Below are 56,005 nucleotides of genomic sequence, written 5' to 3' on the forward strand. Positions count from 1 at the left end.
GCCGTCACCGGACTCGGCGACTGGGGCACCGGGCTCGTCGCCCTCTTCCTGATCGGCTCCAGCTTCGCCATCTGGAAGATCTCCCGCCGCGAGGTCATCGACCACACCCACGTCACCACCGAGGAGTACGTCGAACCGGCCGGTGTGGTGACCACCGCGATGGCCATGGTGACCCCGCCCCCGGTGGGCACCGTCGCGGACGACCTGACGGCCACCATCCCGGCCGCCACCACCGAGCACAGCCACACCCCCGCCACCACCGCCCCGCCCGCCGCGGTCTGACCACCCGGCAACTGGAGGAACATCCCGATGAAGATCGACTGGGCGGCCCTCGGCTCCGTCTTCGGCGTCAGCCTCGTGGTCACGGTGGCCATGGTGGGCCTGTTCACCCTCGGCATCAACGGCCTGGCCCGCCGCGAGCGCGCCGCGGCCAACGGCGGTTCGGCGGCGCTCGCCGTCACCGGCGCCTACGCCTGCTTCGCCGCCTGCGCGGCGGCGGTGGGCTACGGCTTCTACCTGATCGTCGCCTAGCACCGACCCCGGAGGGCCCCCGCACGGCACACGCCGCGCGGGGGCCCTCCGCTGTCCCCACCGGTGCCGGTGTGGGTCTCCACACACTCTTCTCCCGCAGGTCACGGGCAGGTTGACGGCCCTTCCGGGCACGTGGTGGACTTCGCGGGCCATGTACGGCGGCAGCAGAGGAAGCCGGTGCGAATCCGGCGCGGTCCCGCCACTGTCACCGGGGAGCAGTCCCCGGGAGCCAGGAACTCTCGCCGCCGGTCTCGTCGAACCAGGGCGTGGACACCCTGAGTGAGGACTACCGTGATGCCCGGCCGCCGATCGAGAGCCCGAACCAGGAACGTCTGCGCGTCCACGGCCGGCTGAGCCGATGGGCGCCGATCGCTCGTACGCGTACGGTGCCGCCGCCGGACTCCTCGGTGATCTCCTCCTGGGCGACCCCCGCCGCATGCATCCCGTCGCCGCCTTCGGGCGGGCCGCCGGGCACGCGGAACGCGCGCTGTGGCACGACCACCGCGGCTGGGGCGCGCTGCACACCCTGCTGTGCGCCGGAGGAGCCACCGCGCTCGGAGCCGCGGCCGCACGCGCCGTACGCGCCGTATGTCCAGGCCCCGCCGCGTCCGCCGCGCTGACCGCCGCGGCCACCTGGGCCGTCGTCGGCGGCACCTCACTCGCCCGCGAGGCGGTCGCCGTCGGGCGCGCCCTGGAGCGCGGCGACCTCCCGGCCGCCCGTGCCCGGCTGCCGCACCTGTGCGGCCGGGACCCCGAGACGCTGGACGCCGACGCGATCGCGCGCGCCGTGGTGGAGTCGGTCGCGGAGAACACCTCCGACGCCGTCGTGGGCGCCCTGGTGTGGGGCGCGGTCGCCGGGGTTCCCGGGCTGCTCGGGTTCCGTGCCGTGAACACGCTGGACGCGATGGTCGGGCACAAGTCGCCACGGCTGCGCCGCTTCGGCTGGGCCGCCGCCCGCCTCGACGATGTCGCGGGCTGGCCCGGCGCCCGGCTCACCGCCCTGCTCGCCACCCTCGCCGGGGACGACCCGCGCGGGGCGGCACGGGCCTGGCGGGCGGACGCGCACCGGCACCCGAGCCCCAACGCGGGCCCGGTGGAAGCCTCCTTCGCGGGCGCGCTCGGCGTACGGCTGGGCGGCACCCTCTCCTACGGCGGCCGGGTCGAACACCGGCCCGTCCTCAACGGCACCGAACGGCCCGTTCGGGTCGCCGACATCGACCGGGCGGTACGGCTCTCCCGCCGGGTCGGTCTGCTCGCGCTCGGCGTCACCCTCGCCGCGCGCCTCACCGGAAAGGGGCGGGGCAGGTGAACGGTGGTCTTCTGGTCGCCGGTACGACCTCGGACGCGGGCAAGAGCGTCGTGACGGCCGGGATCTGCCGGTGGCTGGTCCGGCAGGGCGTCAAGGTGGCGCCGTTCAAGGGGCAGAACATGTCCCTGAACTCCTTCGTGACCCGCGAGGGCGCGGAGATCGGGCGGGCGCAGGCCATGCAGGCCCAGGCGTGCCGCGTCGAGCCGACCGCGCTGATGAACCCGGTGCTGCTCAAGCCCGGCGGCGAACGCAGCAGCCAAGTGGTGCTGCTGGGCGAGCCGGTGGGCGAGCTGAGCGCGCGCGGCTACCACGGCGGCCGTCAACAGGCCCTGCTGGGAACGGTGCTGGACTGCCTCGCCGAACTGCGGGGCACGTATGACGCGGTGATCTGTGAGGGCGCGGGTTCCCCCGCTGAGATCAACCTGCGGCGCACCGACATCGTCAACATGGGCGTGGCGCGGGGCGCGCGGCTGCCGGTCCTCGTCGTCGGCGACATCGACCGGGGCGGAGTCTTCGCGTCCTTCTTCGGCACCGTCGCCCTGCTCTCCCCCGAGGACCAGGCACTGGTCGCCGGGTTCCTGGTGAACAAGTTCCGCGGTGACGTGACGCTGCTGGAACCGGGCCTGGACATGCTGCGCGGCCTCACCGGGCGGCACACCTACGGCGTGCTGCCGTTCCGGCACGGGCTCGGCATCGACGAGGAGGACGGGCTGCGGGTCTCCCTGCGCGGGGCGGTCCGGGAGTCGACGGTCGCTCCGCCCGTGGGCGAGGACGTGCTGCGGGTCGCCGTGTGCGCGGTCCCGCTGATGTCCAACTTCACCGACGTGGACGCCCTCGCCGCCGAACCCGGCGTCGTGGTCCGCTTCGTGGACCGGCCCGAGGAACTGACGGACGCCGACCTCGTGGTGGTGCCGGGCACGCGCGGCACCGTACGGGCGCTTCAGTGGCTGCGCGAGCGGGGTCTCGCGGACGCGCTCGCGCGCCGGGCCGCCGAGGGGCGTCCGGTGCTCGGGATCTGCGGCGGCTTCCAGCTGCTCGGCGAGCACATCGAGGACGACGTCGAGTCCCGCGCCGGCAGCGTGCCGGGGCTCGGACTGCTCCCGGTGCGGGTGCGGTTCCACGCCGGCAAGACCCTGGCCCGGCCGACCGGGGAAGCCCTGGGCGAGCCCGTCGAGGGGTACGAGATCCATCACGGGGTCGCCGAGGTGCTGGGCGGTGACCCCTTCCTGGACGGCTGCCGGACGGGCTCCGTGTGGGGCACCCACTGGCACGGCTCCCTGGAGTCGGACGGCTTCCGGCGCGCCTTCCTGCGCGAGGTCGCCGACGCGGCCGGACGCCGCTTCGTCCCGGCCCCCGGCACGTCGTTCGCCGCGCTGCGCGAGGAGCAGCTCGACCTGCTCGGCGACCTCATCGAACACCACGCGGACACGGACGCGCTCTGGCGGCTCATCGAGTCGGGCGCGCCCGCAGGACTGCCCTTCATTCCACCGGGAGCGCCCGCATGAGCACAGTGTTGCTGCTGTCCACCGCCGACACCGACCTGCTGGCCGCCCGCGCCAGCGGCGCCGACTACCGCATCGGCAACCCGTCCCGCACGGACGCCGCCGAGGACCTGCCCGCGCTGCTCGACGGCGCGGACCTCGCGGTCGTCCGCCTGCTGGGCGGCAAGCGGGCCTGGGAGGACGGGCTCGCCGCGCTGAAGGCGTCCGGAGTGCCGACGGTGCTGCTCGGCGGCGAGAGCGTGCCGGACGCCGAGCTGATGGCCGAGTCGACAGCACCGGCCGGGGTCGTCGCGGAGGCGCTGCGCTATCTGGTCGAGGGCGGCCCGGCGAACCTGCTGGAGCTGTCCCGGTTCCTGTCCGACACCGTCCTGCTGACCGGCGAGGGCTTCGAGGAGCCGCACCGGATGCCGGAGTTCGGCACGCACGGTGCCTACGAGCAGCGTGCGGGCCGCCCGACCGTGGGCGTGCTCTTCTACCGGGCGCACGAACTCAGCGGCAACACCGCCTTCGTGGACACCCTGTGCGCGGCGGTCGAGGAGCGCGGCGCCAACGCCCTGCCGGTGTACTGCGGTTCGCTGCGCGACGCGGACGCCGGGCTGTACGAGCTGCTGGGCCGGGCCGACGCCCTCATCGCCACCGTGCTCGCGGCCGGCGGGGCGCACGCCTCGGCCGCCTCGGCGGGCGGCGACGAGGAGGCGTGGGACATCGGCGCCCTCGCGGACCTGAACGTGCCGGTGCTGCAGGGGCTCTGCCTCACCTCCACGCGGGCCGCCTGGGACGCCTCGGACGCCGCCCTGTCCCCCATGGACGCCGCGATGCAGGTCGCCATCCCGGAGTTCGACGGCCGCCTGATCACCGTGCCGTTCTCCTTCAAGGAGCCCGGCCCGGACGAGGTCCCGGTCTACGTCGCCGACCCCGAGCGCGCCGCACGGGTCGCCGGGATCGCCGTACGGCACGCGGCCCTGCGCCACAAGCCGAACGCGGAGAAGCGGATCGCGCTGGTCTTCACCGCCTACCCCACCAAGCACTCCCGCGTCGGCAACGCCGTCGGCCTGGACACCCCCGCCTCGGCGGTCCGGGTGCTGGACGCGCTGCGGGACGCCGGGTACGGCGTGAGTGAACACCCCTCCGAGGGTGACGAGTTGATCCACCGGCTCATCGCGGCCGGCGGGCACGACGTGGAGTGGCTGACCGAGGAGCAGCTCGCCGCCGCGCCCGCCCGGGTGCCGCTCGCCGACTACCGGGCCTGGTTCGACACCCTCGACCCCGAACTGCGCGACGCCATGCTGGAGGCGTGGGGCGAGCCGCCGGGCAGCCTGTACGTGGACGGCGACGACATCGTGCTCGCCTCCCTGCGGTTCGGGAACGTCGTCGTGATGATCCAGCCGCCGCGCGGCTTCGGCGAGAACCCCATCGCGATCTACCACGACCCCGACATGCCGCCCTCGCACCACTACCTGGCCGCCTACCGGTGGCTGGAGAACAGTTTCGGCGCGGACGCGGTCGTGCACATGGGCAAGCACGGCACGATGGAGTGGCTGCCGGGCAAGGGCCTGGGCCTCTCGCGCGGCTGCGCCCCGGACGCGGTGCTCGGCGAAGTCCCCCTGATCTACCCGTTCATCGTCAACGACCCCGGCGAGGGCACCCAGGCCAAGCGGCGCGGGCACGCCACCGTGGTCGACCACCTGGTGCCGCCGATGGCCCGCGCCGACACCTACGGCGACCTCGCCAAGCTGGAACAGCTGCTGGACGAGTACGCGCTCGTCTCCGACCTGGACCCGACGAAGGCCCCGGCCGTGCGCGCCCAGATCTGGACCCTGGTCAAGGCCGCCGAGCTCCACCACGACCTGCACGTGGACGAGCAGCCGGAGGACGACGACTTCGACTCGTTCGTCATGCACATCGACGGCTACCTGTGCGAGATCAAGGACGTGCAGATCCGCGACGGACTGCACATCCTGGGCGGCGGACCCGAGGGCGAGCCCCGCGTCAACCTGGTCCTGGCCGTGCTGCGCGCCTCCCAGGTGTGGGGCGGCCAGGCGAACGCCCTGCCCGGACTGCGGGCCGCGCTCGCCCAGCACTTCGGGCTGGTGGAGAAGGAGCTGCTGGCCGAGCCGGGCGCGCCGGTGAAGGTGCCGGTGGAGCTGACCGACCTGGCCGAGGGCCCGGCACGCACCGGGGCCGACGCGGTCGACCTGCTGGAGAAGCTGTGCCGGGGCATCGCCGAGGGCATGGAGGCGCGGGACTGGGACCGGGCGGCCGTACCGGCGGTGCTGGACGAGGTGCTCGGCTTCGAACTGACCGACGCCACCGCCGTGCTGGAGTTCGCCTGCACGGAGGTCGTGCCCCGGCTCGCCCGGACCACCGACGAGATCGGGCACATCCTCCGCGCGCTGGACGGCGGTTACGTCCCGGCGGGGCCCTCCGGGTCGCCCACGCGGGGTCTGGTCAACGTGCTGCCGACCGGCCGCAACTTCTACTCCGTCGACCCCAAGGCGATCCCGTCCCGCTTGAGTTGGGAGGTCGGGCAGTCCCTCGCGGACTCGCTGGTGCAGCGGTACCTGGCCGACACCGGGGAGTACCCGAAGTCGGTCGGCCTCACCGTGTGGGGCACCTCCGCCATGCGGACCCAGGGCGACGACATCGCGGAGATCCTCGCGCTGCTGGGCTGCCGCCCGGTGTGGGACGACGCCTCGCGCCGGGTCACCGGCTTCGAGATCGTGCCGCCGGCCGAGCTGGGGCGCCCGCGCATCGACGTCACCGTCCGGATCTCCGGCTTCTTCCGGGACGCGTTCCCGCACGTGGTCGGGCTGATCGACGACGCGGTGCGCGCGGTGGCCGAGCTGGACGAGCCCGGCGAGTCCAACTACGTCCGCGCCCACGTCGAGGAGGACACCGCCGAGCACGGCGACCGCCGCCGCGCCACGGCCCGCGTCTTCGGCTCCAAGCCGGGCGCGTACGGCGCGGGGCTGCTCCCGCTGATCGACGCGCGGAACTGGCGCAGTGACGCCGACCTCGCCGAGGTGTACGCGGTCTGGGGCGGCTACGCCTACGGGCGCGGGCTGGACGGGCGCGCGGCGCGCGGGGACATGGAGACGGCGTTCAAGCGGATCGCGGTGGCGGCGAAGAACGTCGACACCAGGGAGCACGACCTCGTCGACGCGGACGACTACTTCCAGTACCACGGCGGCATGGTGGCGATGGTCCGCCACCTGACCGGCACCAGCCCCGAGGCGTACGTGGGCGACTCGGCCGTCCCCGACCAGGTCAAGACCCGCACCCTCGGCGAGGAGACCCACCGCGTCTTCCGCGCCCGCGTGGTCAACCCGCGCTGGATGGCCGCGATGCGCAGGCACGGCTACAAGGGCGCCTTCGAGATGGCGGCGACCGTGGACTACCTGTTCGGGTACGACGCCACGGCGGGCGTGGTGGACGACTGGATGTACGAGAAGCTCAGCGCCGAGTACGTCTTCGACCCGGAGAACCAGGACTTCATGAAGAAGTCCAACCCGTGGGCCCTGCGCGGCATCACCGAGCGCCTGCTGGAGGCGGCGGACCGGGGGCTGTGGGAGGAGCCGGACCAGGAGACCTTGGAGCGGCTGCGGGCGACGTATCTGGAACTCGAGGGAGAGCTGGAGGGAGACGAGTGAGCACGCGATTCCCGTTCACCGCGGTGGTCGGGCAGCAGGATCTGCAACTGGCCCTGCTGCTCAACGCCGTCGCGCCGAACATCGGCGGGGTGCTCGTGCGGGGCGAGAAGGGCACCGCGAAGAGCACCGCCGTACGCGCCCTGGCGGCGCTGCTGCCCGAGGTCGAGGTGGTCGCCGGGTGCCGGTTCTCCTGTGATCCGGCTTCGCCCGATCCGACCTGCCCGGACGGGCCGCACACCGTGGAGGCGGCCGAGGCGCGGGACGCGCGGATGGTCGAGCTGCCGGTCGGGGCGTCCGAGGACCGGCTCGTCGGGGCGCTGGACATCGAGCGGGCTCTCGCGGAGGGCGTCAAGGCGTTCGAGCCGGGCCTGCTCGCGTCGGCCAACCGGGGCATCCTCTACGTCGACGAAGTCAACCTGCTGCACGACCACTTGGTGGACGTGCTGCTGGACGCGGCCGCGATGGGGGCCTCGTACGTCGAGCGTGAGGGTGTCTCCGTACGGCACGCCGCGCGGTTCCTGCTCGTCGGGACGATGAACCCCGAAGAGGGCGAGCTGCGGCCGCAGTTGCTCGACCGGTTCGGGCTGACGGTCGAGGTCGCCGCCTCGCGGGAGCCGGAGCAGCGGGTGGAGGTCGTGCGGCGCAGGCTGGCGTACGACGACGACCCGGCCGCCTTCGCGGCGCGCTGGGCCGACGAGGAGCGTGCTGTACGGCAACGCATCGTCGCGGCACGGGAGTTGCTGCCCAAGGTGCGGCTGGGTGACGGGGCGCTGAAGCAGATCGCGGCGACCTGTGCCGCGTTCGAGGTGGACGGCATGCGGGCCGACATCGTGATGGCGCGTACCGCGACCGCGCTGGCCGCGTGGGACGGGCGCGGCGATGTGCTCGCCGAGGACGTGCGGCAGGCCGCGCTGCTGGCGCTGCCCCACCGCAGGCGACGCAACCCCTTCGACGCGCCCGGACTGGACGAGGACAAGCTCGACCAGACGCTGGAGGAGTCGGCCGGGGACGACGACCCCGACCCCGGCGGCCCTGACGGCGGGGGCGGTCAGCCCTCGCCGGAGGAGGGCCCGCAGGGCGGGGACGCCGGCGGTGCGCGGCCGGAGGACGGTGAGGGCGGCGAGCCCCAGCCGTCCGCCGGGGGTGCGGGTGAGCAGGCGCCGGCGCGGGCCGCGGAGCCGTTCCGTACCAAGGCGCTGACCGTGCCCGGTGTCGGGGCAGGTGCGGCCGGGCGGCGTTCGCGGGCGCGGACCGAGCGCGGGCGGACCACCGGTGCGCTGCGGCCGCGCGGCGCGCTGACGAAGCTGCATCTGGCGGCGACCGTACGCGCCGCCGCGCCGCATCAGCGGGCGCGGGGCCGGTCCGGGCCGGGTCTGGTGGTGCGCCGGGACGATCTGCGGCAGGCGGCGCGGGAGGGGCGCGAGGGGAACCTCGTGCTGTTCGTGGTGGACGCCTCCGGTTCGATGGCCGCGCGGCAGCGGATGAGCGCGGTGAAGGGTGCCGTGCTGTCGCTGCTGCTGGACGCCTACCAGCGGCGGGACAAGGTCGGTCTGGTGACGTTCCGGGGTTCGGCGGCCGAGGTCGCGCTGCCGCCGACCTCGTCGGTGGACGCGGCGGCGGCCCGGCTGGAGTCGCTGCCGACGGGCGGCCGTACGCCGCTGGCGGCGGGGCTGCTGAAGGCGCACGACGTGCTGCGGGTGGAGCGGCTGCGGGACCCCTCGCGGCGGGCGCTGCTGGTGGTGGTGACGGACGGCCGGGCGACCGGTGGTCCGGAGCCGGTGGCGCTGGCGGGGCGGGCGGCGCGGCTGTTCGGCGCGGAGTCGGTGGCCTCGGTGGTCGTGGACTGCGAGTCGGGGCCGGTGCGGCTGGGGCTCGCGGGGCGGCTGGCCGAGGAGCTGGGCGGTACGGCGGTGACGCTGGAGGAGCTGCGGGCGGACGCGATCGCCGGGCTGGTCAGGGATGTGCGGGGGACGACGTCGAGGAGGGCAGCGTAGTGCCGCAGGGACAGCCGAGTGTGGTGCCGGACGACGGGCTGACGACGCGGCAGCGGCGCAACCGTCCGCTGGTGGTCGTGCACACGGGCATCGGGAAGGGCAAGTCGACGGCGGCGTTCGGGCTGGCGTTGCGGGCCTGGAACCAGGGGTGGCCGATCGGGGTGTTCCAGTTCGTCAAGTCGGCGAAGTGGAAGGTCGGCGAGGAGAACGCGCTGCGGGTGCTGGGTGCCTCCGGCGAGGGCGGTCCGGTGGACTGGCACAAGATGGGCGAGGGCTGGTCCTGGGTGCAGCGGGACGCGCAGCTCGACAACGAGGAGAAGGCGCGGGAGGGGTGGGCGCAGGTCAAGCGGGACCTGGCCGCCGAGACGTACCGGCTGTACGTGCTGGACGAGTTCGCCTACCCGATGCACTGGGGGTGGGTGGACGTGGAGGAGGTCGTCGAGGTGCTGCGGGCCCGGCCGGGCACCCAGCACGTGGTGATCACCGGGCGCAACGCGCCCGCCCCGCTGGTGGAGTTCGCGGATCTGGTCACCGACATGTCCAAGGTGAAGCACCCGATGGACGCCGGGCAGAAGGGGCAGAGGGGCATCGAGTGGTGATGTCCGTACCCCGGCTGGTCGTCGCCGCGCCCTCCTCGGGCAGTGGGAAGACCACCGTCGCCACGGGGCTGATGGCCGCGTTCGCCGCGCGGGGGCTCGCCGTGTCCGGGCACAAGGTGGGGCCGGACTACATCGATCCCGGGTACCACGCGCTCGCCACCGGGCGGACGGGGCGCAATCTCGACGCGTACCTGTGCGGGCCGGAGCTGGTCGCTCCGCTGTTCGCACACGGTGCTCAGGGCTGTGATCTGGCCGTGGTCGAGGGCGTGATGGGGCTGTACGACGGGGCCGCCGGGCAGGGTGAGCTGGCGTCCACGGCGCAGGTGGCGAAGCTGCTCCGGGCGCCGGTGGTGCTGGTCGTGGACGCGTCGTCGCAGTCGCGGTCGGTGGCCGCGCTGGTGCACGGGTTCGCCTCCTGGGACACGGGCGTGCGGATCGGGGGCGTGATCCTGAACAAGGTGGCCTCGGAGCGGCACGAGGCGCTGCTGCGGGAGGCGCTGGAGGAGTCGGGGGTGCCGGTGCTGGGCGCGCTGCGGCGGGCCTCGCAGGTGGATACGCCTTCTCGGCATCTCGGTCTGGTGCCGGTCGCCGAGCGGGGTGCTGCCGCGGTGTCCGCGGTCGCGGCGATGGGGGCGCAGGTTGCTGCCGGGTGCGACCTGGACGCGCTGATGGCGCTGGCGCGTGGTGCGGGGGCGTTGCCGGGTGACGGGTGGTCTGCGGCTGAGGCCCTTGCCTTGCCCACCCACGACCACCCGTCTCGGTTGGCTGAGAGGCGGGGCGACGACAGCAACGCTGCACGTGAGCGGCCCGTCATCGCCGTCGCCGGCGGACCCGCGTTCACCTTCTCCTACGCCGAGCACGCCGAGTTGCTCGATGCCGCCGGGGCCGACGTCGTCACCTTTGACCCTCTGCGGGACGAGCGGTTGCCCGAGGGGACTCGGGGGCTCGTCATCGGTGGGGGGTTTCCCGAGGTCTACGCGAGTGAGCTGGGGGCCAATGAGTCGCTGCGCGAGGAGATCGCCGCGCTGGCCCTCTCCGGGGCGCCTGTTGCCGCCGAGTGCGCGGGGTTGCTCTACCTGTGCCGGGAGCTGGACGGGATTCCCATGTGCGGGGTGCTGGACGCGTCCGCGCGGATGGGCGAGCGGCTGACGCTCGGGTACCGGGACGCGGTGGCCGTCGGGGACAGCGTGCTGGCGGTGGCCGGGACCCGGATGCGGGGGCACGAGTTCCACCGGACCGTGATCGAGCCGGGGGCCGGGGAGGCGCCCGCGTGGGGGATCGTCGCGCCCGCGCGGCGGGTGGAGGGGTTCGTACGGGGGGGCGTGCACGCGAGTTATCTGCATACGCACTGGGCGTCGGAGCCCGGGGTGGCCCGGAGATTCACGGAGAGGTGCCGGACGTCATGAGCAGCAGGCTGGTCGGGGTCGGAGTGGGGCCGGGTGACCCGGAGCTGGTGACGGTGAAGGGGGTCAACGCGCTGCGGGCCGCCGATGTGGTGGTCGTACCGGTGATGGACACCCTGGAGCGGGGCCGGGCGGAGGCGACGGTGCTGCACCACGTGTCCGGGCAGAAGATCGTCCGGGTGGTGTTCGCGCTGAACGAGCGGACGGACCGCGCGCGCCGGGAGGCCGCGTGGGACGCGGCGGGCGCGCGGGTGGCGGAGCTGCTGCGGGAGCACGCGTACGTGGCGTTCGCGACCATCGGCGACCCCAACGTGTACTCCACCTTCACCTACCTCGCGCAGACGCTGAAGGAGCTGCTGCCGGAGCTGGTTGTCGAGACCGTGCCCGGCATCACCGCGATGCAGGACCTCGCGGCCAGGTCGGGCGCGGTGCTGACCGAGGGCACCGAGCCGCTGACGCTGGTGCCGGTGACGGCGGGCGAGGCGGCGCTGAAGGAGGCGCTGGCGGGTCCGGGGACCGTGGTGGCGTACAAGTTCGGGCGGCGCGCGGCCGAGGTGGCCGAGGCGCTGCGGGAGGCCGGCCGGCTTCAGGACGCGGTGTGGGGCTCGGCGCTGGGCCTGCCGGAGGAGTCCGTACGGCCCGCCGCCGAGCTGGACGGGGACGCGCTGCCGTACCTGTCGACGCTCATAGCGCCGCCCCGGCGCGAGGGCGGCCGGGGCGGGAAGCTGTGAGCGGGTCAGCCGCCGGAGAGTCCGACCACCAGCCAGATGAAGGCCACGCCCGCGACGGTGCAGAGCACGGTGGAGCGGGCCGGGTGGTCGTGGTGGGCCTCGGGGAGGATCTCGGCGGCGGCGAGGTAGAGCAGCGCGCCGCCGAAGAGGCCGAGGTAGCCGCCGAGCAGCGGTCCGGGGACGTGGAGGAACACGGTCGACAGCGCGCCCAGCAACGGCGCGCAGGCGTCGGCCACCAGCATGGCCACGGCCCGGCGGCGGGCGTTGCCGTACAGGCTGGTGATGGTGAAGGTGTTGAAGCCGTCGGCGAAGTCGTGCGCGATCACGGCGAGGGCGACGGACACGCCGGGGCCGTCGCCGATCTGGAAGGCGGCGCCGATGGCCACGCCGTCCATGAAGCTGTGCCCCACCATGGCGGCGGCCGCCGTCAGGCCCACCTCGGGCGCCCGGTGGGTGTGCTCTCCGGCGCCGTGGGCGGCCTGGCGTCCGGCGAGGAGACGTTCCACCAGATGGGCCAGCAGGAACCCGGCGACGAACAGCACGAGCGCCGCCGGTACGCCGAACACCTTGTGCCCGGCCGCCTCCAGCGCCTCGGGCAGCAGGTCGAACCCGACGACGCCCAGCATCAGGCCGCCCGCCAGGCCCAGGACCAGGTGACGGCGGTCGGTCACGCGCTGCGCCGTCCAGCCGCCGGCCAGCGTCATCAGGAACGCGCCGAGCGCGACAAGGACCGCCATAAGCCCTTGCTATCCGATGCGGGGCCCTGTGCGCACATCCAGCGACCCGCGAACCCCGCCAGACCCTGACATTCGTCCGGGTTTCACCTGTCACATCCGGACCACGCGTCCGGGCTTCCCTCGAGGAGAGGACCCTTCCCATGGCCGATGCCCCCGCCGGCAAGGTGACGTTCGTCGGTGCCGGGCCCGGTGCCGCCGATCTGCTGACGTTCCGCGCGGCCCGCGCGATCGCGGAGGCGGACGTGGTGATCTGGGCGGCCAGTCTGGTCCGCGCCGAGGTGCTGGAGCACGCCCGCGCGGACGCGGAGGTCCTGGACTCGGCGACGCTGTCCCTGGAGGACGTGGTGGCCGTGTACCGGCGTGCCCACGCGGAGGGGCTGAAGGTGGCCCGCGTGCACTCCGGGGACCCCTCGCTGTGGGGCGGCACGCAGGAGCAGGTGGACCGGTGCGCGGAGGTCGGGATCGCCACGGAGATCGTGCCGGGCGTCTCGTCGTTCTCGGCGGTGGCGGCGCTCGCGGGGCGGGAGCTGACCATCCCGGAGGTGGCGCAGTCGGTGATCCTGACCCGGCTCGGCGGCGGCAAGACGCCGATGCCGCCCGGCGAGGAGGTGCGCGAGTTCGCGCGGCACGGCACCACGATGGCGGTGTTCCTGTCGGCGGCGCGCAGCGGCCAGCTGGTGCGCGAGCTGCTGGAGGGCGGCTACCCGACGTCCACCCCGGTCGTGGTCGCCCATCAGGTGACCTGGCCGGAGGAGCTGGTGGTGCGGTGCACCATCGGCACCCTGGAGGAGACGGTCAAGGAGCACAAGCTGTGGAAGCACACCCTGTTCCTGGTCGGTGCGGCGCTGGACGCGCACGGCACCCGCTCGCACCTGTACCACCCCGGCCACTTCCACGGCTTCCGCAAGGCCGACCCCGAGGCGCGGCGGGCGCTGCGTGAGCGGGGGGCGAACAGTTGATCACGGTCGTCGGCGCGGGGACGGGCGCCCCGCTCCCGCCGGACGCGCTGGCCGGGGCCCAGCTGGTGGTCGGCGGGCGGCGCCATCTGGACGCCGCGCCGGTGCCCGGGGGCGCGGCACGCGTGGTGCTCGGCCCGCTGGCGCCCGCCCTGGACGCGATCGGGGAGTACGTGGCCGAGGAGCGGCCGGTGACGGTGCTGGCCTCGGGTGATCCGGGGTTCTTCGGGATCGTGCGGGTGCTGGCCGAGCGCTTCGGGGCCGGGGCGCTGGATGTGCGGCCGGGGGTGTCCTCGGTGGCGGGTGCCTTCGCCCGGCTGGGGCTGACCTGGGACGACGCGGTCGTGGTGAGCGCGCACGGGCGGGATCTGCGGACCGCGGTGAACGTGTGCCGGGCGCGCCCGAAGGTCGCCGTGCTGACCGGTCCGGGCTCGGGTCCGGCCGAGCTGGGCGCCCGGCTGGACGGTACGGGCCGGGTGCTGGTCGTGGTGCGCGCGCTCGGTGATCCGGAGCGGGAGCGGGTGGAGCGGGTGACGCCGGCCGAGGCCGCCGCGCGGGACTGGGGGCCTGCGGTGAGCGTGGTGCTGTGCCTGGACGAGAGCCGTGACGAGGACGGTCCGCGCACGCTCGCCGGTCCGGGTGCCGGACCGGCGCGGTGGGCGCTGGCGGAGGACGAGTTCGCGCACCGGGACTCGATGATCACCAAGTTCGAGGTGCGGGCGCTGGCGCTCGCCCGGCTCGGGCCGCGCCTGGGCGATCTGGTGTGGGACGTGGGCGCGGGGTCGGGCTCGGTGGCGGTGGAGTGCGCGCGGCTCGGCGCGGCCGTGACCGCCGTGGAGAAGACCGAGGACGGCGCCGGACGGGTACGGGCCAACGCCCGCGCCCACGGCGTCGACGTGAGCGTGGTGCACGGCACCGCCCCTAAGGCGCTGGCCGGTCTCGACGAACCCGACGCGGTGTTCGTGGGCGGTGGCGGACGTGATCTGCCCGCCGTGGTCGGCGTCTGCGCTAAGCGGGCGCGGCGGACGGTCGTGGTGGCCGTGGCCGCGCTGGACCGGGTCGGCCCGGTGCGCGAGGCGCTGACGCGGGCCGGGCTGAGCTGCGACGGGGTGCTGTTGCAGTCGTCGCGGCTGGCGCCGCTGCCGGGTGAGGTGACCCGGCTGGCGGCCGGCAACCCCGTTTTCCTGCTGTGGGGCGACCGCCTCCCGGCACGGAGTGAAGGAGGAGTCCAGTGATCGGCCTGATTTCCGCCACCGCGGCGGGGGCGGCGGCCCGCGACCGGCTGGCCGCGGCCTGGCCGGACCGTACGCGGGTGTACGAAGGCCCGGCCGGGGAGGCCGTACGGGCGGCGTTCGCGGAGTGCGGGCAGTTGGTGTGCTTCCTGGCCACCGGTGCCACGGTCCGGCTGCTGGCCCCGCTGCTCGGGGACAAGGCGGCCGATCCGGGTGTGGTGTGCGTGGACGAGGGCGGCCGGTTCGCGGTGTCCCTGGTCGGCGGGCACGGCGGAGGCGCCAATGAACTGGCCTACGAGGTGGCCGGGTTGCTGGGTGCGGAGCCCGTGGTGACGACGGCGACGGACGCGGTGGGCCTGGCCGGGCTGGACACCCTGGGCCTGCCGGTCGAGGGCGCGGTCGCGGCGGTGTCGCGGGCGCTGCTGGACGGTGAGCCGGTGGCGCTGGAGGCCGAGGTGCCCTGGCCGCTGCCACCGGTGCCTTTTGCCGAACAGGGCGCGCACACGGTGCGGTTGACCGACCGGGCCGTGCGACCCGGCCCGCGGGAGGTGCTGTTGCGGCCGCCGACCCTGGTGGTGGGCGTCGGCGCGTCCAAGGATGCGCCGGTCGAGGAGGTGCTCGGGCTGGTCGAGGAGGCGCTGCGCGAGGCGGGCCTCTCGGTGCGCTCGGTGGCCGAACTCGCCACCGTGGACGCCAAGTCGGAGGAGCCCGGCATCGTGGCCGCCGCCGAGCGGCTGGGCGTGCCCCTGGTGACGTACCCGGCGGACGAACTGGCCGCCGTGTCCGTGCCGAACCCCTCCGAGGCGCCCCTCGCGGCGGTCGGCACCCCGTCCGTGGCGGAGGCCGCCGCGCTCAGGAACGGCGGTGAACTCCTCGTACCCAAGCGGAAGTCGGCGGCCACGCCCGCGATGGCGACCTGCGCGGTCGTACGGCGTCCCGGCCGGGGGCGGCTCGCGGTGGTCGGGCTCGGGCCCGGCGCCCGCGACCTGCTCACCCCGCGCGCGGCGGCCGAACTGCGGCGCGCCTCGGTGCTGGTGGGCCTGGACCAGTACGTCGACCAGATCCGCGACCTGATCCGGCCCGGCACCCGGGTGCTGGAGTCGGGTCTCGGCGCGGAGGAGGAGCGGGCGCGTACGGCGGTCGCGGAGGCCCGTGAGGGGCACGCGGTGGCGCTGATCGGCAGCGGGGACGCGGGCGTGTACGCCATGGCCTCCCCGGCGCTGGCCGAGGCGTCCGACGACATCGACGTGGTGGGGGTGCCCGGTGTCACCGCGGCCCTCGCGGCCGGTGCGGTGCTGGGCGCGCCACTGGGCCACGACCACGTGTCGATCAGCCTGTCCGACCTGCACACCCCGTGGGAGGTCATCGAGCGCCGGGTGCGCGCGGCCGCCGAGGCGGACATCGTGGTGACCTTCTACAACCCCCGCTCGCGCGGCCGGGACTGGCAGCTCCCCAAGGCGCTCGCCGTCCTCGCCGGGCACCGGGAGCCGGGGACGCCGGTCGGTGTGGTGCGCAACGCCTCCCGGCCCGACGAGTCCGTGCGGCTGACCACGCTCGCCGCACTGGACCCGGCGACCGTCGACATGATGACGGTGGTCACCGTCGGCAACACCGCCACCCGGAACATCGCCGGGCGCATGGTGACCCCGCGCGGCTACCGCTGGCAGCACGCCCCGGAGGGAGCCCGGTGAGCCGCGTCGTCCACCCCATCGAGCAGGAGTCCTTCCGGCGGCTGCGCGCCCGGCTGGACACCTCCGGCTTCCCGCCGCTGACCCGGGTGGTGGTCGAGCGGGTCATCCACTCCGCCGCCGACCTCGACTACGCAGGCGACCTCGTCACGGCCGAGGACGACCTCCGGCGCGGGCACGCCGCGCTGCACGCGGGGGCGCCGGTCGTCGTGGACGTGGAGATGGTCGCGGCCGGGATCACCCGCCGCGACACCGTCTGCCGGCTGCGGGAGGCCAAGGCCCTTGACGGCCTGACCCGTTCGGCGCACGCGATACGGCTCGCGTACGAGCAGGTCGGCCCCGGCGCGCTGTGGGTGATCGGCTGCGCGCCGACCGCGCTGGAGGAACTGCTCACCCTCGGCGCCGACCCGGCGCTCGTCATCGGGCTGCCGGTCGGCTTCGTGGGCGCCGCCGAGTCCAAGGAGGCGTTGCGCGCGAGCGGGCTGCCCGCCGTGAGCAACGTGTCCGAGAAGGGCGGCTCGGCGGTCGCCGCGGCCGCGCTCAACGCCCTGCTGTACCACCCGACTTCCCCCGAGGAGAAACCGTGACCCCCCAGTCCCCCGCCCTGCTCGTCGCCGGACACGGCACCCGTGACGAGGCCGGCGCCGAGGCGTTCCGCGACTTCGTGAAGGAGCTGGGCCGCCGCCATCCGGAGATCCCCGTCGCGGGCGGCTTCATCGAGCTGTCCCCGCCCCCGCTGGGCGACGCCGTCACCGAGCTGGTCGAGCGGGGCGTGCGCCGGTTCGCCGCCGTGCCGCTGATGCTGGTGTCCGCCGGGCACGCCAAGGGCGACATACCGGCGGCGCTGGCCCGCGAGAAGGAGCGCCACCCGGGCGTGACCTACACCTACGGCCGCCCGCTCGGCCCGCACCCCGCCCTGCTGAGCGTGCTGGAACGCCGGCTGGACGAGGCGCTCGCGGGCACCGGCCGGGAGGACGTGACCGTGCTGCTGGTCGGACGCGGCTCCACCGACCCGGACGCCAACGCCGAGGTCTGCAAGGCGGCCCGCCTGCTGTGGGAGGGGCGCGGATACGCCGGGGTGGAGACGGCGTTCGTGTCGCTCGCGGCGCCGGACGTGCCGAGCGGCCTGGACCGGGTCGCCCGGCTGGGGGCGCGGCGGGTCGTGGTGCTGCCGTACTTCCTGTTCACCGGCATCCTCCCGGAGCGGGTGCGGCGGCAGACCGAGGAGTGGGCGGCCGCGCACCCGGAGATCGAGGTGCGGTCGGCGGACGTGATCGGGCCCGAGCCGGAGCTGCTCGACCTGGTGATGGAGCGGTACGCGGAGGCCGTCGCCGGTGATCTGCGCATGAACTGCGACTCCTGCGTGTACCGGATCGCGCTGCCGGGCTTCGAGGACAAGGTGGGCGCTCCGCAGCAGCCGCACTTCCACCCGGACGACGACGGCCACGACGGCCACGGACACGGTCACCACCACCACGGCGGGCACAGCCACAGCCATGCGCACTGAGGCCGGGCCGGATCTGCGGCACCACGGGGACGCCGAGGTCCGGGACGCCGGGGCCGGTCTGACGGACCTCGCCGTCAACGTCCGCGCGGACACGCCGCCGCGCTGGCTGCGCGAGGAGATCGCCGCCTCGCTGACCGGCCTCGCGGCCTACCCGGACGGGCGGGCCGCGCGGGCGGCGGTGGCGGAGCGGCACGGGCTGCCGGTGGAGCGGGTGCTGCTGACGGCGGGCGCGGCGGAGGCGTTCGTGCTGCTGGCCCGCGCGCTTCGAGTGCGGCGCCCGGTGGTGGTGCATCCGCAGTTCACCGAGCCGGAGGCGGCCCTGCGGGACGCGGGGCACGCGGTGGAGCGGGTGCTGCTGGACGCGCGGGACGGGTTCCGGCTGGACCCGGCCCTGGTGCCCGAGGATGCCGATCTGGTGGTCGTCGGCAACCCGACCAACCCCACCTCGGTGCTCCACCCGGCCGGTGTGCTCACCCGGCTCGCCCGGCCGGGGCGGACGCTGGTGGTCGACGAGGCGTTCATGGACGCGGTGCCGGGTGAGCGGGAGGCGCTGGCCGGGCGGACGGACGTGCCGGGCCTGGTCGTGCTGCGCAGCCTGACCAAGACCTGGGGCCTGGCGGGCCTCCGGGTGGGCTACGTGCTCGGGCCGCCGGACACGGTCGCCGCCCTGGAGCGCGCCCAGCCGCTGTGGCCGGTGTCCACCCCGGCCCTGGCCGCGACCCGGGCCTGTGTGGCCCCGCGGGCCCTCGCCGAGGCGGCCCACGCGGCCCACCGGACGGCCGCCGACCGCGCTCACCTCCTGGCCGGTCTGGCCGGGCTGGCGTCGGACGGCGTGCGGGTCACGGGCCCGGCCGAGGCGCCCTTCGTGCTGCTGGAGGTGCCGGACGCCCAAGGGGTACGGGGGCGTCTGCGCGAGCTGGGTTACGCGGTGCGGCGCGGCGACACCTTCCCCGGTCTGGGGCCGGACTGGCTCCGGGTGGCGGTCCGGGACCGGGCGACGACGGCGGGGTTCGTCGAGGCTCTGGGCAAGGCGCTGGCGTAGGCGGGCGGCCCGCCGCCGGGGCTCAGCCCCGGCGCCTGCGGGCCAGCGTCACCGCTCCCCCGCCGAGCAGGAGCAGGGCCAGCGCGCCGCCCGCGACGTACGGGGTGGCGGAACTGCCGCCGGTCTCGGCGAGGTCGCCGCGCGCGCCCTGGGGCCCGGCCTTGGCCTCGGGCTCCCGCATGGGCTCGGCGGACTCCTGGTTCTCAGGCTGAGCGGACTCGCGCTTCTCGGGCTCGGCCGCCCCGGCCGGTGCCGTCTCCTCCTCCGGCGCCCCTTCCGGCGTCTCGCAGGTGGCCTCGGCCAGGGTGACCGTGCCCGTCACCTCGGCCACGTTCAGCCGCAGCGGGTCCACGGAGACCTTGAGCCGCAGCGCGGTGGCGGCCGCCGTGCCGGAGGTGGTCCGGCGCTCGGCGAGGTCGAGGCGGACCTCGCCGACGCCGGGCACGCGGACCTCGGTCGGGCCGCCCGCGGTGAGGGTGGTGCGCTTGCCGAACACGGTGACCGCGCCGAGGACGTTCGCCTCGGCCTCGGGCTTCCGCCCGGCCACGCAGGTGGCCCGCGCGGTGACCGTGCCGACCTCGACCAGGGCGAGCAGCGGGAGTCCGGGCACGTGCAGCCGGGCGTCGGTCAGCCGGACCGTGCCCTCGGCGCGCTCGTCGGTGGCGGTGGCTCTGGCCGAGGCGACGTCGGCGCGCAGCACGGAGAAGGGGCGGCCGCCGTTCACACCGTCGAGCCTGGCCGACAGGGCCGTGCGGTCGGCGCTGCCCGGTGCGCGGACCTCATTGAGGGAGAGCGTGAGCGGGACGTCGGCGGTGTGGTGGAGCAGGCCGACGTCGAGCCCGGCGCGCAGCACGGCGGCGGAGGCGCGTCCGTGACCGCCGGTGGCGTGCGCGGGGCTCGCGCCCAGGAGCAGGGGCGCCGCCGCGAGGACGGTGGCCGTGGTGACGGCGGCGAGGCGACGTGCGGGCATGCGGAAGTTGTCGCTGTTCAAGGCGGTGGACCCCCAGGTGGGACTTGCTTGGGACCCGACAACTTTTACGCACTGTGGGTGAACGGGCGGCGATCCTGAGTTACTTCACTCCATCGTGGGGTTTCCGTCCCCGCTTTCGAATAAGAGGGCACGCCCGTTCCCCCGGCGTCACCCGCTCCTACTGCACGACCCGCCCGTTGAGCACGACCCGGCGGGGCGCCGCGAGCACCCGTACGTCGGCGCGCGGGTCGGACTCGTAGACCACCAGGTCGGCCGGGGCGCCCTCCTCCAGGCCGGGCCGGCCCAGCCAGGCGCGGGCGGCCCAGCTGGTGGCGGCCAGCGCCTCGACGGGCGGGATGCCGGCGGTGACCAGTTCCGCGACCTCGGCGGCGACCAGCCCGTGCGGCAGGGAGCCGCCCGCGTCGGTGCCCACGTACACGGGGATGCCCGCGTCGTAGGCGTCGCGGACCGTGTCGTAGCGCCGCTCGTGGAGGCGGCGCATGTGCGCCGACCAGCGGGGGTACTTGTCGTCGCCGCCCGCCGCGAGGTGCGGGAAGGTGGCGATGTTGACGAGGGTCGGCACGATGGCGACGCCTCGTTCGGCGAACAGCGGGATCAGCTCGGGGGTGAGACCGGTGGCGTGCTCGATGCAGTCGATGCCCGATTCGACCAGGTCGCGCAGGGAACTCTCCGCGAAGCAGTGCGCGGTGACCCGTGCGCCGAGCCGGTGCGCCTCCGCGATGCCCGCCTCGACCGCCTCGCGCGGCCAGCAGGGGGCGAGGTCGCCGACGCCCCGGTCGATCCAGTCGCCGACCAGCTTGACCCAGCCGTCGCCGCGCCGCGCCTCGCGGCCGACGTAGGCGACGAGGTCGGCGGGCTCGATCTCGTGGGCGTAGCCCCGGATGTAGCGCCGGGTGCGGGCGATGTGCCGTCCGGCGCGGATGATCTTCGGGAGGTCGTCGCGGTCGTCCACCCAGCGGGTGTCGGAGGGCGAACCGGCGTCCCGGATCAGCAGCGCCCCGGCCTCGCGGTCGGTGAGCGCCTGCTTCTCGGCGGTGTCCGCGTCGACCGGGCCGTCCGCGCCGAGGCCGACATGGCAGTGGGCGTCGACCAGGCCGGGCAGCGCCCAGCCGTCGACGGTCCGCACGTCACCGGCGCCCGCCGGGCGGTCGTAGGTGACGCGCCCGCCGACCACCCACAGCTCGTCGCGGACGTCGTCGGGCCCGGCCAGGACCCGCCCCTTCACGTGCAGCACCGCGTGATCGCTCATGCACCGCACCTTAGTGAGGCGGGCCCGTCCGCTGAAGCCCCGGCTATTCCGCCGTCTTGCCCGGCGCGTCCTCGACCTCGGCCATCGCCGGGTCCAGGACGCGGGAGAGGAAGTGCCGGGTCCGCTCGTTCTTCGGGTTCCCGATGACCTCCTCGGGGGTGCCCTGCTCGACGATGACACCGCCGTCCATGAAGACGACCCGGTCGGCGACCTCGCGGGCGAAGGTCATCTCGTGGGTGACGACCATCATCGTCATGCCCTCCTCGGCGAGCCCCCGCATCACCGCGAGCACGTCACCGACCAGCTCGGGGTCGAGCGCGGAGGTCGGTTCGTCGAAGAGCATGACCTCGGGGCCCATGGCGAGCGAGCGGGCGATGGCCACGCGCTGCTGCTGGCCGCCGGAGAGCGAGGACGGGTAGGCGCGCGCCTTGTCGGAGAGCCCGACCCGGGCCAGGTTCTCCGCCGCGACCTTCTCCGCCGCCGCCTTGTCCCGGCCGAGCACCCGGCGCTGGGGCAGCGTGAGGTTCTCGGTGACGTCGAGGTGCGGGAACAGGTTGAACTGCTGGAACACCATGCCGATGCGCCGGCGTACGGCGTCGATGTCCACGTCCGGGTCGGTCAGCTCGGTGCCGCCGACCACGATGGTGCCCTGCTGGGGTTCCTCCAGCAGGTTGACGCAGCGCAGCAGGGTGGACTTGCCGGAGCCGGACGGCCCGATGACGCAGACCACCTCGCCCTGGCCGATCTCCAGGTCGACACCGCGCAGGACATGATTGTCGCCGAAGGACTTGTGCAGCCCCTCGACGCGGATCTCGGGCGTGCTCACCGGATCGCCTCCTGGGACTTGGACTCCATCCGCCGTACGACGAAGCCGAGCGGGATGGTGACCAGCAGATAGCACAGGCCGGCCACCAGGATGGGGGTGGAGTTGGCGGTGGTGCTGGCCAGGTCGTTGCCGAACTTGGACAGCTCGCGCTCCTCCAGCGTCACCCCGAGGAACAGCACCAGCGAGGAGTCCTTGAACAGCAGGACCAGTTCGTTGGTGAGCGGCGGCAGGATGATGCGGAACGCCTGCGGGATGACGATCGAGATCATGGCCCGCGCGGGCGAGAAGCCCAGCGAGCGCGCGGCCTCCATCTGTCCCTTGGGCACCGCCTGGATGCCCGCCCGGATCGTCTCGGCCATGTAGGCGGCCGAGACCAGGCCGAGGGCGACGGCGACCTTGCCGTAGGTGCCGCCCGGGTACTGCACGTCCGGGAAGGCCAGCGGCACGCCGACGCCGACGAAGATGAAGATCAGCAGGGCGGGCAGGCCCCGGAAGATCTCGATGTAGATGCCGGCGAGCCAGCGGTACGGCCCCACGGAGGACAGCCGCATCAGGGCGACGACGATGCCCAGCACGAGTCCGACGACGAAGCCGGACAGCGTGTAGAGCACGGTGTTCTTCAGCGCCAGCGTGATGATGTCGGGGAACATCTGCTCGGCGATGGGCAGTTGCGCGAACTGGTTCTTCAGCCGCCCCCAGTCCGCGGAGAACGCGAAGGCGAGGACGGCGGCGACGAAGACGAGGTACTGGGCGCCGCGCGAGAGCCTGCGCCGCTGCCTGCGGGTCAGGCCCTTCTTGCGGGGCTGGACGCGGGTGTCTGTGTCTGCCATGGGTCAGGAGCCCGCGGAGGGAGAGGCGGCGGACGGGTCGTACGGGCCGATCCACTTCTCGTAGATCTTCTTGTACTCGCCGTCGGACTTGGCGCGGGCCAGCGCCTTGTCGATGGCGTCCCGCAGCGCGGTGTTGCCCTTCTTCACCGTGAAGCCGTACTCCTCGCCGGTGTTGATGTTGTCCACCACCTGGAAGGCGGAGGCGTTGGCCTTGTCCTTCAGCCAGCCCTGGACCACCGGGTAGTCGATGACCACGGCCTGGACCTGGCCGGTGCGCAGGCCGTTGAGGACCGCGTCGGAGGAGTGGAAGGAGACCGGGTCGAGGCCCTTGCTCTTGGCGAGGTCCTCACCGGTGGTCTGCGCCTGGGCGCCGAGCTTCTTGCCCTTGAGACCGGCCAGCGACTTGATGCCGCTCTTCTTGTTCACCAGGACGGCCTGGGTGGCGTCGAAGTACGGGTCGGAGAAGTCGACGTTCTTCTTGCGCTCGTCGGTGATCGTCATGCCCGCCGCGGCCAGGTCGCACTGGCCGGAGTTGAGGAAGGCGCCGGTCTTGAAGTTCTCGAACGGCGTGTCCACGATCTTCTGCTTGACGCCCAGGTCCTTGGCGACCAGGTCGATCAGGGAGACGTCGAAGCCCTGCACCTTGCCGTCGACCACCGACTGGAACGGCGGGTAGGGCAGGTGGGTGCAGACGGTCAGCGCTCCGCCGTTGGCGAGGTGGACCCCCTTGACGGTGGTCTTCCCGCCCCCGCCGCCCGAGGAGCAGCCGGCGACGAGCGCGATCGCGGCCGTCGCGGTGATGGCTGCCAGCACACGGGGCCGGCGCTGAAGGAGGGTCTTCATGGGGGGAATCTCCCGATCGGGGGGAACTGTGGGTTCCGATTATAAGGAGAGGTTTGGGCCTCTCAAATCAAACTGATGGGTTCGCGGCCGCCCAGCCTAAGATGTCGCCGGTCAAAACGGCACGGAGGCCGACAGTTACCCTCGTCACCGTCGGCCCGCCGGGGCCGGCCCCGTGGACCTCGTGAGCGAAGAAGGCACCCGCCGTGACCCATCCCCTCCTCGACCTCCCCCCGCTGAGCGCCGCGCGGTTCGCCGCGATCGAGGACCGGGTGGCCCGGCTGCTGGACACCCGGCAGGACGTGCTGATCACCCAGGGCGAGGCGCTGCTGCCGCTGGAGGGCGCGATCCGCGCGGCCGCCGGTCCGGGCACCGTCGCGCTGAACGTGATCACGGGCCCGTACGGCCAGACCTTCGGTGACTGGCTGCGCGACTCCGGCGCGACCGTGCACGACCTCGCGGTGCCCTTCCACTCGGCGGTCACCGCCGACCAGGTACGGGCCGCGTTCGCCGAGCACCCGGAGATCGACTTCGTCTCCCTGGTGCACGCGGAGGCGGCCACCGGCAACACCAACCCGGTCGCGGAGATCGGCGAGGCGGTACGGGAGCAGGGCGCCCTGTTCTACCTGGACGCGGTCGCCTCGGTGGGCGCGGAGCCGGTGCTGCCGGACGCGTGGGGCGTGGACCTGTGCGTGATCGGCGCACAGAAGGCGATGGGCGGCCCCGCCGGGGTGTCCGCGATCTCGGTGAGCGAGCGGGCGTGGGAGCGGATGGCCGCCAACCCCGACGCCCCGCGCCGCTCCTACCTCTCCCTGCTGGACTGGAAGGAGCGCTGGATCGGCGGCGGCCGCAAGGCGCTGCCGCACGCCCCGGCCCAGCTGGAGATGCTGGCGCTGGACGCCTGCGTCGAGCGGATCGAGGCGGACGGCCTGGACGCGGTGATGGCCCGGCACCGTCGGGCGGCGCGGGCGACGCGGGCGGGAGCGCTCGCGCTGGGCGGCGGCCTGGAGCCCTACGTACGCGAGGAGCGGGACGCCGCTCCGGTGGCGACGACGCTGCGGGTGCCGCCGGGCACGGTGGCCTCGGAACTGGTGGCGCTGGCGCTGGAGAGCGACCCGTCGCTGCCGCTGGCCGCGGGCGGCGGGGCGCTCGCCAAGGAGATGGTGCGGGTGAACCACTACGGGCCCGACGCCACGGCCGAGGTGGTGCGCCGCTCGCTGGTGGCGCTGGGCGGGGCGATGGCCCGGCAGGGGCTCACGGTGGACCCGGAGGCGGCCCTGCTCGCGGTGGACGGCATCACGGACTGACGCCCGGCCGGTTTCCGGCTCCCGGTTGCGGCCCGCGCGAATTCGCGCGGGCTGTTTTCTTTTTCCGGCCACCTGACCATGCGCCTTAAATTCCCCGTGAATTCATTCGATCTGGCTCGGCCATAATCTCCTGCCCTGTTTTTGCAGAGCTAAACAACCTTGGTTTCCGACAGGTTTCCGCCCTGTGACACACTCCACAAGCCGCACTCTTTGCCCCTGTTTCTCCTATACCAAAGCCGACATATACCTCTGCTGTCCGACTCAAACCAAGATCGCCCTCGTGCATTTTGCTATTCACCTCGCTAAATTCAGGCCGCATGACTTCCGCATCCGCCGACCTGCTCATCGACAGACCCGCGGTGACCGACGGCGCCGCACTCTGGCGTCTCGCCAGGGACTCGAAAACGCTCGACCTGAACTCCTCGTACAGCTATCTGCTGTGGTGCCGGGACTTCGCCGGCACCTCCGCGGTGGCCCGTGGCGAGGACGGTGAGCCGGTCGGGTTCGTCACCGGCTACGTCCGCCCGGACCGCCCGCACACCCTGCTCGTCTGGCAGGTGGCCGTGGACGGCTCCCAGCGCGGCCGGGGCATCGCCGCCGCGCTGCTGGACGGGCTGACCGCGCGTCTGGCCGCCGAGCGGGGCGTCACGGATGTGGAGACCACCATCACCCCCGGCAACACCGCCTCCGAGCGGCTGTTCACCTCGTTCGCCGAGCGTCACGGCGCCCGCCTGACCCGCGAGACGCTGTTCGGCGAGGAGCTTTTCCCGGACGGCCCGCACGACCCCGAAGTGCTGTACCGCATAGGCCCGCTGACCCACGTCCCGGCGCACTGACGCCCCCCGAGGAGCGAATCACCGTGACCATCACCCAGCCCGACCTGAGCGTCTTCGAGACCGTGGAGTCCGAGGTCCGCAGCTACTGCCGCGGCTGGCCCGTCGTGTTCGACCAGGCGCGGGGCAGCAGGATGTACGACGAGGACGGCCACGCCTACCTCGACTTCTTCGCCGGGGCAGGCTCACTCAACTACGGCCACAACAACCCCGTGCTGAAACGGGCGCTGATCGACTACCTGTCCCGCGACGGGGTGACCCACGGGCTGGACATGTCGACCACCGCCAAGCGCACCTTCCTGCAGACCTTCCAGGACCTGGTGCTCCGGCCGCGCGACCTGCCGTACAAGGTCATGTTCCCGGGCCCGACGGGCACCAACGCGGTGGAGTCCGCGCTGAAGCTGGCCCGGAAGGTGAAGGGCCGCGAGGCCATCGTGTCGTTCACGAACGCCTTCCACGGCATGTCGCTTGGCTCGCTCGCCGTCACCGGCAACGCCTTCAAGCGGGCCGGCGCCGGTGTCCCGCTGGTGCACGGCACCCCGATGCCGTTCGACAACTACTTCGACGGCACCGTGCCCGACTTCCTGTGGTTCGAGCGGCTGCTGGAGGACCAGGGGTCGGGCCTGAACAAGCCCGCCGCGGTGATCGTGGAGACCGTCCAGGGCGAGGGCGGCATCAACGTCGCCCGCCCCGAGTGGCTGCGCGCGCTGAAGGAGCTGTGCGAGCGGCAGGACATGCTGCTGATCGTCGACGACATCCAGATGGGCTGCGGCCGTACCGGCGCGTTCTTCTCCTTCGAGGAGTCGGGGATCACGCCCGACATCGTCACGGTCTCCAAGTCGATCTCCGGCTACGGCCTGCCCATGTCGCTGTGCCTGTTCAAGCCGGAGCTGGACATCTGGGAGCCGGGCGAGCACAACGGCACCTTCCGCGGCAACAACCCGGCCTTCGTGACCGCCACGGCCGCGCTGGAGACGTACTGGGCCGACGGCGCCGCCATGGAGAAGCAGACCCGCACCCGCGGCGAGCAGATCGAGCGCGAGCTGATCTCCATCACCGAGGAGAACCTCGCCGACGTCAAGGAGTACCGCGGACGCGGCCTGGTGTGGGGCATGGAGTTCCACAACGCCGCGCGCGCCTCCCAGGTGGCCCGGCGCGCCTTCGAGCTGGGTCTGCTCATCGAGACCTCAGGACCCCAGGGCGAGGTCGTCAAGCTGCTGCCCGCCCTGACCATCACCCCGGAGGAGCTGGACGAGGGGCTGAGCATCCTCGCCCGCGCCGTCCGGGAGACCGCCTAGCAAGAAGGAGGAGACACCGTGATCGTCCGTTCGTTCAAGGACATCGAGGGCACCGACCGGCATGTGAAGGCCAAATCGGGTACCTGGGAGAGCAAGCGCATCGTGCTCGCCAAGGAGCGGGTCGGCTTCTCCCTGCACGAGACCGTCCTGTACGCCGGGACCGAGACGTCGATGTGGTACGCCAACCACATCGAGGCCGTCGTCTGCACCGAGGGCGAGGCCGAGCTGACCGACCACGAGGACGGTCAGGTCTACACCATCACGCCCGGCACCATGTACCTGCTGAACGGGCACGAGCGGCACACACTGCGGGTGAAGGAGGACTTCCGCTGCATCTGCGTGTTCAACCCGCCCGTGACCGGGCGGGAGGACCACGACGAGAACGGCGTCTACCCGCTGCTCACCGAGCCCGAGGAGGTGTGAGAAACCCATGACCACCCTCACCACCACCACCGACCTGTACCCGAGCCGGGGTGCCACCGAGGTGCGCGTGCCGCGCCAGGACCCGGTCGTCTGGGGTTCCCCGAGCACGCCGGGCCCCATCCCGGCGGCCGAACTGGAGGGGTTCGAGCGCGACGGCTTCCTCACCGTCGACCAGCTCATCACCCCTGCCGAGGTCCAGGTCTACCGGCGGGAGCTGGACCGGCTGGTCGGCGACCCCGCGATCCGCGCCGACGCGCGCTCGATCGTGGAGCCGCAGTCCCAGGAGATCCGCTCCGTCTTCGAGGTGCACCGGCTCAGCGAACTCTTCGCCAACCTGGTGCACGACGAACGGGTGGTCGGGCGGGCCCGGCAGATCCTCGGCTCGGACGTCTACGTCCACCAGTCGCGGATCAACGTCAAGCCCGGTTTCGGGGCGAGCGGCTTCTACTGGCACTCGGACTTCGAGACCTGGCACGCCGAGGACGGCCTGCCCAGCATGCGCACGGTGTCCGTCTCGATCGCGCTGACCGAGAACCACGACACCAACGGCGGCCTCATGATCATGCCGGGGTCGCACAAGACGTACGTGGGCTGTGCGGGCGCCACCCCGAAGGACAACTACAAGAAGTCGCTCCAGATGCAGGACGCGGGCACCCCGTCCGACGAGGCGCTGACCGACCTGGCCGGTGAGCACGGCATCCGCCTGTTCACGGGTGCGGCGGGCTCGGCCACCTGGTTCGACTGCAACTGCATGCACGGCTCCGGCGACAACATCACGCCGTTCCCGCGCAGCAACGTCTTCATCGTGTTCAACAGCGTGGAGAACACGGCGGTGGAGCCGTTCGCGGCGCCGGTGCGCAGGCCGGAGTTCATCGGGTCGCGGGACTTCACCCCGGTGCGGTAGCGCCGCACCCCTACGGTCACCGGGCCGGTGCCTCTTCGTGTGGGACGGGAGGCACCGGCCCGGTCATGTCCGCGGCTCAGCCGGTGAGCGCGTCCAGCAGACGGTCCACGTCGGCCTCGGTGTTGTAGAGGTGGAAGGACGCGCGCAGGTTGCCCGCGCGGTCGGACACCTCGATGCCGGCGCGGCTGAGGTCCGGCTGCCGCGAGCCGAGGCCCGGCACCGAGACGATCGCCGAGCCCGGCGCGGGCAGCGCCTCGTGGCCCAGGGCGGCGAGCCCCGCCCGGTAACGGTCGGCCAGGGCGGTGTCGTGGGCGTGGATCGCGGACACGCCCAGTTCCTCGACCAGTTCCAGGGAGCGGCGCAGCCCCGGGTAGCAGAACAGCGCGGGGCTGAGGTCGAACCGCCTGGCGGAGTGGGCGAGTTCGGTGACCGGGCCGTAGCAGCTGTCCCAGGGCCTCTCGCCCGCGACCCAGCCCGCGAGCAGAGGGGTGAGCCCGCCGAAGTCCTCGGGCAGGACGAGGAAGGCGACGCCGTGCGGGCCGAGCAGCCACTTGTAGGCGACCGACGAGCTGAAGTCCCACTCCCCCGCGTCCATCGGCAGCCAGCCTGCGGCCTGGGAGAAGTCGACGTAGGTACGGGCGCCGTGGGTGCGGGCGGCCTCGCGCAGCGCGGGCAGGTCGGCGACCTTGCCGTCGGCGGACTGTGCGGCGCTGACGGCGACGAGCGCGGTGCCGGGGCGGACCGAGTCGGCGATGCGCTCCACCGGCACCGCGCGCACCTTGAGGTCGCCCCGGACGTGGAACGGGTTCGGCACGGAGGCGAAGTCGTCCTCGGCGGTGAGGACTTCGGCGCCCGGGGGGAGCGAGGCGGCGAGGACACCGCCGTGCGCGGCGACCGAGGTGCCGAGCGCGACCCGCTCGACGGGGACCCCCGCGAGCCGGGCGTAGGCGGCCCGGCACGCCTCCACGTCGTCGTAGAGCGCGGTCAGCGGCCTGCCCTGCGCCCGCAGCAGCGCCGCCTCCCGCAGGGCGGTGACGGCACGGGCGGGCAGCAGGCCGTTGCTGGCGGTGTTGAGGAAGGTCCCGGCCGGGGCGAACTCGGCGCGGACGAGGCTCTCGAACGTCTCCGTGGTCTCCATGGCTCCACTGTGCGGCGCACGGATGCCGTCGTCCATCACGCATCTCTACGGGGTGCCGGTAAGCAACCCTTATGAGTCAGCCCTGCCGGGGCACCTCGCAGCCGTCCGGGCCGCAGGTGCCGGCGCCGTCCTGGGCCAGCGTCCGCAGCGGGGTGCGCTCGCCCCACGCCTGGGTCAGGGCCTGGGTGAAGACCTCGGCGGGCTGGGCGCCGGAGACGCCGTAGGTGCGGTCGAGGACGAAGAAGGGGACGCCGTTCGCGCCGAGCTGCGCGGCCTCCTGCTCGTCGGCGCGGACCTCGTCGGCGAAGGCCGCGGGGTCGGCGAGGACGGCGCGGGCGGCGTCGGCGTCCAGGCCCGCCGCGGCGGCCAGCTCCACCAGGTGCTCGTCGCCGGAGGTGAACACGGAGTGCTTGTCGGCGAAGTTCGCCCGGTACAGCCGCTCCAGCAGGGCCTCCTGCCGGCCGTGCTCCTTGGCGAAGTGCAGCAGGCGGTGCATGTCGAAGGTGCTGCCGTGGTCGCGGCCGCGGGTGCGGTAGTCGAGGCCCTCGGCGGCGGCCTGGGCGCCGAGGTTGTCCTCGCCGGCCTCGGCCTGGGCCGCGCTCATGCCGTACTTCCGCGTCAGCATGGTGATCACCGGCTGCACGTCGTCCTTGGCCCGCCCGGGGTCCAGCTCGAAGGAACGGTGCACGACCTCGACCTCGTCCCGGTGCGGGAAGGCGGCGAGCGCCTTGTCGAAACGGGCCTTGCCGACATAACACCAGGGGCAGGCGATGTCCGACCAAATCTCGACGCGCATGTCACTCTCTCAAGGCTCTGACCGGGGCGGAGCCTTTCTCCGCCCCTGAACGGGATCATCCGAAGTGTGTGAACATTCAATGAGCCGGGTTCATTCCCCGGCACCCCGGCCCCCGGCACCCCTGCCCCGGCTCGCCCGTCTCAGCTCCCGTCGCGCAGGTCGGCGGGCCAGAGCGGCCGGTACTCCAGGCGGTCGTACGTCACCACGCACCCCTCTCCCAGGGGCGACTGGGTCATGAAGCCGACCAGGGCGGCCCCGGTCTCCTTCTCGTCGCCGAGGGTGAAGAGGCGGACGAAGGTCCAGCGCTCGCCGTCGCGGGAGGCGTGGAAGGCCAGGGCGCGGCCGGTGCGGCTCAGCCGGAGCCAGACGGAACTTCCGGGCACGGTGAAGGAGTTGGCGTCGTCGGAGTGACCCCGGGTGACCACCGTGCAGATGGTGGGCACGTCCGGGGAGTTCTCCAGGCAGAGCTTGGCCCAGGCCCGGTCGCCGACGTGGACGTAGAGCACCCCGGCGTCGAAGGCGGCGTTGAAGCCGACGGTCACGCGGGCGATGAGCTGGAAGTCGCCCTCGGGCGCCCCGAGCAGCCGGGGTGCGTCGCCGGCCGGGTCCAGCGCCTCACCGGTCGGCGTGACGAACCGGTCCTGCCGGGGCCCGGCCCAGCCGGTCAGCACGCCCTTCTCGTAGGACCAGTGGCCGTCGGGTCCGTACGTCCGCAAGGGGAAAGGGAGTTCGGGAAGCTCTATGTCCATCCGGCGATTCTCGCAGGCGGCCCGCGTCAGCGTTCGAGGACGCCGTCGTACCTGCGGGGCAGGCCGAGCGGGTTGCCGTCGCGCAGCTCGGGCGGCAGCAGCGGCTCGGGGGTGTTCTGGTACGCGACCGGGCGCAGCCAGCGCTCGACCGCGGTGCCGCCGACCGAGGTCGAGGTGGAGGTGGTGGCGGGGTACGGGCCGCCGTGGTGCTGGGCCGGGGCCACCGCGACCCCGGTCGGCCAGCCGTCGACCACGACGCGCCCGGCCAGCGGGGTGAGGCGGGCCAGCAGCCCGGCCGCGTCCCCCTGCCCCGCGGCCTCGGCCGGGGAGAGCTGCACGGTGGCGGTGAGGCTGCCCGGGAGCCGCTCCAGCACGGCCGCCAGCTCGTCCTCGTCCTCGTAGCGGGCCACCACGGTGACCGGGCCGAAGCACTCCTGAAGCAGCGGTTCGTGCGCGCCGCCCGCCCCGGTGAGCCGGGCCGCGGGGACGGTGAGGAAGCCCGCGCCGACCGTGTGCGCCCCGGCCGCGCCCGGTGTGACGGGCGACTCCACCTCCGGCAGCGCCGCGCGCTCGGCCACGCCCGCCAGGAACGCGTCCCGCATGCGGTGGTCGAGCAGCACACCGGGCTCGGTGTCGCTGACGGCGTCGGTGAGCGCCTTGACCAGTCCGTCGCCCTCGGCCCCGGACGGCACCAGCACCAGGCCGGGCTTCACGCAGAACTGGCCGACGCCGAGGGTCATGGAGGCGGCCAGTCCGGCGCCGATCTCCTGCGCCCGCTCGGCCGCCGCCGCCCCGGTGACCACGACCGGGTTGAGCGAGCCCAGTTCGCCGTGGAACGGGATCGGCACCGGACGCGCGGCGGCGGCGTCGAAGAGGGCCCGCCCGCCGCGCACCGAGCCGGTGAAACCCGCGGCGGCGAGGAGCGGATGGCGGACGAGGTCGACGCCCGCCGTGAAGCCGTGCACCAGGCCGACCACGCCCGCGGGCAGTCCGTGTCCGGCGGCGGCCCGGCGCAGCACCTTGGCGATCAGTTCGGACAGCGCGGGGTGGTCGGGGTGGGCCTTGACCACGACGGGGCAGCCGGCGGCGAGCGCGCTCGCGGTGTCGCCGCCCGCGACGGAGAAGGCGAAGGGGAAGTTGGAAGCGGCGTAGACGGCCACGACGCCGAGCGGGATCTTCCAGCGGCGCAGGTCCGGCACGGGCGGGGTGGCGGCCGCATCGGGGTGGTCGATGACGACGTCCAGGAAGGCGCCCTCGTCCACGAGGTCGGCGAAGGACCGCAACTGGTAGACGGTGCGCGCGAGTTCGCCGGTCAGGCGGACCGGGCCGAGCGCGGTCTCCGCGTCGGCGACCTCGATCAGCAGCGCGCCGGCCGTTTCCAGGCCGGCGGCCGCCGAGCGCAGGAAGGCGGCGCGGACGGCACGGTCGGCGAGGGCGTCGCGCGCGGCGTGCGCCTCCCGGACGGCGGAGTCCACCTCCTCCGCCGTGGCTTCCACCGCGACCTGCTCCCGGCGCTTCCCCGTACGCGGGTCGACACTCCAGACTGATGCTGCTGTCACCGCGGTTCCCTCCAGACAAGGCCGCACTGCCGGACTTCCGCCATCGGCACGTTCGATATGCTGAACGCCGTCCCCGATGGTGAATGAGCTGCTCGGAGACTATAGGTCCGGGGGCATCGGTATCCAGGGCCCCGCAGCCTTGTCAAGGCTGAGCCGAGCGAAGGGTCCAGGAGCGATGACGGCAGCCGAGTCGGGCGGCGGGGCACAGGTCAAGTCCGCGGTGCGGACAGTGGAGTTGCTGGAGTACTTCGCGGGCCGCCCCGGCATGCACTCCCTGGCGGACGTGCAGGAGGCCGTGGGCTATCCCAAGTCCAGCCTGTACATGCTGCTGCGCACGCTGGTGGAGCTGGGCTGGGTGGAGACGGACGCGACGGGCACCCGGTACGGCATCGGGGTGCGGGCGCTGCTGGTCGGCACCTCCTACATCGACGGCGACGAGGTGGTCGCGGCGGCCCGGCCCGCGCTGGACCGGCTCGCGGACGACACCACCGAGACCATCCACCTGGCCCGGCTGGACGGCACCAACGTGGTGTACCTCGCCACCCGCCAGTCCCAGCACTACCTGCGTCCCTTCACCCGTGTCGGCCGCCGCCTGCCCGCGCACTCGACCTCGCTGGGCAAGGCGCTGCTCGCCACGCACACCGACGACCAGGTGCGGGCCCTGCTGCCCGAGAAACTGCCCGCGCTCACCGAGCACACGGTGACCGACCGGGAGGAGCTGATCGAGGAGCTGCGCCGCGTCCGCGAGCAGGGGTACGCCGTGGACCGCGAGGAGAACACCCTCGGCCTGCGCTGTTTCGGCGTGGCGGTGCCGTACCGCACCCCGGCCCGGGACGCCGTGAGCTGCTCGGTGCCGGTGGCCCGGCTGACCCCGGCGCACGAGCAGATGATCAAGGACGCGCTGCTGGACGCGAGGGACCGGCTCACGCTGGCGACGCGGCGGCTCTGAGCGGTCACCTCACACACACCATCGGCACCGAAAATCTGAAGTTGTGATGAGAAGGCGGTCCGATCGGGAACGGAACCGGTCCTGCCGGTCGTCTTCCCCTGCGCCATGAACAAGACGATCAGGCGCGCCGCCGTCTTCTCGCTGCTGCTCGTGCTCGCCCTGCTGCTCCGGGCGACCTGGGTGCAGTTCTACGAAGGCCAGGCCCTCGCGGACGACAACGACAACCGCCGGAACGCCATCGGCACCTACTCCCGCCCGCTCGGCGACATCGTCGTGGCCGGGAAGCCGGTCACCGGGTCCGCCCGCACCACCGGGAGCGACCTCGCGTTCAAGCGCACGTACACCGACGGCCCGCTCTACGCGGCGGTGACGGGCTACGCCTCCCAGGCGTACGCCCCGACCCAGCTCGAAGGGGTCTACGGCGACCTGCTGAACGGGACGGACACCCGGCTGCGGACCGCGATGGACACCGTCACCGGGCGGCGGGCCGATCCGGGCGACGTGATCACCACGATCGACCCGGCCGTGCAGCGCGCCGGGTACAAGGCGCTGGGCGGCAACACCGGCGGCGCCGTGGCGATCGACCCGAAGACCGGCAAGATCCTCGCCATGGTCTCGACGCCGTCGTACGACCCCTCGACTCTGACCGCCGCGAACACGGCGGGCAAGGCATGGCAGCGGCTCACCACGGACAAGGACAAGCCGCTGGTCAACCGCGCGATGCGCCAGCCGCTCCCGCCGGGATCGACGTTCAAGCAGGTCGTGGCGGCCGCCGCACTGGAGGACGGGCTGTACGCGGACGTGGACCAGCGCACCGACAGCCCGGTCCCGTACACCCCGCCGGGCACCACCCGCGAGCTGCCGAACGAGAACACCGCGGCCCCCTGCGCCGACGCCTCGATCCGGGTGGCGCTGCAGTACTCCTGCAACAACGTCTTCGGAAAGCTGGCCGTCGACCTCGGCCAGGACAAGGTGCGGGCGATGGCCGAGAAGTTCGGCTTCGACGACGACAAGCTGGACGTCCCGGTGCGGGCCTACCAGAGCGTGTACCCCTCCGGCATGGACAAGGCGCTGACCGCGCTGTCGGGCATCGGGCAGTACGACGTCACGGCCACCCCGCTCCAGATGGCCATGGTGTCCTCGGCCATAGCGAACGGCGGTGAGCTGGTCGCGCCGCACATGGTCTCGCAGCTCACCAGTGGCGACGGCGATGTGCTGCAGGACTTCGGGGACGCCGGCGCCGAGCGGATCGTCAGCACCCGTACCGCCGAGCAGCTCCAGTCGGCGATGCAGACGGTGGTCAAGGACGGCACCGGCCGCAACGCCCTCATCGACGGGGTGACGGTCGGCGGCAAGACCGGCACCGCCCAGCACGGCCCGAACAACAGCGCCACGCCGTACGCCTGGTTCACCGCGTACGGCAAGTCGGACAGCACGGGGAAGGAGGTGGCCGTGGCGGTGATGGTCGAGCAGTCCGGCGCGGCCCGCTCCGAGGTCAGCGGCAACGGCCTCGCGGCACCGGTGGCCCGGGCGATGATGGCGGCGGCGCTCGAGCGCAGCTGAGCGCCGCCGGGGTGCGACGGACGCGTCAGGAGACGAAGTACGTCGGGTTGGGCAGCTTGTAGGTGCGGTCGGCGTAGCCGCCGTCCAGGTCGGAGTACTGGTCGCCGAAGTTGGCGATGACCTCGTACCCGAGGTCCTGCTCGATGTGCTTGCGGGTGCCCGACTTGTACTGGACCGTGGTGCAGGTCCAGGCGCCCGGCGTGGCGCAGGAGGCCAGGTAGGCGGGCGGGTTGGCCTTGTCCTTGAGGAACATGTGGCCGGGGTCGAGGTTGACGTCGGCGCCGACCTTCTTCAGGTTCTCCACCGCGCCGGGGCGCTGGGCCTCGCTGAGCCCGGAGTTGTAGAACACCGCCACGCCCTTGGAGGTGGCGTACCGCACCAGCTCGGGGCTGCCGAACACCTCGGGACGGTCGGCGCGGTTGACGTAGTCGTTCCACGTCGCGCTGTCGTAGGTGTAGTTGTAGCGCTTCTCGTAGTCCAGGCTGAGCAGCAGGGTGTCGTCGATGTCGAAGACGACGGCCGGCTTCTCGCCCCGGTGGTGCGCCTTGCGGGCGGCCTTGTCGATGTACCGCTTGGCGTCGGCGTCGATCCGGGCCAGGTCCTTGGCGTACGGGCTGGACGGCGACGCCTGGTACTTGCCCGAGCTGTCGGCGGTGGTGCCGTAGTAGGTGTCGATGTCCTTCACCAGGAGCCCGATGTTGTACGGCTCGTGGGTGGAGTTCGCCGTCGACTGCCCGGCGGTGGCCACACCGGCGCCGTACAGGGCGCCACCGGCGAGGGCACAGGCGGCGGTGGCCGCCGCGATCCGCAGTGATTTATGCATGACAGGTTTCTACGCGCGTCATCGCGCCCGCGCGACGGACGTTGCACGATCGAGATCAAGCCAGTGCCCTGCCGGGCGGACCGGAGCCCGCCGGGGTGCCTGAGGACGCCTCCGGGTCAGGAAGCGGCGGCTCCCTGGGCCCGCCACCGCGGGTCGCGGCCGCTGAGGCCCACCGCTCGGTCCAGCAAGGGGGCCTCGGGCGGGACCGGGACCACCGGGCCGAAGATGCCGCCGTCCCCGCCGGATTCCCCGGCGGCGGCCAGGAGGAAGCCGTGGGCCGAGGCGAGGGCGGCCGGGTCGGGGGTGTAGGGCAGGTCGAGGGCGCGGGCCAGGTCCCAGCCGTGGACGACCAGTTCGTCGGCGGCGACGGCGCCGGCGATCGCGCCGGGGAGGTCGACGCCTCCGGCGCGGGTCCGTCCCGTCCAGGCGGCCGGGTCGCGCCAGGCTTCGGCCAGTTCGTCGAGCGCCTCGGGCAGCTCGGCGCGCCAGCCGGGGCCGATGTCGGGGACCGTGGCGGTCGGGTCGGTGTCGGTGGTGGCGCCGAGATCCCTGCGGGCGGCGTCCCGGAAGGCGACGGACAGGTGCAGCAGGTGGCCCAGCAGGTTCCGTACCGGAAGGTCCGGGCAGGGCGTCGGCGCCATGAGCCGCTCGTCGGTCACCGCCTCGGCGAGCCGGGCCACGATCCGGGCCTGCGGGCCGAGATCCAGGGTCGGGTCGGTCATGTCGGGCTCCTCGCGGGTGCGCGCCTGGGGTACGCGAGGGGTGACCGCCCCGGCGCGCGGAACTCATCGGTGCCCGGACCCGCTCACAGCCCGGCGAGCCCCTCCCGCACCGCCGCCAGGTCCGCGTCAGAGGCCAGCCCGGCGTGGTAGAGCCGCAGCTCGTTCGCCCCCTCGGCGCGTGCGCGGGCGGCGTCCGCCGCGAGGCGTTCCGGGCGGCCGCCCAGCCCCGAGACGACCGTGAGGTTGGCCGCGATCACCGTGTCCGTGTGGGCGTGCCGGGCGAAGGGTGCCAGGCGGTGTGTGCCGTCCACACAGGGGACGACCACACCGTCCGCGGCGGCGAGTATGTGGGCCGGGTCCACTCCGGCGTTGGCGCCGCAGTGGTGGGAGACGGGGTCCGCGTGCAGGAGGACCTGGAAGCCCTCGGGCGCGGCCGCGCGGACCGCCGCGACCGCCTCTTCCTGGAGACCGCGGGCCACCGACTCGCGCCACGCGAGCGCCGCCGCGGCGCTCTTCGCGCCGAGCACGCGCTCCACGTCGCACCAGCCGCCGTCGGCCGCACCCCGCCACACCGGCTCCAGCGCGGCCCGTACGGCCATGGCCAACTCGTCGGCGTCCAGCCCCTGTTCGCCGTACCCCGCCCGGCAGGCAGGGCAGAAGCAGAGGGACATCAGGTACTGCCCGGCCTCCCCCAGCGCGACCCCGCCCGTCTTGTCGTGGGCGTGCAGGTGCTGGAGGCCGTACCAGCCGAGGGACTCCAGTTCGGTGCCGGTCGCGCCGGGGCGTACGGCCGCCTCGGCGGCGAGGGCGGTCAGGTAGGCGCGGGTGGCGGGCTGGGCGACGCAGGGGGCCCAGGGGTAGCGGTCGCCGTAGGCGTTGACCACGGAGGTGCCCGGATGGTCGGCGCCCAGGCGGGAGTTGTGCGCCAGGACGACCCAGCTGTGCACCTCGACCCCGGCCGCGAGGAGCGCCGACGCCGCCTCGCCGAAGGCATCGCCCGGGGCCCAGTCGCCGGCCGGGTGGGGCCAGAGCTCGCGGTGGGCCCATCGCTCGCCGGGCGGGTACAGCACGGCCGCGTACTCGGCGGTGACGATCCGGTGGCGCGGGTGGCGCGGGGTGAGCGCGCGGGTGGAGTGGTAGGCGGCGGCCAGGGTCACCTGTTCCACCCCCAGCGAGGCGATCCGGCCGGGTGCCCCGGGGTCGCCGTTGACGTCCCAGGGGTAGACGAACGCCGACGCCCGCACTGTTCCTCCTCCGGCGGCCCGACCGCACCACTGGGCAGCAGGCTGACCGGCGTCCGCGTGCGTGAACGCTACGAGTCTCCGCCGGAGCGGTCAAGGTCACGTGCATTCCCTTTTCACCAGCCGATTGACCGCGTTCCACAAGCCACTTGACCCATCCGGACCCCCTCTCTACCTTCACCAAGCATGTGAACGCCCAAGCATGTGAACGCGCCCCCGGCCGGACCACCCGAGGAGACCCGAGATGCCCGCCCCCCGCACCCTCCTGCTCACCGGCGCCGCAGGCGGCCTGGGCACCCTGATGCGCTCCTTGCTCCCGCACCACGGCTACGACCTACGCCTCCTCGACGCCCGCCCCGTCCCGGACGCCCCGGACGCCGTCACCGCCGACCTCGCCGACCTGGACGCCCTGCGCGCGGCGGTGCGCGGCACGGACGCGGTGCTGCACCTGGCCGGCATCTCGCTGGAGGCCCCGTTCGAGAAGATCCTCAAGGCCAACATCGAGGGCGTGTACCACCTCTACGAGGCCGCCCGGCTGGAGGGCGTGCGCCGCGTGGTCTTCGCCTCCTCCAACCACGCGGTGGGCGTCGCCCCCGTCCCGGCGCCGGAGGACCCCCGCATACCGGTCGAGACCCCGCACCGCCCCGACACCTTCTACGGCCTGTCCAAGTGCTTCGGCGAGGACCTGGCCCAGCTCTACTGGGACCGCCACGGCATCGAGACCGTCTCCGTGCGCATCGGCTCCTGCTTCCCGGAGCCGACCAGTGTGCGGATGCTGTCGATCTGGCTGAGCCCCGCCGACGCCGCCCGCCTCTTCCACGCGGCCCTGACCGCCGAGGACGTCGGCCACACCGTGGTGTACGGCTCCTCCGCCAACACCCGCCTGTGGTGGGACCTCGGCTCGGCCCGGGCCCTGGGCTACACCCCCGAGGACGACTCCGAGCCGTACGCCCGAAAGCTCCTCGCCGAGCAGGGCGGGCTGGACCCCGCGAACCCGGCCCACGACCGTCTGGGCGGCCACTTCCTGACCGACCCGCCGATCTGGCCGTACTGATCAGGCCGCCGGACCGCCTCGCGGCGGCTCCACGGCCGAAAACGATCGCGGGCGGGCACCAAACGGGCCCGCCCGCGGTCGTGTTCGGGCAGCCGTGCCGCCCGCTTCCACCCCGGGCCCCGCTGCCGCGCAGGTCCGAGGCGGGCCCGACGGGATGTGATCGGGCACACACGGGCAGGATCGGGCCCGGAACAGACCTGGTCAGCGCCGCGCGTCCGCTGTAGAACTTCCCCCAGGGCCCGAACGGGCATCCCAGCGGGCATCTCGATGACGAGAGCGGGTGACGACATGAACACCAGGACGGCCGAGGAGCGCCAACGCGAGATCGTGCGCGCGGCGCGGGCCACCGGTTCCGTCGACGTCACCGCGCTCGCCGACGAGCTGGGCGTGGCCAAGGAGACCATCCGGCGCGATCTCCGTGCCCTGGAGGACCACGGGCTGGTCCGCCGCACCCACGGCGGCGCCTACCCGGTGGAGAGCGCCTCCTTCGAGACCACGCTCGCCTTCCGCGCCACCAGCCACGTGCCCGAGAAGCGCAGGATCGCGGCCGCCGCGGCCGAACTGCTCGGGGACGCGGAGACGGTCTTCGTCGACGAGGGCTTCACCCCCCAGCTCATCGCCGAGGCCCTGCCCACCGGCCGGGCGCTGACCGTGGTGACCGCCTCGCTGCCCGTCGCGGGCGCCCTGGCGGAGGCCGAGAACGTGTCGGTGCTGCTGCTGGGCGGCCGGGTGCGGCCGGGCACGCTCGCCACGGTCGACCACTGGACGACCAAGATGCTGGCCGGCTTCGTGGTGGACCTCGCCTACCTCGGGGCCAACGGCATCTCCCGCGAACACGGTCTGACCACGCCCGACCCCGCCGTCAGCGAGGTCAAGGCACAGGCCATCCGGGCCGCCCGGCGCACCGTCTTCGCGGGCGTGCACACCAAGTTCGGGGCGGTCAGCTTCTGCCGCTTCGCCGAGGTCGGCGCGGTGGACACGATCGTCACCAGCAGCCAGCTCCCGGCGGCCGAGGCCCATCGCTACTCCCTCCTGGGGCCGCAGGTCATCAGGGTCTGACGCTCCCCCGCACGACAGATTTCCGCATTTCCCCCTCCCCGAGGGCACCCGTGCGCGGGGTCATGCCCTCTTTGTCCCCATATATCCAGGAGCGATCCATGCGCACCCCGAGCCGACGGAGGCCGCGAACCACGTTCGCCATGGCCGCCGCAGGGACGCTGCTCGCCCCGCTGCTCTCCGGCTGCTGGGCCGGCGCGGGCGGGACCGGTTCCGGCGGCGATTCCATCAACGTACTGATGGTCAACAACCCGCAGATGACCGAGTTGCAGAAGCTGACCCGCGCCCACTTCACCAAGGAGACGGGCATCAAGGTCAACTTCACCGTGCTGCCCGAGAACGACGTCCGCGACAAGATCAGCCAGGACTTCGCCAACCAGGCCGGCCAGTACGACGTCGCCACGCTGTCCAACTACGAGATCCCGATCTACGCCCGCAACGGCTGGCTGCGCGACATGGACGGCTATGTGGCGAAGGACCACGCGTACGACGAGCGGGATGTGCTCAAGCCCATGCGCCAGTCGCTGACCGGCGACGACGGCAAGCTCTACGGCCAGCCCTTCTACGGCGAGTCGTCCTTCCTGATGTACCGCAAGGACGTCTTCGAGGCCAAGGGCCTGAAGATGCCCGCGCACCCGACCTGGCGGCAGGTGGCCGACCTCGCCGCGAAGGCGGACGGCGCCAAGCCCGGTATGAAGGGCATCTGCCTGCGCGGACTGCCCGGCTGGGGCGAGGTGATGGCCCCGCTGACGACGGTGGTGAACACCTTCGGCGGCACCTGGTTCGACAAGGACTGGAAGGCGCGGCTGGACTCCCCCGAGTTCCGGAAGGCCGTCACGTTCTACGTGGACCTCGTCCGCGAGCACGGTGAGTCCGGCGCGGCCCAGTCCGGCTTCGCGGAGTGCCTGAACAACATGACCCAGGGCAAGACCGCCATGTGGTACGACGCCACCTCCGCGGCCGGACTCCTGGAGGGCAAGGGCTCCCCGGTCAAGGGCAAGCTCGGCTACGCCCCCGCCCCGGTGGAGAAGACCAAGTCCTCCGGCTGGCTCTACACCTGGGCCTGGGGCATCCAGCACTCCTCCCGCAACCCCGACAAGGCGTGGAAGTTCGTCTCCTGGGCCTCCAGCAAGGGGTACGAGCAGCTCGTCGGCGACACCAGCGGCTGGGCCGACGCCCCGGCGGGCAAGCGCGCCTCCACGTACACCAACCCGGAGTACCGCAAGGAGGCCGCCTCCTTCCAGGAGATGACCAAGGAGGCCATCGAGAGCGCCCGGCCCACCGACCCCGGTGTGCAGCCCCGCCCGGCGCCCGGCATCCAGTTCGTGGGCATCCCCGAGTTCACCGACCTCGGCACCAAGGTGTCCCAGCAGATCAGCGCGGCCATCGCCGGCCGCCAGTCGGTCGACTCGGCCCTGCGCAAGTCCCAGCAGCTCGCCGAGCAGATCTCCGAGGAGTACGAGGGACGATGACAGCGACGACGACGGCCCCGCCGGCGGCCGAATCCGCGACCCGCATCACGCAGCCCCCGGCCCGGCTGCGGGCCTGGGCCACCCGTGCCCCGCTCCTGCCCGCCCTGGTCTTCATGATCGTGGTGACCCAGTTGCCGTTCGTGGCGACGCTGGTGATCTCGTTCTTCGACTGGAACGCGCTCTACCCCAAGGCGCGGCACTTCGCGGGGATCGACAACTACCAGCAGGTTCTCACCGACGCCGACCTGCGCCACTCGGTGTGGGTGACCGTGCTGCTCACCGCCTCCGTGGTGATCGCCAGCCTGGTGCTCGGGCTCGCGCTGGCGCTGCTGCTGGACCGGAGGTTCAAGGGCCGGGGTGTGGTCCGCACCCTGCTGATCGCCCCGTTCCTGGTGGTCCCGGTGGCCGCCGCCCTGCTCTGGAAGCATGTGCTCTACAACCCGGAGTACGGTCTCCTCAATGGGTTGCTGCACTATGTGGGCGGCCCACAGCCGGACTGGGTCTCCCACACGCCGCTGCTCGCGGTGGAGGCTTCGCTGGTGTGGCAGTGGACGCCGTTCATGATGCTGATCCTGCTGGCCGGGCTGCAGAGCCGGGACCAGCAGCAGATCGAGGCCGCCCGGGTGGACGGGGCGAGCGACTGGCAGATCTTCCGCCACCTCACCCTCCCGCACCTGCGCCGCTACCTGGAACTGGGCGCCCTGCTGGGTTCCATCTACATCGTGCAGAACTTCGACGCGGTGTTCACGCTCACCTCCGGCGGCCTCGGCACCGCGAACCTGCCGTACACCGTCTACCAGAGCTTCTACCAGGCCCATGAGAACGGCCTCGCCTCGGCGGCGGGTGTCCTCGTCGTCATCGGCTCCATCGTCATCGCCACCTTCGCCCTGCGCGTGGTGTCGTCCCTGTTCCGCGAGGAGGTGTCCCGATGAGTTCCACCACCGCAGCGCGGCGCACCGGACGAGGCGGGCGCAGTGGGCCCGGTAAGCAGAGCCTTGGCCTGGTGGCCTGGCTGGCCGGCATCGTGTTCTTCCTGCCCATCGCCTGGATGGCGCTGACGTCCTTCCACTCCGAGGCGGACGCGGCGACCAACCCGCCGTCCTTCGCCGCGCCGCTCACCCTGGACGGCTACCGCGAGTTCTTCGGCGCGGCCGGCGGCGCCAGCCCCTGGCCCGCGCTGATCAACTCCACGGTCGCCTCGCTCGCCTCCACCCTGTTCGTGCTGGTGCTGGCGCTCCCGGCGGCGTACGCGCTGTCCATCCGGCCGGTGAGGAAGTGGACCGACGTCCTGTTCTTCTTCCTGTCCACCAAGATGCTCCCGGCCGTGGCGGGCCTGCTGCCCCTGTACCTGTTCGCCAAGAACGCCGGGCTGCTGGACAACATCTGGCTGCTGGTCGTCCTCTACACCTCCATGAACCTGCCGATCGCGGTGTGGATGATGCAGTCCTTCCTCGCCGAGGTGCCGGTCGCCGTCATCGAGGCGGCGCGGGTGGACGGGGCGCCGCTGCCGGTGATCCTGGCCCGTGTGGTCGCGCCGATCGCGCTGCCCGGCATCGCGGCCACGGCCCTGATCTGCTTCATCTTCAGCTGGAACGAGCTGCTGTTCGCCCGTGTCCTGACCGGCGTGGTCGCGGAGACCGCGCCCGTGTTCCTCACCGGCTTCATCACCAGCCAGGGCCTGTTCCTGGCCAAGGTGTGCGCCGCCTCGCTCGTCGTCTCCCTGCCGGTGCTCGCCGCGGGGTTCGCCGCCCAGGACAAGCTGGTCCAGGGCCTGTCGCTTGGAGCCGTGAAATGAAGGCCGCCGTCATCGAGTCCGTGGGCCGCGCCGTCGTCACCGAGGTCCCCGACCCGACCCCGGGTCCGCGCGACGTCGTCGTGGAGGTCGCCGCGTGCGGGATCTGCGGCACCGATCTGCACATCCTCCAGGGCGAGTTCGCGCCCAAGCTGCCGATCGTGCCGGGGCACGAGTTCGCCGGGCAGGTCGTCGGGATCGGCAGCCAGGTCACCGAGGTCGCGGTCGGCGACCAGGTCGCGGTGGACCCCTCGCTGTACTGCTACGAGTGCCGGTTCTGCCGCGACGGCCACAACAACATGTGCGAGCGCTGGGCCGCGATCGGTGTGACCACGCCCGGCGGCGCCGCCCAGTACGCGGTGGCGCCCGTGGCCAACTGCGTGAAGCTCCCCGAGCACGTCCGCCCGCAGGACGCGGCCCTCATCGAGCCGCTGTCCTGCGCGGTGCGGGGCTACGACATCCTCAACTCCCGCCTCGGCGCGCACGTCCTGATCTACGGCTCGGGCACCATGGGCCTGATGATGCTGGAGCTGGCCAAGCGCACGGGCGCGGCGAGCGTGGACGTGGTCGACATCAACCCGTCCCGGCTGGAGACGGCCAAGCTGCTGGGCGTCTCGGGCTCGGCGGCGAACGCGGACGAGCTGGACCGGCCGCAGGGCTGGGAGGTCGTGATCGACGCGACCGGCAACGCGGCGGCGATCCAGGACGGCCTGGGCCGGGTGGCCAAGGCCGGCACGTACCTCCAGTTCGGCGTGGCCGACTACGCGACGCGGGTGACGATCGACCCGTACCGCATCTACAACCAGGAGATCACCATCACCGGGTCGATGGCGGTGCTGCACAGCTACGAGCGGGCGGCGGAGCTGTTCGCGAACGGGGTGCTGAACCCGGACGTGTTCATCAGCGACCGGCTCCCGCTGGACCGTTACCCCGAGGCGCTGGAGCAGTTCGCCGCCGGCGTCGGCCGCAAGATCGTGGTGACTCCCTGACCTGCGCCCCGTCCGGCGCCGTGACCCGAACGGGGGTCTCGGCGCCGGGTAAGGGAACGGCAAAGTGACGTCGTTCGTTCACCCGGCATGACCGCTATGACCCCTGGCTCCAACGTCCCGCTCCCCGCCGCCCGTGTGACGGTGGACGTGGCCGCACCGGTGCGGCTGGACGTGTCGGGCCTGCTGCTCACCGCCGACGGCAAGGTGCGCTCCGACGACGACTTCATCTTCTACAACCAGCCGGCCGGGCCCGGCGTGACCTACCGCTCGGGCGGCGGGTCCGCGCCGGACTCGATCACGGTCGACACCGGCGCGGTGCCGCCGGACATCGAGAAGATCGTCGTCACCGCGAGCCCGGACGCGGCGGGCCAGACCTTTCAGGGCATCGAGCCGACGGCCACGATCCGCGACGCGGACGGCGGCTCGGTCGTGGCCTCCTTCACCCCGCCCGGCCTCGGCGCCGAGACGGCCCTGGTGGTCGTGGAGATCTACCGGCGCAACGGCCAGTGGAAGGCCCGCGCGGTCGGCCAGGGGTACGCGAACGGCCTGGCGGGCATCGCCACGGACTTCGGGGTGACGGTGGAGGAACCGGCCCAGCCGGTGTCCGCGCCCCCGATGCCGCAGACTCCCCCGGCCGCACCCCAGTCCGCCCCCCAGGCCGCTCCGCAGGCGCCGCCGGCCCCCGCGCCGGGCGCGGGCAAGATCAACCTGGACAAGGGCCGGGTCAACCTCCAGAAGAACCAGACCGTGTCCCTGGTCAAGGGCGGCGCGCCCCTCCTCTCCCGCGTCCAGATGGGCCTGGGCTGGGAGCCCGCCTACCGCGGCAAGGACATCGACCTCGACGCCTCCGTCATCGCCTACGGCCCCCAGCGCAACGCCGTCGACAGCTGCTACTTCGGCAAGCTGTCCATCCTCGGCGGCGCGATCAAGCACTCCGGCGACAACCTCACGGGCGAGGGCGGCGGGGACGACGAGGTCATCACGGTCGACCTCGGCCGCATCCCCCCGGAGGTCACCGGCCTCGTCTTCACCGTCAACTCCTTCTCCGGCCAGAAGTTCACCGAGGTCGCCAAGGCCTACTGCCGCCTGATCGACCCCACCACCGGCGAAGAACTGGCCCGCTTCGACCTGACCTCGGCGGAGCCGCAGACGGGGGTCCTGATGGCGAAACTGATCCGCCAGTACTCCGGCGAGTGGGACATGACCGCCCTCGGCGACTTCGTGAAGGCCCGCACGGTACGGAACATGGTGAAGCCGGGGGGCCAGGCCCTCTGACCGGGGTTCAGATCCCGGACGCCCGGCCGGGCCCGTCGCAAGGGCTCGGCCGCATCCGGACCAGGGCGTCGTAGCGGGCCAGCAATTCGGTCGTCGTCCGGTCGTCCGCTGCGAGGAGTGGGGGGCGGACCGGGCCCGCTGGGAGGGTCAGGGTGTTGAGGAGGGCCTTGGTGGTCGTGGTGCCCGGGAGGTCCGAGGCCATCATCGCCTCGGTCAACGGGATCAGGCGGGACTGGAGTTCGGCGGCCAGGGCGGTGTCGCCCGCGTCGAAGGCCGTCAGGACTGCCGCCACCTGCTCCGGCACCGCGTTGGCGATCGTGCTGACGCAGCCCGCCGCGCCGATCGCGTAGAGCGCGAGGATGTGTTCGTCGCAGCCCGCGTAGTAGGCCAGGTCCGTCGCCGCGAGGACCTTCTGGGTGCCCAGGAAGTCGTAGGAGCAGTCCTTCACGGCCACGACGCGCGGGTGATCCGCGAGGCGGATCATCGTCTCCGGGGTGATGCGGGTGCCCGTGCGGCCGGGGATGTCGTAGAGCATCAGGGGGATGCCCGCCGCGTCCGCCACCGTGCGGAAGTGGGCCTCCACCGCGGCCTGCTGGGGGCGGCTGTAGTAGGGCGCGATGACCAGCGCCGCGTCCGCGCCCGCCTTCTCCGCCGCGAGGGTCAGCTCGACGGTGTGCCGGGTGTCCGCCGTGCCGACGCCCGCGACGAGCGGGACGCCGTCGCCCACCGCGGAGCGGACCGCGGCGATCAGCTCCCGCTTCTCCGCGTCCGTCGTGGTGGGCGACTCGCCCGTGGTGCCGTTCAGGACCAGCCCGTCGCAGCCACCGGCGACGAGACGGGTGGCCAGGCGGGCCGCCCCGTCCACGTCGAGCGTGCCGGCCGACGTGAACGGGGTGACCATCGCGCAGAGCGTGCGGCCGAAGGGTGCGTTCCGTTGCCTCATGGTCGTAGTCTCGACACCCCGACCGTGAAGCTCCACTTAAATCTGCTACGAGATGTACGTAAGCAGACCTGAAGGATCAGGGGCGGAAGCGCAGCACCTGCGGGTCGTGGTCGCTGATCTGGTCGTGGAACTCCGAGTTGATGTGCACGCTGTCGTACGTGAACGAGCCCCGCCGGATCGCCTTGCTGATCAGGATCTGGTCGAGCACCTGCGCGTTGCCCTGGTAGTCGTAGGTGTAACGCTCCTTGCGCGGCAGCGACTTGATCGCCGACCACAGCTCCCCGTCACCCTCCAGGATCTTCGCGGTGTCGGAGAACTCGAAGTCGTTCATGTCCCCGAGCGCGATGACGTCCGCGTCCTTCTGTGCGCTCAGCAGGGACTTCACGAAGGTGTTCACCTCCGTCGCCTGCGCGTGCCGCTGCGTCTCGGAGCTGCGGACCACCGGCTGGTACTGCCCGGTCAGCGGCTGGTCACCGCCCTTGGAGTTGAGGTGGTTGGCGATCACGAACACCGTCCGGCCCCGGAAGACGAACTCGCCGGCCAGCGGCTTGCGGCTGTTGGCCCAGGCCGCGTTCGCCGGGTCGATCCGGCCGGGCGACACCGTGAGGCGGGCCTTGCCCCGCTCCTTGGCGACCCCGACCGCCGTGGTGGCGTCGCCGCCGGCGCGGTCGGTGAAGGACACCCGCTCGGGGTTGAACAGGAACACCTGGCGGATGTTGCCGCCGGGCTCGCCGCCGTCCTGCTTGTCGACCGGGTCGATGGAGCGCCAGTCGTAGCGGGGACCGCCCGCCGCGACGATCGCGTCGATCAGCTTGCCGACCGTCGCGCCCGCGCTCACCGTGCCGTCGTCCTTGGCGCCGTTGTCGTCCTGGATCTCCTCCAGGGACACGATGTCGGGCGAGCGCAGGTTGTTCACGATCGCGGACGCGTGCGCCTCGAAGGTGGCGTCGGACGGGTCGAGGTTCTCGACGTTGTACGTCGCCACCGCCAGCTCGCCCCGCGCCTGCGCGCGCGTCGTCTCCCGCTCCAGGCCCCCGCTCTCCAGCGTGCCGAGGGTGCTCGCCACCAGGGTGTAGCCGCCGAACTGGTTGAAGTCCAGCGGGCCGGTGGTGGCACCGGCGAGGGTGTCGCCGACGTTCGCCTGCGGGAAGTCCGCCGTCGCGCCGAGGGACTGGATCTGGAGACGGCCGGTGTTCTGCGCGTCGTAGGAGCCGTACAGGGTGCCGCCCCGCTCGGTGCGGTGCTCCTTCGGCTTCACGGTGACCCACAGCTCGCTGTACGGGTCGGTGCCGGTGACCACGCGGGCGTCGCCGACCTGGACGTTCATGCCCTCCAGCGACTCGTAGTAGTCGAGGGCGTAGGTCGCCGGAGCGAGCGGCAGGGCGTTGATGGAGTTGTTCGCGGCCGGGTCGCCCGCGGGGGCGTATCGTTCCGGCACCGCACGCTTGGTGATCACGACCGGGGCCGGGACCGCGTTGCCGGTGGACACGGTGGTGACGGCCGGCTTGGTGATCTCGGTGACCGACTGGTTGCCCGAGGCCGTGCCGCCGGGCACGTACTCCGAGACGGTGCCGCCCACCGTCACCGCGTCGCCGGCCGCGACCTTGGGCGTGGAGCTGGTGAAGACGAAGACGCCCTCGCTGGTGGCCGGGTCGGCGTCCGGGTTCGGGTCCTGGAGCCAGAAGCCCTTGGAGGAGCCGTAGGCGCGGACCGCGGTGACGACACCGGGCACGTCGGCGACCTGCTTGCCCGCGTAGGGCGAGAGGCGGGTGGCGCCCTGGATGTCGTGGACGCGCACCGAGTCGGCGTGCGCGGGCGAGGTGGCGACGACGGCGGACGCGGCGCCGCACACGGCGGCGACGGTGAGCGCGGCGAGGCGCGCGGAAGTCCTGCTCGGCAAGGGGATTCCTCCGGGGAACATGACGGAACGCCGGGACGGGAGTGCGGAACAGCGTGTGGGGCTCGTCGCCCTCTGTGACACGCATAGAGCCGAGTGAACAGTTGTCCCCCACCTCTACGCGCGTCAATCTCCTGCCTGCCGACCGGAGTTGTCAAGGTTTCGGCCACGTACGAGGGGTGGCGGGGGCCGGAACCGGGAGGCTCACGGCCAAAGCCGTCTACGCTGAGGGGTTGAGTGCTTTCCCGGTCCGAGGAGAACCAGCCGATGTCAGACAGCTCCCCCCTGCCGCCCGTACGGCTGCGCCCCGAAGCGGAGCTGGCGCGTGCCGCGCTGTCCACCCCGCTGCTCTCCCGCGCCGCCCGTCTCGCCCGCTGGGCGGGGCCTGAGACCCGCGTCGACGGCGGCGGGAGCCTGGTCGAGGAACAGGTGCCGGAGGCGGCCGCGCTGCTCGGGCTGACCGGGGACGACGCCGCGGCGTACGCCGCCGAGGCGTGGCGGGTCGCGGTGGACACCGGCCTGGTCGAGATCACCGACGAGGAGGCGGGCACGGTGGCCCCCGGCGCCGGCCTCGCCCTGCTGACCGGCGCCCCGCACGACGTGCTGACGCTCTGGCTCGCCGCGCTGGAGACGGTCGTCGCGGACGCCGGGGTGCCCGACATGGAGGGGCTGGCCGCCGCTCTGGAGGAGGGCGGCGAGATCGATTTCTCGTCACTCGACTGGGACCCCGAGGGCGAGGCCGAACTGCTCGACGGCGTCCTCGGCAACCTCTACCTGCTGACGGTCGGTGAGGACGGCCCCGGCGACAGCCCGGTGCCGCTGCCCGCGCTGGCCGCCTCCACCATCGTCCCCGACGACCTGGACGAGCCCAGCAACGACGTCCTGGAGCAGGTCTCCGACATCATGATGCGGCTGGACGACCAGTTCCGGATGCTGGAGCCGATCGGTCTGGTGGAGTACCGGCCGGTGGACGAGGAGCTGATGGCCGGCACCGAGGAGGAGCCGTCCGAGCCGGTCGACGAGGAGGACATCGCCCGCTACGGCATGGTCCGGCTGACCCCGCTCGGGCTGTACGGGCTGCGGGCGCGGCTGCTGGAGGCCGGGTTCGAGGCGCCGGCCGTGGGCGAACTGGCCGACAAGGGCGCGGACGCCCTGCTCGACGGCACCGCGTCCTACGGGGAGTTCGCGGCGCGTGCCGAGACCGAGCAGTGGCTCGGCACCCGCGAGCCGCTGGCCGCCGCGCGCGAGCTGCTGGCCGCGGCGCGCGGCGCGGACGGCGGGGCGCCGCTGCGGCGGCTGCGCTGCCAGCAGGCGCTGTCCCTGCTGGGGCCGGTGGCCGAGCCGGCGCTGCGGGAGGTGCTGGACGATCCCGAGCTGGGCGGTCTCGCCCGGGTCTGGCTGAGCGAGCGCGGCGCGCCGGACGTGCCCGCGCCCTCGCAGGACCTGGTCTTCTGGCTGACCATCGACACGATCGCGGCGCAGCTCCAGGCGGAGGGCAACTCCGAGGAGCTGCAGGCGCTGGTGGAGGGGCTGGCCGAGCAGCACAGCGGGTTCTTCTCGGCGGCCTGGCGGGTGGAGCACCCGGCGACGGCGGACGTGCTGGAGGCGATGGGGCGGCTGCACCCGGACAAGCGGGTGGCCAAGGAGGCGCGGAAGGCCGCGTTCAAGGCGCGGTCGCAGCAGCAGGGGAACTGACGGTTCCTCTCCGGTCCGCCGCGGTGTACGGCAGCGGTGTCCGGGGCGCGGTGCGGTGTTCAACCGCCGTTCAGCGAGGGGCGGGAGTGTGTCGGCCGAACGAGGCCAGCCGCCCCGCCCTCCCGCGGCGGGCGTCCCGACCGCCACAGGAGACACCATGTCACTCACCCGCAGGGACTTCGCCAGGTCGACCGCGGTCACCGGCGCGGGGGTCGTGCTCGCGGGCGGTGCCGGCGCCCTCGCCACCGCCCCGCAGGCCCTGGCCGCGACGGATCTCGACGGCGCGGAGGACGCCTACGGCCATCCCGGTGTCGGCTACGGCCCGCTCGTGCCCGACCCGGACGGCATCCTGGCGCTCCCGGCGGGCTTCTCGTACCGCGTCGTGACCTACAGCGGCCGGACCCGGCTGGAGTCCGGCGAGCCGACCCCGTCCCACCACGACGGCACGGCCGCCTTCGCCGGTCCGCGCGGGGCGGTGCTGCTGGTGAACAACCATGAGCTGAAGGGGCCGCGCGCGAGCTGGGAGCACCCGGTGCCGCCGGCCGAGGGCCTGGTGTACGACCCGGCGGCCGCGGGCGGCTGCACGGTGGTGGAGGTCCGCCGCGACCAGGTCGCCGAGTGGGTGGGCATCGCCGGCACGTCCACCAACTGCGCGGGCGGCAGCACGCCTTGGGGTACCTGGCTGACGGGCGAGGAGACCGAGGACCGGGCCGGGCAGAACGGCATGACCAAGGACCACGGTTACGTCTTCGAGGTGGACCCCGCCGACCGCCGGGCCAACCGCGCGCCCAAGCCGCTGAAGGCGCTGGGCCGTTACGCCCACGAGGCGGTGGTGGTCGACCCGAAGCGGGGGCACCTCTTCCTGACCGAGGACGCGTCCGGTCCCAACGGCCTGCTCTACCGCTGGACCCCGCCGGAGGGCTTCCGCCACGGCCGCGGCCGGCTGCGCGCCCTCGCCGACGACGCGGGCGTCCTTGAGGCGTTCCGCTGCTTCGACTCCGGCGGCCGGTACGTGGACGACCTCTCGCGCGCGACGCGGATCGGCACGGTGTACGGCGTGGACTGGGTCGACGTGCCCGACCGGGACGCGCGTACGGTGCCGGTCCGCAAGCAGTTCGCCGACGGCGGGGTGACCCGGGCCCGGAAGCTGGAGGGCATGTGGTGGGGTGACGGCGGGGTCTACGTCGTCTCGTCCTACGCCCGCGAGGAGAGTCCGGTACGGCACGACGGCCAGGTGTGGTTCTACGACCCCCGGCGCCGGACGCTGACCCTGAAGGTGCTCCTCGGGGTGAACCCCGACCCCTCCGCCGAGGGCGCCCTCGACGGCCCCGACAACATCACCGTCTCCCCTTACGGGGGCCTGGTCATCGCCGAGGACGGCGAGGGGGTGCAGCATCTGTTCGGCGCGACCGACAGCGGCCGTACGTACCCCATCGCGCGCAACGAGCTGAACATCGGCACCGAGGAGGCCCCCGAGTACAGCGAGTTCACCGGCGTGACCTTCTCCCCCGACGGCCACACCCTCTTCGCCAACATCCAGCAGCCCGGCATCATGCTGGCGATCACGGGCCCGTGGAAGCGGCAGCGGCGGGGCTAGAATCCGGGGGTTGTCACCCCCCTCCGGCCCGACAGGAAGCACCCGCGTGTCCCACCCCAGGCCCATGCGGGCGGATGCCCGGCGCAACCGTGAACGCCTGCTGGCCGCGGCGGCGTCGGCGTTCGCCGAGCACGGGGAGACGGCCTCCCTGGACGACATCGCCAAGCGTGCCGGGGTCGGCTCCGGCACGCTCTACCGTCATTTCCCCACCCGCCGGGCCCTCTTGGAGGCGGCGTACGCGGCCCGCGTCGACGCCCTGGGCGAGCGGGGCGAGGAACTCTCCCGCGTCCTGCCCCCGGGCGAGGCTCTGACGGAGTGGCTCCACGAGGTCTGCGTGGCGACGATCCAGGTGCGGGGCCTGAAGTCCCTCCTGGGCTCGGCGGTGACCGAGGCTCCGCTGACGGCCTGCGGCACGGTGGTGAACGGCACGGCGACCCGTCTGGTCCGGTCCGCCCAGGCGGAAGGCACCCTCCGCCCCGACATCACCCCGGCCGACCTGCTCCGTCTCGCCCACGGCGTCGCCTCGGCGGCGGAACTGGGCGGCGGGCAGGCGCGGGAGATCGGGCGGTATCTGGGCTGGCTGCTGGACGGTGTCCGGCAGCGGTCCCCGCATGTGGCGCCACCCGAACGGCCCAACAGGACGGGGCACCCCCCGGAACATTAGGCTGATTGTGTCCCAACCGAGGCAATCCGTGAAAGGCGAACCACATGCGCATTCGACGACTCCTCGCTGCCCTTTTCGCCACGGCAGCCCTCGCCGGCCTCGGCCTCACAACCGCCGCCACAGCCACCGCCGCCAGCCTCACCCCGGGCGAGTGCGAGCAGGGCGGCGGAACGGTCGACTGGGCGACCAACACCTGCAAGGGCGGCCAGTTCGCCGGGCAGATGGTCGACTGATCCTCACCGGGCGCCCCGCCGCCACGCGCCGCGGGGCGCTCCCGTGCTCACGGCCGGAGCAGGTCAGTTGTGGCTGTGCAGGATGTCGTTCAGCCCGCCCCACACCGCGTTGTTCGGCCGGGCCTCCACCGCGCCCGTGACCGAGTTGCGGCGGAAGAGGATGTTGGAGGCGCCGCTGAGGTCGCGGGCCTTGACGATCTGGCCGTCGGGCATCGTGACACGGGTGCCCGCCGTGACGTAGAGACCGGCCTCGACGACGCACTCGTCGCCCAGGGCGATGCCGACGCCCGCCTCGGCGCCGACGAGGCAGCGCTCGCCGATGGCGATGATGACGTTGCCGCCGCCGGAGAGGGTGCCCATGGTGGAGGCACCGCCGCCGATGTCGGAGCCGTCGCCGACGACGACGCCCGCGGAGATGCGGCCCTCGACCATGGAGGTGCCCAGCGTGCCGGCGTTGAAGTTGACGAAGCCCTCGTGCATGACCGTGGTGCCCTCGGCGAGGTGCGCGCCGAGGCGGACGCGGTCGGCGTCGGCGATGCGCACGCCCTTGGGGGCGACGTAGTCCGTCATGCGGGGGAACTTGTCGATCGAGGTGACCTGGAGGTGCACGCCGCCGGCGCGGGCGTTCAGCCGCACCTGCTCGATGTCGTCCACGGCGACCGGGCCGAGCGAGGTCCAGGCGACGTTGGCGAGGTGGCCGAAGATGCCGTCCAGGCTCTGGCCGTGCGGCTTGACCAGGCGGTGGGAGAGCAGGTGCAGACGCAGGTAGACGTCGTGCGCGTCGATCGGCTTCTCGTCCAGCGAGGCGATGACCGTACGGACCGCGACCACCTCGACGCCCCGGCGGGCGTCCGGGCCGAGCGCGGAGACCGCGTTGTCGCCCAGCAGTTCGGCGGCGCGGTCGGCGGACAGCCGCTCACTGCCGGAGGGGCCCGGCTCGGCCACCAGCTCGGGCGCCGGGAACCAGGTGTCGAGAACGGTGCCGTCGGAGGCGATGGTGGCGAGACCGGCGGCGACGGCGCCGGTGGTACGGGTTGCAGACTCGGTCATGGGCAAAACCTAACGCGCCCGGCCTGGTCAGGGCGAACCGCGCCGGGGGTCAGTGCGCCGCCCCGCCCAGGTTGAGCACCACCACTCCCCCGATGATCATGAGGATGCCGGCGACCTTCACCGCGCTCAGCCCCTCCCCGAACAGCACCGTCCCCAGCACGGCGACGGCCGCCGTGCCCACCCCGGCCCAGATCGCGTACGCCGCGCCGATCTGAACCGTCCTCAGCGCCCGCGCCAGCAGCGCGAAGGAGACGACGTATCCGGCGACGGTCACCAGCGAGGGCCACAGCCGGGTGAATCCCTCGCTGTACTTCATCGCGGTCGTCGCGGCGACCTCGGCCGCGATGGCGACCGCGAGCAGCACAAACCCCATGCGTACGACCGTACCCACCCCGGAACGCGACGAGGCCCCGGGGAGTGCTCCCCGGGGCCTCGGACACGCGAAGCGCCTCAGACGTTGAAGCCCAGCGCCCGCAACTGCTCGCGGCCGTCGTCGGTGATCTTGTCCGGGCCCCACGGCGGCATCCAGACCCAGTTGATGCGCAGTTCGCTGACCAGGCCGTCCGTGACGGACTTGGCCTGGTCCTCGATGACGTCCGTCAGCGGGCAGGCCGCGGAGGTCAGCGTCATGTCCAGCGTGCAGACGTTGGAGTCGTCGATGTGGATGCCGTAGATCAGGCCGAGGTTGACGACGTCGATACCCAGCTCGGGGTCGACGACGTCCATGAGGGCCTCGCGGAGTTCCTCCTCGGAGGCGGGCTTCATCTCAGCGGTGTCGGTCATGCCGTCTTCCTTTCGGCGTCCGCGCCGGCCTCGCCCAGGGCCTGGGCCGTCGCGTCCTTCCACGCCATCCAGCTCAGGAGGGCGCACTTGACCCGCGCGGGGTACTTGGAGACACCGGCGAACGCGACCGCGTCCTCCAGCACCTCCTCCATCGCGTCGTCGGGCTCGATCCGGCCCTTGGACTGCATCAGCTCCAGGAAGGTCTCCTGGATCTTCTGCGCCTCGGGCAGGTCCTTGCCCACCAGCAGTTCGTTCAGCACGGACGCCGAGGCCTGGCTGATGGAACAGCCCTGGCCCTCGTACGAGACGTCCGCGATCGTCGTTCCGTCGTACCTCACCCTCAGGGTGATCTCGTCGCCGCACGTCGGGTTCACGTGGTGCACCTCGGCGTCGCCGTCCCTCAGACCACGCCCGTGCGGGTTCTTGTAGTGGTCCAGGATGACGTCCTGGTACATCGAGTCCAGCTTCACGGTGTCAGCCCACGCCTCTCAGCCGAAGAAGTTCCGTACGTGCTCCAGCCCCTCGACCAGTGCGTCGACCTCGCCGGGCGTGGAGTACAGATAGAACGACGCCCGGGTGGTCGCCGGAATTCCGTACCGCAGGCAGACGGGCCGCGCGCAGTGATGGCCGACACGGACCGCGATGCCCTGCTCGTCGAGGACCTGGCCCACGTCGTGCGGGTGGATGTCGCCGAGGGTGAAGGAGATCGCCGCGCCGCGGTCCTCGGCCGTGGAGGGGCCGATGATGCGCAGGTCGGGGACCTCGCCCAGCCGCTTCACCGCGTACTCGGTGAGCGCGTGCTCGTGGGCGAGGATCTTGTCCATGCCGATCGAGTCGAGGTAGTCGATCGCGGCACCGAGACCGACCGCCTGGGCGATCGGCGGGGTGCCCGCCTCGAACTTGTGCGGGGCGGGCGCGTAGGTCGAGGAGTGCATCGACACCGTCTCGATCATCTCGCCGCCGCCGAGGAACGGGGGCAGGTCCTCCAGGAGCTCCTGCCGGCCCCAGAGGACGCCGATGCCGGTGGGCGCGCACATCTTGTGGCCGGTGAAGGCCACGAAGTCGGCGCCGAGGGCCTGGACGTCCAGGGGCATGTGCGGAGCGGCCTGCGAGGCGTCGATGCAGACGAGCGCGCCGACCTCCTGGGCGCGGCGCACGATCGCCTCGACCGGGTTGACCGTGCCCAGGATGTTGGAGACCAGCACGAAGGAGACGATCTTCGTCTTCTCGGTGATGATCTCGTCGATGTTGGACAGGTCGAGCCGGCCGTCGTCGGTGAGGCCGAACCACTTCAGCTTCGCGCCGGTGCGCTGCGCGAGCAGCTGCCACGGCACGATGTTGGAGTGGTGCTCCATCTCCGTGATGACGATCTCGGTCTCGTGGTCCACCCGGTAGGGCTCGTCGGCCCAGCCCAGCATGTTGGCCACGAGGTTGAGCGACTCGGAGGCGTTCTTGGTGAAGATCACCTCGTCGCGGCTGGGCGCGTTGATGAAGTCGGCGACCTTGTCACGCGCGCCCTCGTACAGCGCCGTGGCCTCCTCGGCGAGGACATGCACGCCGCGGTGGACATTGGCGTTGTAGCG

The 56,005-nt window shown here is 72.9% G+C and carries 53 protein-coding genes and 1 riboswitch (2 of these 54 only partly in view); of the genes, 33 read left to right on the top strand and 20 right to left on the bottom strand.

Annotation, left to right across the window (positions count from 1 at the left end; genetic code table 11):
* The 9 genes from ABZ898_RS22810 to cobI form a co-directional block, all read left to right on the top strand.
* Window positions 1-282: the 3' end of an inorganic phosphate transporter gene (locus ABZ898_RS22810; RefSeq protein WP_361661810.1), read on the top strand. Its footprint begins 975 nt before the window's first position; the window shows 282 of its 1,257 coding nt (coding positions 976-1,257); its start codon lies beyond the left edge, outside the window; the stop codon is at window positions 280-282.
* 27 nt (window positions 283-309) lie between these two features.
* A complete protein-coding gene (locus ABZ898_RS22815) occupies window positions 310-531 on the top strand; it encodes a hypothetical protein (RefSeq protein ID WP_361661813.1) in 222 nt (73 codons plus the stop codon).
* A gap of 127 nt (window positions 532-658) precedes the next feature.
* Window positions 659-791, top strand: a riboswitch (cobalamin riboswitch).
* 98 nt (window positions 792-889) lie between these two features.
* Complete coding sequence (locus ABZ898_RS22820) at window positions 890-1,840, top strand: cobalamin biosynthesis protein (protein ID WP_361661816.1); 951 nt, start codon at window positions 890-892, stop codon at window positions 1,838-1,840.
* Window positions 1,837-3,345, top strand: a complete 1,509-nt coding sequence (locus tag ABZ898_RS22825) for a cobyric acid synthase (protein WP_361661819.1) — start codon at window positions 1,837-1,839, stop codon at window positions 3,343-3,345. The genes ABZ898_RS22820 and ABZ898_RS22825 overlap by 4 nt, the downstream gene beginning before the upstream one ends.
* The gene (gene cobN, locus ABZ898_RS22830) at window positions 3,342-6,992 is read left to right on the top strand and encodes a cobaltochelatase subunit CobN (RefSeq protein ID WP_361661822.1); all 3,651 of its coding nucleotides are present in this window, start codon (window positions 3,342-3,344) and stop codon (window positions 6,990-6,992) included. The genes ABZ898_RS22825 and cobN overlap by 4 nt, the downstream gene beginning before the upstream one ends.
* Window positions 6,989-8,986 (top strand): putative cobaltochelatase, encoded by a 1,998-nt coding sequence (locus tag ABZ898_RS22835; protein ID WP_361661825.1) that lies wholly within the window; start codon window positions 6,989-6,991, stop codon window positions 8,984-8,986. Before cobN ends, ABZ898_RS22835 begins: the two co-directional genes overlap by 4 nt.
* Window positions 8,986-9,585: a cob(I)yrinic acid a,c-diamide adenosyltransferase gene (gene cobO, locus ABZ898_RS22840; protein WP_361661828.1), complete on the top strand. Its 600-nt coding sequence runs from the start codon at window positions 8,986-8,988 to the stop codon at window positions 9,583-9,585. Before ABZ898_RS22835 ends, cobO begins: the two co-directional genes overlap by 1 nt.
* Window positions 9,585-10,991 carry a cobyrinate a,c-diamide synthase gene (locus ABZ898_RS22845; protein WP_361661831.1) on the top strand — a complete coding sequence of 469 codons (1,407 nt, stop codon included), beginning with the start codon at window positions 9,585-9,587 and terminating at the stop codon, window positions 10,989-10,991. The genes cobO and ABZ898_RS22845 overlap by 1 nt, the downstream gene beginning before the upstream one ends.
* Window positions 10,988-11,719 (top strand): precorrin-2 C(20)-methyltransferase, encoded by a 732-nt coding sequence (gene cobI / locus ABZ898_RS22850; protein ID WP_361661833.1) that lies wholly within the window; start codon window positions 10,988-10,990, stop codon window positions 11,717-11,719. The genes ABZ898_RS22845 and cobI overlap by 4 nt, the downstream gene beginning before the upstream one ends.
* Window positions 11,720-11,724: 5 nt before the next feature.
* Here cobI and ABZ898_RS22855 read toward each other — a convergent pair whose 3' ends face one another.
* The gene (locus ABZ898_RS22855) at window positions 11,725-12,456 is read right to left on the bottom strand and encodes a ZIP family metal transporter (RefSeq protein ID WP_361661836.1); all 732 of its coding nucleotides are present in this window, start codon (window positions 12,454-12,456) and stop codon (window positions 11,725-11,727) included.
* A 140-nt stretch (window positions 12,457-12,596) separates the two neighbouring features.
* Between ABZ898_RS22855 and cobM the strand changes: the two genes are divergently transcribed.
* From cobM to cobC, 6 genes are read left to right on the top strand one after another with little or no spacing between them, the layout of a single operon-like run.
* Window positions 12,597-13,415 carry a precorrin-4 C(11)-methyltransferase gene (gene cobM, locus ABZ898_RS22860; protein ID WP_361661839.1) on the top strand — a complete coding sequence of 273 codons (819 nt, stop codon included), beginning with the start codon at window positions 12,597-12,599 and terminating at the stop codon, window positions 13,413-13,415.
* On the top strand, window positions 13,412-14,647 hold the full coding sequence (gene cbiE, locus ABZ898_RS22865; protein ID WP_361661842.1) for a precorrin-6y C5,15-methyltransferase (decarboxylating) subunit CbiE: 1,236 nt from the start codon (window positions 13,412-13,414) through the stop codon (window positions 14,645-14,647). Before cobM ends, cbiE begins: the two co-directional genes overlap by 4 nt.
* Complete coding sequence (cobJ, locus tag ABZ898_RS22870; RefSeq protein WP_361661845.1) at window positions 14,644-16,335, top strand: precorrin-3B C(17)-methyltransferase; 1,692 nt, start codon at window positions 14,644-14,646, stop codon at window positions 16,333-16,335. The genes cbiE and cobJ overlap by 4 nt, the downstream gene beginning before the upstream one ends.
* On the top strand, window positions 16,332-16,919 hold the full coding sequence (locus tag ABZ898_RS22875) for a precorrin-8X methylmutase (RefSeq protein WP_361661848.1): 588 nt from the start codon (window positions 16,332-16,334) through the stop codon (window positions 16,917-16,919). Before cobJ ends, ABZ898_RS22875 begins: the two co-directional genes overlap by 4 nt.
* Window positions 16,916-17,839, top strand: coding sequence for a sirohydrochlorin chelatase (locus ABZ898_RS22880; RefSeq protein WP_361661851.1), 924 nt, complete (start codon window positions 16,916-16,918; stop codon window positions 17,837-17,839). The genes ABZ898_RS22875 and ABZ898_RS22880 overlap by 4 nt, the downstream gene beginning before the upstream one ends.
* Entirely contained in the window at window positions 17,829-18,881 is a 1,053-nt protein-coding gene (cobC, locus tag ABZ898_RS22885; protein ID WP_361661854.1) for an Rv2231c family pyridoxal phosphate-dependent protein CobC, read from the top strand. Before ABZ898_RS22880 ends, cobC begins: the two co-directional genes overlap by 11 nt.
* A 22-nt stretch (window positions 18,882-18,903) precedes the next feature.
* On the opposite strand, the gene ABZ898_RS22890 is transcribed toward cobC, so the two are convergent.
* From ABZ898_RS22890 to ABZ898_RS22910, 5 genes are all read right to left on the bottom strand, one after another.
* Window positions 18,904-19,872 carry an SCO1860 family LAETG-anchored protein gene (locus ABZ898_RS22890; protein WP_361661857.1) on the bottom strand — a complete coding sequence of 323 codons (969 nt, stop codon included), beginning with the start codon at window positions 19,870-19,872 and terminating at the stop codon, window positions 18,904-18,906.
* Between the two features lie 157 nt (window positions 19,873-20,029).
* Complete coding sequence (locus ABZ898_RS22895) at window positions 20,030-21,121, bottom strand: amidohydrolase family protein (RefSeq protein ID WP_361661859.1); 1,092 nt, start codon at window positions 21,119-21,121, stop codon at window positions 20,030-20,032.
* 43 nt (window positions 21,122-21,164) lie between these two features.
* Window positions 21,165-21,947, bottom strand: a complete 783-nt coding sequence (locus ABZ898_RS22900) for an amino acid ABC transporter ATP-binding protein (protein WP_361661862.1) — start codon at window positions 21,945-21,947, stop codon at window positions 21,165-21,167.
* On the bottom strand, window positions 21,944-22,777 hold the full coding sequence (locus ABZ898_RS22905) for an amino acid ABC transporter permease (RefSeq protein ID WP_361661865.1): 834 nt from the start codon (window positions 22,775-22,777) through the stop codon (window positions 21,944-21,946). The genes ABZ898_RS22900 and ABZ898_RS22905 overlap by 4 nt, the downstream gene beginning before the upstream one ends.
* Window positions 22,778-22,780: 3 nt before the next feature.
* Window positions 22,781-23,620: a basic amino acid ABC transporter substrate-binding protein gene (locus ABZ898_RS22910; RefSeq protein ID WP_361661868.1), complete on the bottom strand. Its 840-nt coding sequence runs from the start codon at window positions 23,618-23,620 to the stop codon at window positions 22,781-22,783.
* A gap of 203 nt (window positions 23,621-23,823) precedes the next feature.
* On the opposite strand from ABZ898_RS22910, the gene ABZ898_RS22915 reads away from it, so the two are divergent.
* The 5 genes from ABZ898_RS22915 to thpD all read left to right on the top strand — a co-directional run bounded on the left by ABZ898_RS22915 (window position 23,824) and on the right by thpD (window position 28,382).
* Window positions 23,824-24,924, top strand: a complete 1,101-nt coding sequence (locus tag ABZ898_RS22915; protein ID WP_361661871.1) for an aminotransferase class V-fold PLP-dependent enzyme — start codon at window positions 23,824-23,826, stop codon at window positions 24,922-24,924.
* 317 nt (window positions 24,925-25,241) lie between these two features.
* Window positions 25,242-25,760: a diaminobutyrate acetyltransferase gene (gene ectA / locus ABZ898_RS22920; RefSeq protein WP_361661874.1), complete on the top strand. Its 519-nt coding sequence runs from the start codon at window positions 25,242-25,244 to the stop codon at window positions 25,758-25,760.
* A 23-nt stretch (window positions 25,761-25,783) separates the two neighbouring features.
* Window positions 25,784-27,055 carry a diaminobutyrate--2-oxoglutarate transaminase gene (ectB, locus tag ABZ898_RS22925; protein WP_361661877.1) on the top strand — a complete coding sequence of 424 codons (1,272 nt, stop codon included), beginning with the start codon at window positions 25,784-25,786 and terminating at the stop codon, window positions 27,053-27,055.
* Window positions 27,056-27,073: 18 nt separating this feature from the next.
* On the top strand, window positions 27,074-27,478 hold the full coding sequence (locus ABZ898_RS22930) for an ectoine synthase (RefSeq protein ID WP_030815454.1): 405 nt from the start codon (window positions 27,074-27,076) through the stop codon (window positions 27,476-27,478).
* A 7-nt stretch (window positions 27,479-27,485) separates the two neighbouring features.
* Window positions 27,486-28,382 carry an ectoine hydroxylase gene (gene thpD, locus ABZ898_RS22935; RefSeq protein WP_361661880.1) on the top strand — a complete coding sequence of 299 codons (897 nt, stop codon included), beginning with the start codon at window positions 27,486-27,488 and terminating at the stop codon, window positions 28,380-28,382.
* 76 nt (window positions 28,383-28,458) lie between these two features.
* Here thpD and ABZ898_RS22940 read toward each other — a convergent pair whose 3' ends face one another.
* The 4 genes from ABZ898_RS22940 to ABZ898_RS22955 all read right to left on the bottom strand — a co-directional run bounded on the left by ABZ898_RS22940 (window position 28,459) and on the right by ABZ898_RS22955 (window position 32,624).
* Window positions 28,459-29,520 carry an aminotransferase class V-fold PLP-dependent enzyme gene (locus ABZ898_RS22940; RefSeq protein ID WP_361661883.1) on the bottom strand — a complete coding sequence of 354 codons (1,062 nt, stop codon included), beginning with the start codon at window positions 29,518-29,520 and terminating at the stop codon, window positions 28,459-28,461.
* Window positions 29,521-29,596: 76 nt separating this feature from the next.
* Window positions 29,597-30,316: a DsbA family oxidoreductase gene (locus ABZ898_RS22945; protein WP_361661886.1), complete on the bottom strand. Its 720-nt coding sequence runs from the start codon at window positions 30,314-30,316 to the stop codon at window positions 29,597-29,599.
* 140 nt (window positions 30,317-30,456) lie between these two features.
* Complete coding sequence (locus ABZ898_RS22950; RefSeq protein ID WP_361661889.1) at window positions 30,457-31,065, bottom strand: DUF1349 domain-containing protein; 609 nt, start codon at window positions 31,063-31,065, stop codon at window positions 30,457-30,459.
* Between the two features lie 26 nt (window positions 31,066-31,091).
* Window positions 31,092-32,624, bottom strand: a complete 1,533-nt coding sequence (locus ABZ898_RS22955; RefSeq protein WP_361661892.1) for an aldehyde dehydrogenase (NADP(+)) — start codon at window positions 32,622-32,624, stop codon at window positions 31,092-31,094.
* A gap of 175 nt (window positions 32,625-32,799) precedes the next feature.
* On the opposite strand from ABZ898_RS22955, the gene ABZ898_RS22960 reads away from it, so the two are divergent.
* Window positions 32,800-33,573, top strand: a complete 774-nt coding sequence (locus ABZ898_RS22960; protein WP_361661895.1) for an IclR family transcriptional regulator — start codon at window positions 32,800-32,802, stop codon at window positions 33,571-33,573.
* A 105-nt stretch (window positions 33,574-33,678) separates the two neighbouring features.
* A complete protein-coding gene (locus ABZ898_RS22965; RefSeq protein WP_361661898.1) occupies window positions 33,679-35,136 on the top strand; it encodes a penicillin-binding transpeptidase domain-containing protein in 1,458 nt (485 codons plus the stop codon).
* A gap of 25 nt (window positions 35,137-35,161) precedes the next feature.
* On the opposite strand, the gene ABZ898_RS22970 is transcribed toward ABZ898_RS22965, so the two are convergent.
* From ABZ898_RS22970 to ABZ898_RS22980, 3 genes are all read right to left on the bottom strand, one after another.
* Complete coding sequence (locus ABZ898_RS22970) at window positions 35,162-35,959, bottom strand: HAD family acid phosphatase (RefSeq protein ID WP_361661901.1); 798 nt, start codon at window positions 35,957-35,959, stop codon at window positions 35,162-35,164.
* A 116-nt stretch (window positions 35,960-36,075) separates the two neighbouring features.
* Window positions 36,076-36,681: a TIGR03086 family metal-binding protein gene (locus ABZ898_RS22975; RefSeq protein ID WP_361661903.1), complete on the bottom strand. Its 606-nt coding sequence runs from the start codon at window positions 36,679-36,681 to the stop codon at window positions 36,076-36,078.
* An 83-nt stretch (window positions 36,682-36,764) separates the two neighbouring features.
* Window positions 36,765-37,925, bottom strand: a complete 1,161-nt coding sequence (locus tag ABZ898_RS22980; protein ID WP_361661906.1) for a hypothetical protein — start codon at window positions 37,923-37,925, stop codon at window positions 36,765-36,767.
* Window positions 37,926-38,166: 241 nt separating this feature from the next.
* Between ABZ898_RS22980 and ABZ898_RS22985 the strand changes: the two genes are divergently transcribed.
* The 7 genes from ABZ898_RS22985 to ABZ898_RS23015 all read left to right on the top strand — a co-directional run bounded on the left by ABZ898_RS22985 (window position 38,167) and on the right by ABZ898_RS23015 (window position 45,560).
* Entirely contained in the window at window positions 38,167-38,976 is an 810-nt protein-coding gene (locus tag ABZ898_RS22985; RefSeq protein WP_361661909.1) for an NAD(P)-dependent oxidoreductase, read from the top strand.
* A 288-nt stretch (window positions 38,977-39,264) separates the two neighbouring features.
* Window positions 39,265-40,035 carry a DeoR/GlpR family DNA-binding transcription regulator gene (locus ABZ898_RS22990; RefSeq protein ID WP_361661912.1) on the top strand — a complete coding sequence of 257 codons (771 nt, stop codon included), beginning with the start codon at window positions 39,265-39,267 and terminating at the stop codon, window positions 40,033-40,035.
* A gap of 98 nt (window positions 40,036-40,133) precedes the next feature.
* Window positions 40,134-41,504: a sugar ABC transporter substrate-binding protein gene (locus ABZ898_RS22995; RefSeq protein WP_361661915.1), complete on the top strand. Its 1,371-nt coding sequence runs from the start codon at window positions 40,134-40,136 to the stop codon at window positions 41,502-41,504.
* The gene (locus ABZ898_RS23000) at window positions 41,501-42,436 is read left to right on the top strand and encodes a sugar ABC transporter permease (protein WP_361661918.1); all 936 of its coding nucleotides are present in this window, start codon (window positions 41,501-41,503) and stop codon (window positions 42,434-42,436) included. Before ABZ898_RS22995 ends, ABZ898_RS23000 begins: the two co-directional genes overlap by 4 nt.
* Window positions 42,433-43,299, top strand: a complete 867-nt coding sequence (locus tag ABZ898_RS23005) for a carbohydrate ABC transporter permease (RefSeq protein ID WP_361661920.1) — start codon at window positions 42,433-42,435, stop codon at window positions 43,297-43,299. The genes ABZ898_RS23000 and ABZ898_RS23005 overlap by 4 nt, the downstream gene beginning before the upstream one ends.
* Entirely contained in the window at window positions 43,296-44,285 is a 990-nt protein-coding gene (locus ABZ898_RS23010) for a zinc-dependent alcohol dehydrogenase family protein (RefSeq protein ID WP_361661923.1), read from the top strand. The genes ABZ898_RS23005 and ABZ898_RS23010 overlap by 4 nt, the downstream gene beginning before the upstream one ends.
* A 96-nt stretch (window positions 44,286-44,381) precedes the next feature.
* Entirely contained in the window at window positions 44,382-45,560 is a 1,179-nt protein-coding gene (locus tag ABZ898_RS23015; RefSeq protein ID WP_361662011.1) for a TerD family protein, read from the top strand.
* Between the two features lie 7 nt (window positions 45,561-45,567).
* Here ABZ898_RS23015 and dapA read toward each other — a convergent pair whose 3' ends face one another.
* Complete coding sequence (gene dapA, locus ABZ898_RS23020; protein ID WP_361661926.1) at window positions 45,568-46,503, bottom strand: 4-hydroxy-tetrahydrodipicolinate synthase; 936 nt, start codon at window positions 46,501-46,503, stop codon at window positions 45,568-45,570.
* 76 nt (window positions 46,504-46,579) lie between these two features.
* Entirely contained in the window at window positions 46,580-48,403 is a 1,824-nt protein-coding gene (locus tag ABZ898_RS23025) for an endonuclease/exonuclease/phosphatase family protein (RefSeq protein WP_361661929.1), read from the bottom strand.
* A gap of 264 nt (window positions 48,404-48,667) precedes the next feature.
* Here ABZ898_RS23025 and ABZ898_RS23030 point away from each other — a divergent pair, with 264 nt between their 5' ends.
* The 4 genes from ABZ898_RS23030 (at window position 48,668) to ABZ898_RS23045 (ending at window position 52,589) form a co-directional block, all read left to right on the top strand.
* On the top strand, window positions 48,668-50,095 hold the full coding sequence (locus ABZ898_RS23030) for a hypothetical protein (protein ID WP_361661932.1): 1,428 nt from the start codon (window positions 48,668-48,670) through the stop codon (window positions 50,093-50,095).
* A gap of 157 nt (window positions 50,096-50,252) precedes the next feature.
* The gene (locus ABZ898_RS23035) at window positions 50,253-51,692 is read left to right on the top strand and encodes an alkaline phosphatase PhoX (protein WP_361661935.1); all 1,440 of its coding nucleotides are present in this window, start codon (window positions 50,253-50,255) and stop codon (window positions 51,690-51,692) included.
* Between the two features lie 46 nt (window positions 51,693-51,738).
* Window positions 51,739-52,356, top strand: a complete 618-nt coding sequence (locus tag ABZ898_RS23040) for a TetR/AcrR family transcriptional regulator (RefSeq protein WP_361661938.1) — start codon at window positions 51,739-51,741, stop codon at window positions 52,354-52,356.
* A gap of 44 nt (window positions 52,357-52,400) precedes the next feature.
* Window positions 52,401-52,589 (top strand): hypothetical protein, encoded by a 189-nt coding sequence (locus tag ABZ898_RS23045; protein ID WP_361661941.1) that lies wholly within the window; start codon window positions 52,401-52,403, stop codon window positions 52,587-52,589.
* Between the two features lie 63 nt (window positions 52,590-52,652).
* On the opposite strand, the gene dapD is transcribed toward ABZ898_RS23045, so the two are convergent.
* The 5 genes from dapD to ABZ898_RS23070 form a co-directional block, all read right to left on the bottom strand.
* A complete protein-coding gene (gene dapD, locus ABZ898_RS23050; RefSeq protein WP_361661944.1) occupies window positions 52,653-53,639 on the bottom strand; it encodes a 2,3,4,5-tetrahydropyridine-2,6-dicarboxylate N-succinyltransferase in 987 nt (328 codons plus the stop codon).
* A gap of 49 nt (window positions 53,640-53,688) precedes the next feature.
* On the bottom strand, window positions 53,689-54,012 hold the full coding sequence (locus ABZ898_RS23055; RefSeq protein ID WP_361661947.1) for a multidrug efflux SMR transporter: 324 nt from the start codon (window positions 54,010-54,012) through the stop codon (window positions 53,689-53,691).
* Window positions 54,013-54,089: 77 nt separating this feature from the next.
* Complete coding sequence (locus tag ABZ898_RS23060; protein WP_030815359.1) at window positions 54,090-54,422, bottom strand: metal-sulfur cluster assembly factor; 333 nt, start codon at window positions 54,420-54,422, stop codon at window positions 54,090-54,092.
* On the bottom strand, window positions 54,419-54,892 hold the full coding sequence (gene sufU, locus ABZ898_RS23065) for a Fe-S cluster assembly sulfur transfer protein SufU (RefSeq protein WP_361661950.1): 474 nt from the start codon (window positions 54,890-54,892) through the stop codon (window positions 54,419-54,421). Before sufU ends, ABZ898_RS23060 begins: the two co-directional genes overlap by 4 nt.
* 18 nt (window positions 54,893-54,910) lie before the next feature.
* Window positions 54,911-56,005, bottom strand: the 3' portion of a protein-coding gene (locus tag ABZ898_RS23070) for a cysteine desulfurase (protein ID WP_361661953.1). 162 nt of this gene lie beyond the right edge of the window; the window shows 1,095 of its 1,257 coding nt (coding positions 163-1,257); its start codon lies off the right edge, out of view; its stop codon occupies window positions 54,911-54,913.

The organism is Streptomyces sp. NPDC046860 (assembly GCF_040645115.1).
GTDB lineage: Bacteria > Actinomycetota > Actinomycetes > Streptomycetales > Streptomycetaceae > Streptomyces.

Bases quoted from the DNA above. Each gene is read 5' to 3' on its own strand.
- ABZ898_RS22945 (WP_361661886.1), bottom strand. From the start codon at position 30,316: ATGCGCGTCGAGATTTGGTCGGACATCGCCTGCCCCTGGTGTTATGTC.
- cobM (WP_361661839.1), top strand. From the start codon at position 12,597: ATGGCCGATGCCCCCGCCGGCAAGGTGACGTTCGTCGGTGCCGGGCCC.
- ABZ898_RS22965 (WP_361661898.1), top strand. From the start codon at position 33,679: ATGAACAAGACGATCAGGCGCGCCGCCGTCTTCTCGCTGCTGCTCGTG.
- ABZ898_RS22815 (WP_361661813.1), top strand. From the start codon at position 310: ATGAAGATCGACTGGGCGGCCCTCGGCTCCGTCTTCGGCGTCAGCCTC.
- ABZ898_RS22940 (WP_361661883.1), bottom strand. From the start codon at position 29,520: ATGGAGACCACGGAGACGTTCGAGAGCCTCGTCCGCGCCGAGTTCGCC.
- ectA (WP_361661874.1), top strand. From the start codon at position 25,242: ATGACTTCCGCATCCGCCGACCTGCTCATCGACAGACCCGCGGTGACC.
- ABZ898_RS23010 (WP_361661923.1), top strand. From the start codon at position 43,296: ATGAAGGCCGCCGTCATCGAGTCCGTGGGCCGCGCCGTCGTCACCGAG.
- ABZ898_RS22960 (WP_361661895.1), top strand. From the start codon at position 32,800: ATGACGGCAGCCGAGTCGGGCGGCGGGGCACAGGTCAAGTCCGCGGTG.
- ABZ898_RS23045 (WP_361661941.1), top strand. From the start codon at position 52,401: ATGCGCATTCGACGACTCCTCGCTGCCCTTTTCGCCACGGCAGCCCTC.
- ABZ898_RS22950 (WP_361661889.1), bottom strand. From the start codon at position 31,065: ATGGACATAGAGCTTCCCGAACTCCCTTTCCCCTTGCGGACGTACGGA.
- dapA (WP_361661926.1), bottom strand. From the start codon at position 46,503: ATGAGGCAACGGAACGCACCCTTCGGCCGCACGCTCTGCGCGATGGTC.
- cobI (WP_361661833.1), top strand. From the start codon at position 10,988: ATGAGCAGCAGGCTGGTCGGGGTCGGAGTGGGGCCGGGTGACCCGGAG.
- ABZ898_RS22855 (WP_361661836.1), bottom strand. From the start codon at position 12,456: ATGGCGGTCCTTGTCGCGCTCGGCGCGTTCCTGATGACGCTGGCCGGC.
- ABZ898_RS22820 (WP_361661816.1), top strand. From the start codon at position 890: ATGGGCGCCGATCGCTCGTACGCGTACGGTGCCGCCGCCGGACTCCTC.
- cobN (WP_361661822.1), top strand. From the start codon at position 3,342: ATGAGCACAGTGTTGCTGCTGTCCACCGCCGACACCGACCTGCTGGCC.
- thpD (WP_361661880.1), top strand. From the start codon at position 27,486: ATGACCACCCTCACCACCACCACCGACCTGTACCCGAGCCGGGGTGCC.
- ABZ898_RS22895 (WP_361661859.1), bottom strand. From the start codon at position 21,121: ATGAGCGATCACGCGGTGCTGCACGTGAAGGGGCGGGTCCTGGCCGGG.
- ABZ898_RS23030 (WP_361661932.1), top strand. From the start codon at position 48,668: ATGTCAGACAGCTCCCCCCTGCCGCCCGTACGGCTGCGCCCCGAAGCG.
- ABZ898_RS23060 (WP_030815359.1), bottom strand. From the start codon at position 54,422: ATGACCGACACCGCTGAGATGAAGCCCGCCTCCGAGGAGGAACTCCGC.
- ABZ898_RS23035 (WP_361661935.1), top strand. From the start codon at position 50,253: ATGTCACTCACCCGCAGGGACTTCGCCAGGTCGACCGCGGTCACCGGC.
- ABZ898_RS23015 (WP_361662011.1), top strand. From the start codon at position 44,382: ATGACCCCTGGCTCCAACGTCCCGCTCCCCGCCGCCCGTGTGACGGTG.
- ABZ898_RS22975 (WP_361661903.1), bottom strand. From the start codon at position 36,681: ATGACCGACCCGACCCTGGATCTCGGCCCGCAGGCCCGGATCGTGGCC.
- cobC (WP_361661854.1), top strand. From the start codon at position 17,829: ATGCGCACTGAGGCCGGGCCGGATCTGCGGCACCACGGGGACGCCGAG.
- ABZ898_RS22910 (WP_361661868.1), bottom strand. From the start codon at position 23,620: ATGAAGACCCTCCTTCAGCGCCGGCCCCGTGTGCTGGCAGCCATCACC.
- ABZ898_RS23005 (WP_361661920.1), top strand. From the start codon at position 42,433: ATGAGTTCCACCACCGCAGCGCGGCGCACCGGACGAGGCGGGCGCAGT.
- ABZ898_RS22905 (WP_361661865.1), bottom strand. From the start codon at position 22,777: ATGGCAGACACAGACACCCGCGTCCAGCCCCGCAAGAAGGGCCTGACC.
- dapD (WP_361661944.1), bottom strand. From the start codon at position 53,639: ATGACCGAGTCTGCAACCCGTACCACCGGCGCCGTCGCCGCCGGTCTC.
- ABZ898_RS23055 (WP_361661947.1), bottom strand. From the start codon at position 54,012: ATGGGGTTTGTGCTGCTCGCGGTCGCCATCGCGGCCGAGGTCGCCGCG.
- ABZ898_RS22970 (WP_361661901.1), bottom strand. From the start codon at position 35,959: ATGCATAAATCACTGCGGATCGCGGCGGCCACCGCCGCCTGTGCCCTC.
- ABZ898_RS22985 (WP_361661909.1), top strand. From the start codon at position 38,167: ATGCCCGCCCCCCGCACCCTCCTGCTCACCGGCGCCGCAGGCGGCCTG.
- ABZ898_RS23000 (WP_361661918.1), top strand. From the start codon at position 41,501: ATGACAGCGACGACGACGGCCCCGCCGGCGGCCGAATCCGCGACCCGC.
- ABZ898_RS22990 (WP_361661912.1), top strand. From the start codon at position 39,265: ATGAACACCAGGACGGCCGAGGAGCGCCAACGCGAGATCGTGCGCGCG.
- ABZ898_RS22995 (WP_361661915.1), top strand. From the start codon at position 40,134: ATGCGCACCCCGAGCCGACGGAGGCCGCGAACCACGTTCGCCATGGCC.
- ABZ898_RS22845 (WP_361661831.1), top strand. From the start codon at position 9,585: ATGTCCGTACCCCGGCTGGTCGTCGCCGCGCCCTCCTCGGGCAGTGGG.